The following is a 45,113-nucleotide window of genomic DNA, read 5'->3' on the forward strand; positions in this document are numbered from 1 at the left end:
CAACGTGAACGATATTTTCATTTTCAAAACAGCGAACTACGTGACCGATAGCATCCGTTTCACGGATGTTTGCCAAAAATTGGTTACCTAAACCTTCACCTTTCGATGCGCCTTTTACCAAACCGGCAATATCCACAAACTCCATTGAAGTTGGGATAGTACGCTGAGGGTTTACAATTTCAGCTAGCTGGTCAAGACGAGCATCTGGTACTGGTACTACACCGGTATTCGGTTCGATAGTACAGAAAGGAAAGTTTGCGGCCTCAATGCCCGCTTTAGTCAACGCATTAAATAAAGTAGATTTACCTACGTTAGGTAAACCAACAATGCCACATTTAAAACCCATAGTGTTTATTCCTAAATTTCTACCGTATTATCTCAAGCACGCATCATGGCGAACGAGAAGCTTAGGTATTACTCAATCAATCGCAGCAGTGAACTGTTACGGTTTAAATGAATGTAGTCGATTTTGCGCTTTTAACACACCGTCTTTTGCGAGTATTTCCATACATCGGACTGCTTCATCCACAGCGGCATCAATTTTCTCTTGATCAGCTTGTGGTGCTTTGCCTAAAACCCAGCCCGTGACTTTGTCTCTGTGTCCTGGGTGACCAATACCAACGCGCAATCGCATAAATTCTTTGTTATTTGCCATTTTAGCGATTATGTCTTTTAAGCCATTGTGACCGCCGTGACCACCACCTTTTTTGAGTTTGGCGATACCGGGTTCTAAATCCATTTCATCGTGAGCAACAAGAATACTCTCGACGGGGATTTTATAAAAATTGGCAAGACTCGCGACCGCTTTACCACTTAAGTTCATATAAGTCGTAGGGATCAGCAATTTAAACTCTTGATTATTGATGAGCACTTTGCCGGTGAGGCCGTGATGTTTAGCGTCTGGTTTTAGGAGGCAATTGTATCTTCTGGCTAGTTCTTCGATAAACCAAGCGCCAGCGTTATGACGGGTGTTTGCGTATTCGGGGCCTGGATTAGCCAGGCCCACAAGCATTTGAATATTATTCAAGGTGTTAACACCTGAACAATTACTCAGCTGCGTCTTCAGCAGACTCTTCAGCAGGAGCTGCTTTAGGAGCGTTTACTGAAACAACCGCTTGGTCGTGATCTGCACCTTTAGCAAGTTCAACTGAAACAACGCCAGCTGGAAGCTTGATATCAGATAGGTGTAGAGTTGCGCCAACAGCTAGTGTCGCTACGTCAACTTCGATGAACTCAGGAAGTCTTGCTGGAAGACAAGTGATTTCAATTTCAGTTAGTTGGTGAACGATAGTGTTGCCACCTTTCGTTGCTTTCTCTTCGTTGATGAAGTGAACAGGAACTTTAGTGTGAAGCTTTTGAGAAGCATCAACGCGTTGGAAGTCTAAGTGAGTGATCTTAGGCTTGTACGGGTGACGTTGCATATCTTTAAGAATTGCTTCAACAGACTCACCGCCAATGTTTAGCGTTAGGATGTGAGTGTAGAAACCTTCGTCTTCTTGCGCTTTCAATACTTTGTTGTGATCAAGAGTTAGTGAAACTGCATCTTTACCAGCACCGTATAGGATTGCAGGAACTTTGTCAGCGCGACGTAGGCGGCGGCTCGCACCAGTACCTAGGTCAGAACGTACTTCAGCGTCTAATTTATATACAGACATGGATGTCTCCAAAATAATTTAAGTTAATGTGTCAGAGAGCTCGCGACCAAGCTCCCTGCCTAAAAAAGGCGCGCCAATATACCACTAACGCACTTGCAATGAAACCTATAAAACAAAAAAAGCACCAGAGGTGCTTTTTGGCTAATCAGTTTTGGTGCCGATTAGTGTTGAAACATCGCAGAGATTGACTCTTCGTTGCTGATACGGCGGATAGTTTCGGCCATCATATCCGCAAGTGTTAGTACTTTGATGTTATCAAGCGCTTTCAATTCATCAGAAAGTGGAATTGAATCAGTCACGATAACTTCATCGATAACTGAGTTGCGTAGATTTTCCGCAGCATTGCCCGAAAGTACTGGGTGGGTTGCGTAAGCGAATACGCGTTTTGCACCGTGCTCTTTAAGTGCCGCTGCTGCTTTACATAAAGTACCGCCTGTATCTATCATGTCATCGACAATGATACAGTCACGACCAGCAACATCACCAATGATGTGCATAACTTGAGAAACGTTAGCCTGTGGACGACGCTTATCAATGATCGCTAGGTCTTTATCATCTAACAGTTTTGCAATCGCACGAGCACGAACCACACCACCGATATCAGGTGAAACTACTACTACATCTTCGAACTTACGCTCTTTCATGTCTTCGATTAGCACTGGGCTACCGAATACATTGTCAACAGGTACGTCGAAGAAGCCTTGGATTTGTTCTGCGTGTAGGTCAACGGTAAGAACACGGTCAACACCTACGCTTGAAAGGAAGTCTGCAACAACTTTAGCAGTAATTGGAACACGAGCAGAGCGCACACGGCGGTCTTGACGTGCGTAACCGAAATAAGGAATAACGGCTGTGATACGACCAGCAGATGCACGACGTAGCGCATCAACCATGACGATTAACTCCATTAAATTATCATTTGTAGGAGCACATGTTGATTGGATGATGAATACATCTGAACCACGAACGTTTTCGTTGATTTGAACGCTAATTTCACCGTCGCTAAAACGGCCAACAACGGCATCACCTAACTCAATAAACAAACGTTTTGCAACTTTTTGAGCTAGCTCAGGTGTTGCGTTACCAGCGAAGAGCTTCATGTCGGGCACGGTAGGGTTCCTCAGGCACTGAATTTTTTGGACTAACATGCAATGACCATGAAATAAAAAAGTCAAAACAAGCTAACTTAAACAATTTACTTCTAGTTTTGCCAAGCGCGCAATTGTCGATGACAAATTGACTCACTTGTATTTTGGGCAATAAAGCCCTGCCAAGATGAAGGTAGAGTTTCGAGCACACGCAGCGCTGCCTCACGATTTTCAAACTCCGCGAAACAACAAGCTCCAGTACCAGTCATTTTGGTTGGTGCATATTTTAGCAACCACGCGAGGGTCTTTTCAACCTCGGGGTAAAGCTTTTTGACAAGAGTTTGACAGTCGTTGCCCGTATCCGAGAGTTTCCAACCACTTTTTAGCTTAGGCGTATTGCGCGGTAAATCTGGGTGAGTAAAGACTAACGCGGTGCTGACATGAACGGGTGGGGCAACCACCAAATACCATTTTTGGGCAATGTCAATTGGCTCAAGTTGCTCGCCAACGCCGTGGGCTACAGCTGTTTTACCTTCAACAAAAACAGGCACATCGGCGCCTAGCTGGAGACCGAGTTTTGCAAGTTCTGGGATAGTAAGCTGACATTGCCACAGCGTATTGAGTGCCAATAAAGTCGTGGCAGCATCGGATGAACCACCACCAACACCTCCACCCATGGGAAGCTGTTTATTTAAGTGAATGTCGACACCAGCCGCAATTTTTTTATAGGGCTCAAGAATTTTGGCGGCTTTATAAATGAGGTTATCTGCGAGTGGAATACCTGCGGTGTCACCACAAATAACGATTTGTTGCTGGTTACTGGTTAGCGTAAATGCTAATTCATCACCAAAATCTAAGAAAGTAAATAAAGTTTCTAGTTCATGGTAGCCGTCTTCTCGACGGCCATTGATATGCAAAAAAAGATTTAATTTTGCCGGTGCGCTTAGCGTCAATGTCTTCATTTAAACTGCCATGAAGTGATTAATACTTTGACCTCAATATTGGTCGATGAGAGTTTCATGCGGCTAGGCAGCCACATTCCATCTTGCATTTTATATTGTTGATAGATGATTTGCCACACTCGACCAGATGGGCTTTGCCACTGTGCATTGCTTATTCTGCCAAGGTCATCAAGTTCGCTGGCTGGTGCTTCAACTAAGCCCGTTAGCCACTGAGGGGCTTGATTTACCGGAAGAGATAGACCACTTAAACGCTTAACCAGATCGCTACTATCCATGCCTTTATGGACATTGTCTTCAAAGGTCAGCTCCGAATGTGTGTCTAGTTCTTCTAGTTCGAATATGCGGGTGCCAACAAAACTGGTTAAGATCAGATTTTGTTTGTCTTCTTTTAAATACCAATTAAAGTTAGCTGATTGACGATTGTCAGGGGCAATAAATGCAAGTTTACCTCTCGCTTGCCAATTTTTTTGTTGTTTTAGCCTAGATTGCCAGTCTTGTGCTACGTTTTGCTGAGGTAATTGTTGCGCACAACCGGTTAAAATTAATAAAAATATGAGTAAAATCAAATGAAGTTGTCTCAAAGGCCTTTCCTTACTTTCCATATTCGATTGATTTTTGGTAAAATTGCCGGCTTTAAAGCAGGGCTCGAGCAATACTGGCATCTATGACCATCATCGCACTTGGTATCAATCACAAAACCGCGTCTGTAGAATTACGTGAAAAAGTGGCGTTTTCTCCAGAACAGCTTACAGAAGCATTGCACCAACTCCAACATTCTTCGCAGTTTAAAGAATCTGTGATTGTGTCGACCTGCAATCGAACCGAGATCTATTGTAGCCTTGAGTCTGCTGATCCCCAAGCACTACTCGGTTGGTTGTCAGATTTTCATAACATAGAGCAACGAGACTTAACAGAAAATGTCTATGTGCATATGAATCAGGATGCGGTGAACCATTTAATGCGAGTTGCCTGCGGTCTTGATTCATTGGTTTTAGGTGAGCCACAAATTCTTGGGCAAATTAAACAAGCTTTTAGTACGGCCAAACAACACCATGCAATTCAGCCAACATTTGAGCGCTTATTCCAAAAGACTTTTTCGGTAGCTAAGCAAGTGCGCACCGAAACCGATATTGGTGCAAGTGCAGTCTCAGTGGCATATGCCGCTGTTAATTTGGCAAAGCATATTTATGGTCAATTGGATAAAACTCAGGTCTTGTTAATTGGTGCCGGTGAAACAATTGAGTTAGTTGCTAAACACTTATCGCAGCATAATCCAAAGTCAATCACAGTCGCGAACCGCACAATTGAGCGCGCACAAAACCTAGCGAAAGAAGTTGGCGGCAGTGTTATTTCACTGGCACAGTTGCCAGATGCGCTACCAAGTGCAGACATTGTTATTAGTTCAACTGCGAGCACCTTACCAATTATCGGTAAGGGAGTGGTCGAGCAAGCGCTTAAAAAACGTCGCCATAAACCAATGTTATTTATCGATATCGCGGTGCCTCGCGATATCGAAAGCCAAGTGTCAGAGTTGGATGCTGCTTATCTTTATTCAGTTGATGATCTTCAGGCGATAGTCAATGAAAACTTGGCCAGTCGTGAGCAAGCGGCCATTGAAGCGCAGCAGATCATTGATGTTCGCACGCAAGAGTTTTCCGAGTGGCAACGTTCGCTGCATTCAGTGGATGTGATTAGGCAGTATCGCCAAAGCGCGCAAGAAATTAAAAATGAGCTCGTGGATAAAGCACTAAATCAGCTACAATCGGGCAAAGAAGCAGATAAAATTATTATTGAATTAGCAAATAAGCTGAGTAATCGACTAACACACGCACCAACACGCGCCATTCAAGAGGCTGCGAAAGAAGGCGATATAGATAAGTTAGCGCAACTCAAGCAAACATTAGGTATTGAGCAGGAATAACGTGTAAATGAAAGAGTCTGTATATCGTAAGTTAGAAACCTTAGTAGAGCGCTATGAAGAAGTTCAAGCGATGCTAAGCTCGCCTGAGGTGATTAGCGATCAGAACCGCTTTCGCGCCTTGTCAAAAGAGTTTTCAGAATTGGAAGACGTAGTTAAAGCGTTTACAGCCTACCAACAGGCTCAGGAAGACGTCGCAACTGCTGAAGAAATGCTAAAAGACTCAGATCCAGACATGCGTGAAATGGCACAGGAAGAGTATAAAGAAGCAAAAGCTGCCATTGCTGCGCTTGAAGATGACCTTCAAGTATTGATGTTGCCCAAAGATCCAAAAGACAATAACAACGTATTCTTGGAAGTGCGTGCGGGAACCGGTGGTGATGAAGCCGCGATTTTCGCTGGCGATTTATTCCGTATGTATAGCCGCTATGCAGAAACGCAAAAGTGGCGTGTTGAAATCGTGAGTGCTAACGAAGGCGAGCACGGTGGCTATAAAGAAGTTATCGCTAACATTAGTGGCGACGGTGTCTATGGCAAGCTTAAGTTTGAATCTGGCGCTCACCGTGTACAACGTGTGCCTGAAACCGAATCTCAAGGCCGTGTTCACACCTCCGCGTGTACGGTTGCTGTGATGGCAGAGATCCCAGAGGCAGAAGCAATCGAAATTAATCCATCTGATCTAAAAGTGGATACTTTCCGTGCATCAGGTGCCGGTGGTCAGCACGTAAACAAAACTGATTCCGCTATTCGTATCACTCACTTGCCGACAGGCGTTGTGGTTGAATGTCAGGACGAACGTTCACAACATAAAAACAGAGCGAAAGCGTTGTCTGTACTAAGCGCGCGTTTACAGCAAGCAGAAGATGAAAAACGTGCAGCGGCAGAAGCCTCCGAACGTCGTAATCTAGTAGGTAGCGGGGACCGCTCTGAGCGTATTCGTACTTACAACTTCCCGCAGGGCCGTATTACCGATCACCGTATCAACCTGACACTTTATCGCCTTAATGAAGTGATCTCCGGTGAGCTGGGTGCTGTTATCGATCCACTGGTTATTGAATACCAGGCTGATCTACTAGCAGCAATGAGCGAAAGCGATTAATGCCAACACTTAACATTGCCCAAGCCGTTGCTTGGGCAACCTCTGAGCTGTTACCACACTCCGAGTCAGCAAAGCTCGATAGCGAAGTGTTATTACTCCATGTTATCGATAAAAACCGCACTTATCTCTTTACTTGGCCCGAAGCTGAGCTTTCTGCACTAGAGCAGCAGCAATTCGAAGAATGTATCGCACGCCGTGTTACAGGAGAACCCGTGGCACACATCACAGGTCAAAGAGAATTCTGGAGCCTGCCTTTAAAAGTTAACAACAGCACGCTTATTCCAAGGCCTGATACTGAAACTCTGGTTGAGCATGTTTTAACTCTCAGCATGCCAAATGACGCTCAGGTGCTAGACTTAGGCACAGGTACTGGCGCAATTGCACTGGCGTTGGCGAGTGAATATCCAGCTTGGCAAATCACCGCAGTAGATGCTTCAGCAGACGCCGTGGCGCTTGCAAAGTCTAATCAATCTCAGTTGGGCTTTAAGAACGTGTCGATTTTGCAAAGTGATTGGTTTAGCGCAGTTGCAGAGCAACAGTTTGATTTGATTGTGAGTAATCCGCCTTATATTGATGAAGCCGATCACCACTTATCACAAGGAGATGTGAGATTTGAACCGCTCAGTGCGCTGGTCGCGGATGACCATGGCTATGCGGATATTTTTCATATTATCAGGACGGCTAAGCTACATCTGAACTCAGGGGGATATTTGCTACTTGAACATGGCTTTGAGCAAGCAGATAAGATCCAACAGTTTTTTGCAGAAATGGCGTATATTAATATACTTACAATAAAAGATATGGCAGGGTGTGATAGAGTGACGTTGGCAATGTTGCCGTAAAGTCATGAACTCACACGAAAGTTAGGCGCTTCAATAGGATCCGCAATATGGATGATTTTTTGTTTTCAGACGAACCCGCTGACGTAGTTGAACCTGAAAAAGTAGGCACTTGGAAGGTTATTATTGTCGATGATGAGCCCGAAGTGCATGCAGTGACAAAATTAGCACTGAGTGACTTTGAGTTTCAAAAAAAGCGTCTGGAATTTATTAGCGCTTATTCGGGTGAAGAAGCAAAGAAAATCGTCGATGCCAATCCCGATGCTGCGGTGGTGTTACTAGATGTTGTCATGGAAACCGACGATGCTGGTTTGCAGGTTGCAAAATACATTCGTGAAACCGCCAAAAACAACCATATCCGTATCATTTTAAGAACTGGTCAGCCGGGTCAAGCGCCTGAGCGCCAAGTTATCGTGAACTACGATATCAACGACTATAAGTCAAAAACAGAACTCACCGCGCAAAAGCTCTTTACTGTGGTCATGTCGAGTTTACGTTCATATCGCGACATTCTCGCCATCGATCAATCAAGACAAGGGCTTGAGAAAATCATTAAAGCCTCCCGTGATATTTTTGCTACTCACTCAATAGAGAGTTTTATCGAGGGCGTGTTACAGCAACTTACTTCGCTGATAGGCACGGTCGACCAAGCCATGTATGCAACGTCACTTGCGGCGGGTAAAGAAGCTGGTCAAACGAACGATCAACTGGTTGTATTTGCAGGGCGTGGAGAGTTTGAAAGTAGCGAAGGTAAGCCGATTTCTGAAGTGCTTAGCAGCGACCAAATGGATGCTTGCTTAAAAGCACTACAAGATAAAGACATTGTATATAAAGACAATTACCTATTCGCCTATTGCTCCAGTGACTATAACCACGCCTCAATGCTATTTGTGTCTGGTATTCCTGAATTCTTAACCGAAACTCAGCGTCATTTAATTGATATTTTTGCTCAAAATATGCAATTGGCGTACGAAAATGTACAGCTACAAGCCGAGATTGAAGATACCCAGCAAGAACTGGTGATCCGTTTAAGTGAAGCGCTTGAGCTTCATTCCACCAATACCGGCAATCATGTGAAGCGGGTGGCATATCTTTGTCATACGCTTGCCAAAGAAATGGGTCTTTCTGATAAAGAAGCAGAGCTGGTGAAAATGGCGTCACCACTGCACGATGTGGGTAAAGTTGGAATTCCTGACGCGATTTTAAATAAGCCTAGCAAGCTGGATGACGAAGAGTGGAAAGTCATGCAAACCCATACAGACAAAGGCTTTGACTTGTTAAAAGATTCTCGCCGTGAGATTGTCAGTGCGGGCGCACTAATCGCTCGAGACCACCATGAAAAATGGGATGGCAGCGGTTATCCGAAAGGTAAAAAAGGCGATGAAATACACCTTTATGGTCGCATCGTAGCGCTAGCTGATGTGTATGATGCATTACGCCATAAACGTTGCTACAAAGAGGCATGGAGCCAAGAAGAAGCGCAAAAAGAGATTACTGCGCAAAAGGGAAAACACTTTGACCCCAAACTCGTGGATGTATTCAACCGTTGTATTAATGAGTTAGAATTGATCCTACAACGTTTCCCTGATTAGAGAATAATATGGATTACATGGCGTTAAAACATACGCACTTACTATTTGTGGTATTGAGCATAGTGCTTTTTTACACTCGCGCGTTTTCGCGTTTGGGCTCTGGTAAATTAGCAACAAACAAAGGCGTGTTTATTACCAGCCACAGTGTAGACACTTTGTTGTTAGTTACAGCGGTTATTTTAGCGGTAACGGCGGGGCTCAATCCTGCACAACAACCTTGGCTGCTACAAAAAATCGTATTGGTGTTTGGTTATATTGCGCTGGGTTTTGTAATTGCAAAAGCAAGTGTTAAAAAGACCAAATATTTGGCGCTAGGCGCTGCAACATTGGTACTAATGGCCATCGCGCACCTCGCCGTAAGCAAACAAGGCTTCTTTGCTTAACCATTTCAATTGGCGCTTGGCTTATCACCGAGCGCTTCTATATCTCCATAATAAGTAAACATTTTTACTATTTCAGCGAACGATAGATTGGTATTACTAAATTTCCCCCCTTGGGAATATGACAAAAAGTGGTAAACTAGTCGTTCTAAATGAAAGCAATTCAAGAGAAACCGAATTCTATGAAGAATGATATCTGGTTAGATGAGAATGACTTATCTCTCGATGACAATACAGATGCATTTTCCTATCCGCCGTTGATCCGTTGTATCAAGGCTGAGCAAAGTTGGGATGCACAAGCTGACACCAATGAAACTTTGTGTCAGTTAGCGGAGCTTGAATTTGCCGTGGATGAAATTCGCCATAAGCATACAAACAATCATAAATGTTTGGATGAAATCTTAGACGCTTTTTATACCTTGTGGCTATTCAGTGGTAGCAGTCAAAAGGTGCCTGAATATAAGCTCAATAGCGTTTGTTACGCACTTTCTATGCGCAGTGGTACCAATACCGCACTGGGTCTTGTCTTAGTGCATCTGCTTGAACGAGCGAAATTAGAGGCCAGTCTCGCCCTAAGCCAAGGGGAGATTGTCGTACACGTCGCTTTTAGCGAAGAAGAAGGTTATGTCATTGAGCCAAGTTCAGGCCACCAAAGTTGGTACATAATTCCAGAAAACGAAAACAATCAAGACAAAGAGCAAGAAAAAGACCAAGAGCCGATGGAGCTTATTTTTAACGAAGAGTCGTTAAAGCTTTATTTGTCTCAGCAAAAGTGGGCGTTTATTGCGGCAGAAAAGTTTGGTCACGCGTTAAGTTGCGTCGAGCAATTGATGGATATCTTAGGCGATGATCCTTATGAACGTCGTGATAGAGGTTATCTACTCAACCAATTAAATTGTCCGAAGATGGCAAAAGACGACTTACAATTTTTTGTTGATGAATGTCCGGACGACCCAACCATTGAAGTGATCCAGCATCAGATCAAAGAGTTGGCCGATCATAATAATATTTTGCATTAAAAATAGTGATATAAAAAATAATAACAGCGAGGATTTATGGAGCAAAGCGCTGCGCTCGTTACCAATAACGCGGTAATTATGGGCCTATTGGCCGTTATTCTGGGATTTGTTTTTTACACATCGAGTCAAAAAAGCGGAGTTTGGGCAAAGTTTTACAAGTACGTGCCAGCGCTGTTGATGTGTTATTTCTTACCATCGCTGTTAAATACCTTTGGTATCGTAGATGGCAACAATAACGATGTTTACACGGTAGCAAAGTATTATCTGTTACCCGCTTGTTTGGTGCTATTGACACTAAGTATTGACCTAAAATCGATAGCGGCTTTGGGTAAAAAGGCAATTATCATGTTCCTAACGGGAACGGTGGGTGTGGTGATTGGTGGCCCAATTGCGCTTTTACTTACTGCTACCTTTATGCCTGAGCTACTTGGCGTAACTGGTCCAGAAGCCGTATGGCGTGGTATGGCCGCGCTTGCAGGAAGCTGGATTGGTGGTGGTGCCAATATGGTGGCGATGAAAGAGATTTACGGCGCAGGTGGAGAAATTTTCACCATCATGGTAACGGTTGATATTGTTGTCGCAAACTTGTGGATGGCGTGCTTGCTCTATATGGCGGCGCGCAATAAAGAAATTGATGCGCGAACAGGGGCGGATACTTCTTCAATCAATCGCCTAATTGACAAAGTACAAGCATTTGAAGCAGAGCACGCAAGAAAACCCGAGCTCAAAGATTTGATGATCTTGGTTGGTTTTGCTTTTGGTGCAACGGGGCTTGCGCATTTTGCTGCGGACTTACTGGTGCCATTTTTTAGTAGTAACTACCCAGAGCTGAAGAAGTTCTCTCTTCACAGCAAACTGTTTTGGATCATAGTCCTCGTTACGACCATAGGTCTGGCACTTTCGTTTACCAAAGCACGTCAATATGAAGCGGTTGGCGCGTCAAAAATTGGCTCAAGCTTTTTATATATTTTAGTAGCAACCATTGGTCTACACATGGATATCACTAAAATTGTTGAGGCGCCTAAATACGTCGTTATTGGTGTTATTTGGATGGCCGTGCATGTTGGTTTGTTATTTATCGTTGCTAAATTAATTAAAGCACCTGTGTTTTATGTTGCCGTTGGCAGTAAAGCAAACATTGGTGGTGCGGCATCTGCGCCGGTGGTAGCCTCGGCGTTCCATCCAGCGCTTGCTCCGGTAGGTGTATTACTGGCGGTGCTTGGTTATGCCCTTGGTACTTATATGGCTTGGTTATGCGGACAATTGCTTCGTGTAATAGGCAGCTAAAGGATAAAAAATGAATACAGATATTATTAACGTTGCGGGACGAGAAGTCGCAAACGATAAGCCGTTTGTACTGTTCGGTGGAATGAATGTGCTTGAGTCTCGTGATTTAGCAATGCAAATCGCAGAGCATTACGTTGAAGTGACGAGTAAGCTTGGGATCCCATACGTATTTAAAGCGTCATTTGATAAAGCCAATCGCTCGTCAATTAACTCTTACCGTGGCCCTGGTATGGAAGAAGGCTTAAAGATTTTTGAAGAAATCAAAAAGACCTTTAATGTACCGGTGATCACCGATGTACATGAGCCATTCCAAGCAAAACCCGTAGCAGAAGTTGCTGATGTGATCCAATTACCTGCATTTCTTGCCCGTCAAACTGACTTAGTTGTCGCTATGGCAGAAACTGGCGCGGTGATCAACGTGAAAAAACCACAGTTTTTAGCGCCACACGAAATGCGTCATATCATTAAGAAGATCAATGAAGCGGGCAATGACAAAGTTATCCTCTGTGAACGCGGTAGTAGCTTTGGTTATAACAACCTGATCGTGGATATGCTCGGCATGGATGACATGAAGCGTATGGCTCCAGTGATTTTTGATGCGACACATGCGCTACAGCGTCCAGGTGGTCGTAGCGACTCTGCCGATGGCCGCCGTGCTCAGGCTGCTGAGCTTGCTCGTAGCGGTATGGCGCTTGGGTTAGCTGGACTCTTTATTGAAGCGCATCCGAATCCAAATGAAGCTAAGTGTGATGGTCCTTGTGCATTGCCATTGGCTAAACTTGAAGGCTACCTACAACAGATGAAAGCGGTAGATGAGCTAGTTAAGAGTTTTGCGCCACTGGACACCAGCGCAGCTGATTTATAATCTATACCCAAGCGACCTCATAATTAGATGTTGTTTGGGGATTTTACTTGCCCGCGGTTAGCGGGTTTTTTATAGGCATGAATGAATGTCACGACGAGTTCCACCATTAAATGCATTAAAAGCCTTTGAGGCGGCGGCACGACACCTGAGCTTTACCAAAGCAGCGGAGGAGTTGTACGTCACTCAAGCTGCGGTTAGTCATCAAATTAAAATCTTAGAAGAACATCTAGGTTTAAAACTGTTTTTGCGAAAAAATCGCTCCTTACTGTTAACCGAGGAAGGGCAGGGCTATTACCTCGATATTAAAGATATTTTTTCACAATTAATTGATGCGACTGAAAAGCTCCTAGCGCGAGGCGCAAAAGGGTCGTTAACGGTGAGTTTGACGCCGAGCTTTGCAATTCAATGGTTGGTACCAAGGCTGAGTAACTTTAATGAGTTGCACCCTGAAATCGATGTACGGATCAAAGCCCAAGATCACGACGATAATTCGTTAACGGATGATGTTGATGTCGCGATTTACTACGGTCGTGGTAACTGGAATGGGGTGCAAACCCATAAGCTACATACCGAGTACTTTGTGCCATTATGTAGCCCATTTTTGTTAACGGGCCCCAAACCGCTCAATCAGCCAAGCGATTTAGCGCAGCATACTTTGCTCCATGACACCACGCGTCGCGCTTGGAAGGCATGGATGAAAACCGCAGGGGTCAGAAATGTAGCGGTAAATACCGGGCCTATCTTCAGTCACTCTTCTATGGTGTTACAGGCAGCAATTCACGGCCAAGGCGTGGCGCTGGGCAATAGCGTACTGGCAAGACCAGATATAGATGCAGGGCGACTGGTTATTCCGTTTAGTCACCACCTTGAAAGTAAAAATGCCTATTACTTGGTATTTAGAGAGTCGCAGTCAGAGCTGGGTAAAATAGTTTCATTCAAAGAATGGATGCTCGGTATGGTAGAACACGAACAAGAGTTAAATAGTTTATGAGCGCAGTAAATATTGAATGGCACTATGCTGAAAACCCAGTTGCACAGTTTATTTTTGCCCATGGTGCAGGCGCAGGAAGCGATAGCGATTTTATGCAAGAAATGGCTAAATTGCTTGCTTCTAAGGGCGTTCAAGTTGGGCTCTTTGACTTTGAATATATGCAGCAAGCTAAGCAAGAAGGGAAAAAACGTCCACCAGAGCGTGCCCCTAAGCTACTCGCGTATTTTCAGCAAGTACTGGCAGCAGTAGAGCCAAGTCTACCGCTCTTTATTGGTGGTAAATCAATGGGCGGGCGTATGGCATCTATGCTGGCCTGTGAGGCCACTGTAAAGGCGGCTGGAGTACTTGCGTTTGGCTATCCATTCCATCCGCCTGGTAAGCCGGAAAGGCTCAGAGTGGACCATTTTCCTGAGTTGAAATGCCCGCTGCTCATTTTGCAAGGCGAACGTGATACCTTTGGCAACCGCACAGAGGTTGATGCCATGTGCTTTCCAGAGCAAGTCATGGTGAAATGGCTCAAAGATGGCGACCATTCACTTAAGCCACGTAAGGTGAGTGGTGTAAGCGAGTCAGAGAGCCGCGCGAATGCCGCCGTGATAGCGGTGAATTTTATTAAGGAGCGCTGTCATGGCTAAGCTCTACTTGATCATTGGCAGCGTGTTTTGTTTATTGTCTGTGGCACTGGGCGCGTTTGCCGCTCACGGTCTCAAAGGACGCTTGAGCGACTATGCCATTGGTATTTTTAATACGGCGGCGCAGTACCAAATGACTCACGGCCTTGCCATTATTGCCACTGCGTTTTTAATCAAATGGGGCCTCAAGGTACAAGTTGCTGGTGGTTTCTTTATTGCTGGTGTATTGCTATTTAGTGGTAGTTTGTACTTACTTGCCTTAACAGGTATGAAATGGCTAGGGCCAATCACCCCAATCGGTGGTACCTGTTTTTTAATTGCTTGGATTTTATTGATAGTTCAAGCTGCTAAATCTTCCTTTTAATCTAGAGAATCTAATGTCGAGTATCGTTATCTATTGTCGCGGTGGTTTTGAAAGTGACGCCGCAGCCGAAATTAATCATTATGCTGCAAAGCATGGAATTGCTGGCTACGTAAAAGCTAAGCCGAATACTGCTTTTGTAACATTTGAGTGCTTTTCGCCAAATGATGCTGAGACCTTAGCGAAGAAAATCGACTTTAAGAAACTGGTGTTTGCAAGGCAGTGGTTTGTTGGCACTTTACATACTCATATGCCGATTGAAGACAGAGTGAGCGTGATAAAAGCGGCGGTGGAAGGCTTTCCTTTGTGTGGTGAGCTGCGCGTTGAAACGCCAGATACTAACGAAGGAAAAGAACTTTCTAAATTCTGTAAAAAGTTTTCAACCCCTTTGTCTAAGGCGCTCGAGAAGCAAAATAAGCTGACTCGTGAGGTAAAACCTGCTAAGCCTGTGTTACACGTATTGTTCCTTGCCAATAACACCGCTTATGTCGGTTACTCGTTTAGTGATAACAATTCGCCATTTTTTATGGGGATCCCGCGTCTGAGAATGCCGTCGGACGCACCAAGCCGCTCGACGCTAAAATTAGACGAGGCATTCCATGTCTTTGTGCCTAAAGACCAGCAAGAGACTCGTGTGCGCGCTGGGATGCGAGCCGTTGATTTAGGTGCTTGTCCCGGCGGTTGGACATACCAGCTGGTACGCCGTGGCATGTTCGTAGCCTCAATCGACAATGGCCCGATGAATGATGACCTGATGGAAACGGGACAAGTGAAGCACTATCGTGAAGATGGATTCAAATATCGCCCAGAAAAGCGCAATATTGATTGGCTGGTGTGTGATATGGTCGAAAAGCCAACACGTGTTGCTGATCTGATGGTGGACTGGGTGGTGAATGCGTTTGCTCGAGAGCTGATCTTTAACTTAAAGCTACCGATGAAAAAACGCTTCGACAGTGTGTATGAATGTCTTACGCTTATCCATGAAGAGCTACAAAAGTACAATGTGGATTATGAGATCCAAGCAAAACACCTATATCATGATCGTGAGGAAGTCACGGTACATATTAATGTGCTTAAAGTACCGCAAAATTTGTATAGCTGATTTGTAGGAGCGATTTCACATCGCGAGTTTTTTCATCAATCTCGCCGCGTAAAGCGACTCTCACATCGATGTTAGCTTAGTTGTAGGCGCGATTTCACATCGCGATCTTTTTGTCTTAATCAATCAGTCTTAATAACTTGTTACGCGGTTGATTTCTGTAAGCGATGTCACCCCAGCGGCGGCTTTTTTCAGGCCAGACTTACGTAGGTTATCAAAACCTAACTGCTCTGCTTTTTCGGCAATCTCAAGAGAATTGCCCCCTTCCATGATCAGGTGTGAGAGCTCTGGCGTGATTTTTACCACTTCATAAATACCCACACGGCCTTTGTAACCATCGGTGCAGTGTTCACAGCCTTTAGGCGCAAAAAGGGTAATCTCTTTAATTTGCTCTGCAGTAAAGCCTTGCCCTAGCAAGGCTTCTTCCGGCAGCGTTTCAGGTGTCTTACATTTAGGACAAAGGCGTCTTGCGAGACGCTGGGCGATAATCAAACTCACCGAGCTTGCTACGTTATACGCCGGCACGCCCATGTTTAATAGACGGGTGAGCGTTTCAGGCGCAGAATTGGTGTGCAGTGTACTCAATACTAAGTGACCGGTTTGGGCGGCTTTTATTGAGATCTCAGCGGTTTCAAGATCACGGATCTCACCAACCATTACCACATCCGGATCCTGACGCAAGAATGCTCTCAAGGCATTGGCGAAAGTCATATCCGCTTTGGTATTGATTTGTACTTGGTTAATACCCTCAAGGTTTATTTCGACAGGGTCTTCAGCCGTGCTGATATTGCGCTCTGGCTGATTAAGAATATTCAAGCCAGTGTAAAGTGACACGGTTTTACCGGAACCCGTTGGACCGGTTACCAAAATCATGCCCTGAGGCTGCTCTAGTGCGTCGAGGTAAAGCTGCTTTTGCTCAGGCTCATAACCTAGCACGTCAATGCCGAGCATAGCGCTGGACGAGTCTAGAATACGCATTACGATTTTCTCGCCCCACATGGTAGGCAGCGTACTCACACGAAAATCGATACTTTTGCGCTCGGAGATCTTTAATTTAATACGGCCATCTTGCGGTTTGCGTTTTTCCGCTATGTCTAAGTGTGCCATCACTTTGATACGGGCGGCGAGGCGAGTAGCCAGTGTGTTTGGTGGACTTGCCATCTCATGCAGCAGGCCATCGATACGAAAGCGCACGCGGTATTTTTTTTCGTAGGGCTCAAAGTGTAGATCCGATGCGCCTTTTTTTATCGCGTCCATTAAGATTTTATTGATATAAACGATGATTGGTGCATCGTCTTTGTCTTCATTGGTGGTTTGCTGCTTAGGCTCGTCATCAACTTCTAAGTCGGCAAATTCTTTAAATTCTTCTTCAGAAATCGAAAGGCCGCCCGTTGCATCAAACAGCTGGTCAATCTTTGCTTCGAGTTTTTTATAGTCGGCAACTAAGACTTCACACTGTAATCCAGTACTAAACTCAAAGTTCTCAAATGCGCCAAAATCAGTAGGATCGGAAGCCGCTACATAGAGTTTTCTACCTTTTTGTACCAGCGGTAAAATATGGTGCTTACGGATCAGCTTTTCTTTGACTAGCGCCGGTGGAATTTCACTAACGTTAAAGTGATCAAGATTAAAAAAGGGCACCTTGAATAAGTCTAGGCATTCTTCTGCTAGCTCTTTGGAGCTCATTCCTGAACTTAGGCAAATTAACTCGGCGGTGGTGTTTGCTTCTGACTGGCGAGACTTTATTTGCTCAGCAGTGACTCGCCCTAATGTAATAAATTTACGCAGTAGCGGGGAATGATGTTCCATAGTACCTCTTTGCCTTCACATTGAATGCATATTCAATATTTATCATTAAGTTGGAAAAATGCCAAGTTATCACTGTGAGTGTAGATTAAGTTTTACAGCCAAGTCTAGCCTAATTATTTAGTCTTACTTTCACTTTTGCTAGATTGATAAACTCACTGTGTAATCTATCTGTCTCTTGCAGGCTTTCAAGTAGCGGTCGGTCGTTGTCTAGTATGTAGTCCGCTTTTGCTTGTTTATCTGAGCGCGGTAACTGCGACTCGATAATACGGTTTACTTGCGCTGCATCTACCGAATCACGGCTAATTGTTCTCGCGATTTGCGTATCAACAGCGACATCAACAAGTAAAGTGGCGTCGCAGTACCGCTCTAAGCCATTTTCGAACAGCAGAGGCGCCGCTAAAACCACGTAATCGCTTTGCGCTGCGTTTAACTGCGTGAGTATTTCATTACGGATAAGCGGGTGAAGTAGCTCATTAAGCCACTGTTTTTTAGCTGCATCAGCAAAAATAATGGCTCTTAACTTAGCTCTATCTAAGTTGCCGTCCGGCTGTAAAATGGCACTGCCAAACTCATCAGTAATTGCTTGTAGCCCTGTACTGCCTAGCGCGACTACTTCTCGTGCAACGATATCGGCGTCAACAACCTCTATCCCTTTTTGCTGCAAGTGGTTAGTGATGGCCGTTTTACCCGCACCAATACCGCCCGTCACCCCTAAAATCCAATTATTCGTTTTTAGCATTGTCTTACTTTACATTATTAAGTTTATGTACCACAGCTGCAGCTGCTCGCCGTACATTAATGTGATCCAGCCTGCAATGGCTAAGTAAGGGCCAAACGGAATAGGCGTGGCTTTATCTCGGCCCTGAACACTTAATTGGATACTACCAATAATTGCGCCGACTAGGCTTGAAAGTAGCACTATGGTTAGAATTGCTTGCCAGCCCATCAATGCACCAAAGATGGCTAGCAGTTTAAAGTCGCCATAGCCCATGCCTTCTTTACCTGTGAGTAATTTAAAGAGCCAATACACGCTCCATAAACTCAAATAACCTATGGCTGCGCCGATAATGGCATCATTGGGCTCAATGCCAATACCAAAACAACTGGCAACCAGTACTAACCATAAGGTTGGTAGCGTTAACTGATCTGGCAGCAACATTTCGTCGATATCGATAACCGTAAGTGCGACTAATACCCAAGTAATCAAAATGTACAGAGTGGCTTCTAAAGTGGCACCAAAATGCCACGCAACCCATGTGGAGAGTAGGGCGGTTGTTAGCTCTACCAAAGGATAGCGTACCGAGATTGACGCGTCACAGTGGTTGCATTTGCCTTTTAATAATAGCCAGCTGATCAGTGGAATGTTTTGCCACGCTCTAATCGGCGCTTTGCAGCTCGGGCAATGAGAATTTGGTTTTACTAAATTAAATACGGGGGCTTCATCGGTTTGTGTTGGTAGCTCATCAGCGAGCAGCACACGACATTCTGACTGCCAGTTCTGTTTCATCATTTTAGGTAAGCGAAGAATAACCACATTGAGAAAGCTACCGATGCAAAGACTGACGAGTCCGACGGTGAGTAACCAATACCATAGCTGGGTTTGCATCAAGTTGATAATATCTTGCATAAGTTGGGCGCTTGCTTATATTTTTTTGTTTAAATTACCGAGGCATGCTCGGTATAGGTTTTTGCAGTTTACCACACAGCACTATTGAGAGGCACAGCACTGCACCTCTTAATAGTGTAATTTTGTGAACAAAATTAAATAACTGAACCTAGTTGGAATATCGGTAAGTACATGGCGATAATCAGGCCACCGATCAGTACGCCGAGTACCACCATAATTAATGGTTCTAATAGGCTAGATAGGCCATCCACCGCATCATCGACCTCTTGCTCGTAAATGTTGGCAACCTTTGCCAGCATACCATCTAAAGAGCCTGATTCTTCACCAATAGACACCATTTGCACCACCATATCAGGGAATACTTTGGTGTTATGCATTGCCCAGTGCATTTGGTTACCCGAGTTAACCTCTGCTTTTATTTCTTTAATTGCGTTTTTATAAATAATATTGCCTGAAGCACCAGCAGCAGAATCGAGTGCATCACCGAGGGGAACACCCGCTGCAAAGGTGGTCGAAAGCGTACGAGCATAACGCGCCACCGCCGCTTTTTTCAGGATCTCGCCGATAACAGGCAAACGTAAAATCATACGGTCGTTAAAATGCTTTACCGCAGGACTGCGAATAAGCATTTCTTTATAGGTATAACCAAAAAGGCCAATACCAAGCACAAATACCCACCAATATTCCTGCATAAATTCGGAAATTGCGATAACCATTAGCGTGAAAGCGGGGAGTTCTGCACCGAAGCCGTTAAATATATCTTGAAACTGAGGGACAACGAAAATAAGCAAAATACCAGTTACAATTAAAGCCACAGCAATAACAGCGATTGGATAAAATAACGCTTTTTTTATTTTAGACTTTAGTGCTTCTGATTTTTCTTTGTACAGAGCTACTCGATCAAAAATAGTATCTAGTGCTCCCGATTGTTCGCCGGAGTGAACAAGATCACAATAAAGTTCGTCGAAATATCTAGGATGAGCACGCAGTGACCTAGCAAGAGGTTGCCCTGCTTTAACTTCATCGCATATATGGCCAATTAGCTTTGAGAGGCTTTTATTTTTAATTCCTTTTGATAGCATCTCTAGGGTTTGTACCAAAGAAACACCAGCCATCAACATGGTGGCAATTTGCCTTGTGGTAGTCGCAATATCTGCGGCGGTTATTTTCTTTGCGCCACCAAAACCAAAAAGAGGCTTTGGTTTTCGTTTTACTTTTGACGGAATAACGCCTTGCTTGCGAAGTTGAGCTTTCACTAACGCGACACTCTGACCTGTCATTTCACCTTGAAGTTTTTTTCCTCGGTTATTAACACCGGACCATACAAAAGTATCTAGGTTGTTTGCGTTATTTTTATCTGATTTCATGGCTTAGCAGGTGCCCTCAGCGATGCAAGTACTAGATGAATTTAGAACCCAAATGATAGTGTTGTTGCTTTCAGAGCCTTCAAGAATGTAGTTGTCATTTGTACCATTCGATGCGCTGGGGTTTGCAACCCCTGTAATTTTTATTGTTGTGTCAAAGCTTAATTGAACAGATTTAACATGTATTGATGTATTAATTGATTCAGGTGAAATACCAAGTTTACTGAGGGTATTACAGTTTTCTAACTGATAATTACCTCTAGTTACAAAGCAAGTTTCTACGCCTTTTTTAGCGGCTTCTACTGCAAGGATAACTTCCACGAATCTAGCTTTCTTAAACTTGTTATCATACAAAGGGATAGCGATACTCGCTAAAAGTGCAATAATCGCGATTGTGATCATAACTTCTAGCAACGAATACCCAAGGCTATAAGGATAGCCTTGGTATTTATTACAGTTTGCTTTGTTAGCAAAGACCATTTGCTATACAGTCACCAGTTTGTGCCCAAGTCAATGAACCATTTGCAACTGTTGGTGTGAGAATAAATGTTCGAGCGTCGACTGTGGCTGCTCCTGTCGCAGTAATCTGAGCTGCTGGGTTATCAGTTATTTCAACTGAAGCTACTTGAGTCCCTGCAGCAGCACCATTAGCATCAAGGCCGATTTCGGCAGCACTATCACAATTAGCTAAATCACCAGCGCCACGAGTTTGGAAGCAAATATCAACGAGCTGTTTTACCGATTCAGCCGCCAAAACTACTTCAGTAAAACGAGCCTTCTTGGTGTAGTTTTGATAAGCAGGCAGAGCTACTGCTGCAAGAATACCGATGATTGCGATAACAATCATTAGTTCGATTAGGGTAAAACCACCCTGTTGTTTTTGAGTCATGATGTGTCTCCTAAATTTTAAGTGACTTAACCATAATAGGTTTAAGTTAAGCGTTTATTAAAACCTTTGCAATAATTACCAATCCATCGAATCAACAAACTGGTGTGCTCAAATTTACTTAACGGTGACCAAAGGATGAAACCAGTAGATGGCTTCAAGTTCCTACAAGCTAGGCCCGTTAAATTTGTGACCGGTCCCTAATCAACTAAGAGTGTAGCACCGATTTAGTTTCAGCGATCACAATTAACATTTACTTTAATAGTAAACGCTGAGCTCAGCAATTGAATTTTAATAATAAATTATTGATTCTCTTGCGGTAGCTCAAGCTTTCCTAATATCGGTTCAAAAAACGAACGGAATTAATCGTTACTGAACATTAAGATCTTGTTACACTCTAGTTCTTTTGTCGTATTTAACGGGTTTTAAGTAGGTTTGTCAACGAAATAGAAAACTTTCTCTATTACGGAGGGTTACAGAGTGAGTGCAACATTATTTGCTGGTACAAAGTGGTATTCTTTTTAAAAATGAAAAATCCGATATCTTAAGGAGCGGAAAAATCAACTGAGGTGAGTGATTTACTGGTTACTTGATAGCACTATAAAAAAAGAAAGGGCCCGGCAATCAGCCCTATCAGAGCGCTTTTTTAAATTTAGCGAAAGTTATTCGAAGCGCATCGACAGGTCGATGCTTTGTACATGTTTGGTCAGTGCGCCGCTTGAAATAAAATCAACACCGGCTTGTGCGTAAGTCGTCAAAATTTCAATGGTCATGTTACCAGAGACTTCCAGTTTGGCTTTGCCTTGCGTGATTTCAACCGCTTGTTGAATTTCACTTACACTGAAGTTGTCCAGCATAATAATATCGCTGCCAGCATCTAAGGCTTGTTGTAGTTCGCCTAGGTTTTCTACTTCAACTTCCACCGGCTTGTCTGGGTGGTTATTACGCGCAGTCGCAACGGCTTTTGCGATACTGCCGCAGGCGGCAATGTGGTTTTCTTTAATAAGATACGCGTCGAATAGACCAATTCTATGATTTTTACCACCGCCACATTTAACGGCGTATTTTTGTAGCGCTCTTAATCCTGGGATGGTTTTACGTGTATCTAGCAGTTTAGTTTGCGTACCGCTCAGCACTTCAACATATTTTGCTGTGGTGGTTGCCGTGCCCGATAGCGTTTGTACAAAATTAAGCGCCGTGCGCTCAGCGGTTAGAATCGCTCTTGCTGAGCCGCTAGCGGTAAACAAGCGAGTGTTGGCGGCAACAAAATCGCCGTCGTTCACAAGTACGTTGACGCTAACACTTGGGTCGACCTGCTGAAAAACTTCCTCGATTAACGCCTTGCCAACGAACACACAATCTTCCCTTGTGATCACATAGGCATTTGCTTGCTGCGTTTCTGGGATAAGGGCTGCGGTAATATCACCTTCGTTTGGTGTTTGATAATTAAGGTCTTCGTCTAGCGCCTGCTTTACCAATTGGCTGATAAGATTTTGGTCAATCATAGGTTGTCTTTTCATTTTTTCTGCAATGTCCGAATTTTACGCGCGTTTGCCTAGGAGTACAATTGATGGAGAAGAATTCACGAAATTTGGCGAGGTGGCTTTGATTTCGCGGGGTAAACCCGCTGCTACGTGTATGCGTTGTTTGCTGTGATTTTATGTAGAAACGAATGTGTATTTTTGTAGCAGCGACTTTATGTCGCGACAGCGTGTTTGAAATACAAAGCCGTGTTTGTAAAGAATGAGTTGACGGCCAAAACGGAGGTCGCGGGGTAAACCCGCTGCTACGGTTATGTATTGCTTGCTGTGACTTTATGTCGAAACCCTTGTGTGTTTTTGTAGCAGCGACTTTATGTCGCGACAGAGTATTTGAAGTGCAAAGCTTTGCTTGTAGAAAACGAGTTGACTGCCAAAATGGAGGTCGCGGGGTAAACCCGCTGCTACGTGTATGCGTTGCTTGCTGTGATTTGATGCCTAACGGTTATGTGTTTTCGTAGCAGCGACTTTATGTCGCGACAGAGTATTTGAAATGCGAAGCTTTGTTTGTAGCGAGTGAGTTGATGGCCAAAACTGAGGTCGCGGGGTAAACCCGCTGCTACGTGTATGTGTTGCTTGTTGTGAATTTACGTCGAAACCAATATGTATTTTCGTAGCAGCGACTTTATGTCGCGACGGTGTGTTTGATTTAAGGTGCGAATCTTTGTTTGTAAAGAATTGAATTGACGGCCAAAACGGAGGTCGCGGGGTAAACCCGCTGCTACGTGTATGTGTTGCTTGTTATGATTTGATGTTGAACCCTTGTGTGTTTTTGTAGCAGCGACTTTATGTCGCGACAGAGTATTTGAAGTGCAAAGCTTTGCTTGTAGAAAACGAGTTGACTGCCAAAATGGAGGTCGCGGGGTAAACCCGCTGCTACGTGTATGTGTTGCTTGTTGTGAATTTACGTCGAAACCAATATGTATTTTCGTAGCAGCGACTTTATGTCGCGACGGGGTCTTTGAAATACAAAGCTTTGTTTGTAGAGAGCGAGTTGATGGCTAAAACGGAGGTCGCGGGGTAAACCCGCTGCTACGTGTATATTGCTTGCTGTGATTTGATGTTGAACCCTTGTGTGTTTTTGTAGCAGCGACTTTATGTCGCGACGGTGTGTTTGAAATGCAAAGGCTTGTTTGTGGAGATTGGGGTGATGGCTACTACAGAGGTCGCGGGGTAAACCCGCTGCTATGGTTATTGTTTGCCAGCTGCAATTTGATATCGAACTGTTATGTCTTTTATGTCGCGGTACTATCGTCACATTACACATAAACCCATCCCTACCTTTTGTCTTATTTTGTCTTTATAATCGAATACAAACCAAGGCTTGGAACTAATACTTTGAATTGGCTACCCTTTGCTAAACACAAGCAATCCCCGCATTACGATGAAAGGCCACAAGCGTGCGAGATAGATTTACTGGTGATCCACAATATCTCGCTGCCTGCAGGGTGCTTTGGCACGCCATACGTGGAAGACTTATTTATGGGCACGTTGGACTGCGGCGCACATCCAACTTTTTCTGACTTAGAGGGAGTAAGGGTGTCGGCGCACTGCGTTATACGTCGCGACGGTAGCATCACCCAATACGTTCCCTTTATTGAGCGGGCTTGGCATGCAGGGGTGTCGCAGTGGCAAGGTCGAACGCGTTGTAATGACTTTGCAATTGGTATTGAAATGGAGGGCACAGACACCACGCCATATACCGAAGCACAATATGCGAGTTTAGTAAAAACAACGCGTTGGCTGCAGCAGCACTATCCAAAGCTGACGAATGATCGTATTGTAGGGCACAATGATATTGCTCCTGGAAGAAAGACAGATCCGGGGGCTGCATTTGATTGGCAGCATTATTTTACCTTGTTAAATAACCATGAGAGCTAGGCAAGCATGATCTTAATTTCTATCATCATCGCGCTTATTATTGAACGACTTGGCGCGCGGGCGAACTACTGGCAAGTCGACCATTACCTGCAAAGTTACTACGCGAAAACCAAATCTTGGACTCAGCCAAATGCCATGTTAGGTTCGCATTTCGGTGTGATGCTTTGGTTAGTTATTCCTGCTTTGATCGTTGCTTTTATATACAGCCTAAGCGACTTTGTGTTTTGGCAGTTTGCAATCAATATCTGTGTGCTCTTAGTCTGTTTTGGCTGTGCAAAATATCGCAAGCTTTATAAAGGCTATTTAAATGCGCTGACCAGAGGTGATAACGAAGCGGCTACGCTTTATGCGTTGCAAATGGGGCAAGACAAATTAGAAGATGAGCCGGGCGGCGAGACGTTTGGTCAGACGCTTTCGTGGATCAACTTTCAACATTACTGCGGAGTTATTTTTTGGTTTGTGGCGTTGGGCGCACCGGGTGCTGTGCTATATGCGATGGTAAGGCAAATTGTGCATTGGCATCATGAGCAAGAAAACCCGCCGCTACAGCATGTGTTTGAGCAGTTTTGCCGGTTATTTTATTGGCTAAATTGGCTTCCGGCACGGATCGCAAGCTTTGGTTTTTTGATCATTGGTAACTTTAGTAAAGGTACATCAAGTTGGTTGAAGTATGTACTAGATTTTAAAACCACAAATCGTCAAATCGTCACAAGCACTGCACTTGCGGCTGAGCAAATTGAACAGCAGTTTTTAGGTTGTACCTTTGAAGCAAGCTGTATGATGCGCCTCGTGAAGCGCAATATTTTGTTTTATCTCGTGATTATTGCTGTATTAACCTTATTTGGTTGGGTGGAGTAGCCCTAGCTGCAAATCACACCTACCTTTATAACAATGCTCCATATACCGTAAGCGTATAGGGAGCATTTGAAATCAGTGTTTAAAGTTGGTCTCTAACCAGCGTTTTTTCTGCTCTTCCATTTTGGTAACAAGCGGCGCATCAAAGCCCATATTTCGAATCACATAATCCGTAACGTCTATCAAATCACACACCCCAGTTACTGACCAAAGCGCTTCTTCCAGGTCTTTTGCTTTGTGGATTGCATAGTGGCTTACATAGCGCAGCTCATTAGCAAGGTAATCCATATCTGGGCGGCCGGTTTTTGATACATAGAGCTGATAGACGAAGAGTAAGTCGTTGCGCAGTGCTTTTTTAGCATACAAGTACAAACTGTCAATAGACTCATCATGAGCGATAACTTGCGCACCAACCGCCTCATGTTGATTGGTTTGGCTTGGATTGAACTTAATAAACACCAAGTATTTAAGCGGTTTATCTTGTCGCGATTTCGCCTTTAGAATTTCTGTTAGCTTTTCTTCGACGAAACGCTCGGGGAAAATCGCCTTGGCGTCCAAAGTGTTATCGTCATTATCACTAAACGAATGCAATAAGTGGTGAAGGGATGTCGGGTAAAGCCCCTGTCCAATTGCTCCCACCGCATTATGTGAGGTCTCTTTGTGTAAATAAAGTGGAAACTGACAAACGGATTTAGTCACCATGTTACGCAGTGCAAGTGATAGCCCCGGCACCTTTGGTGCTTCATCACAAGCAACTAGCTTGTCTTTATTGCTCTCAATAAGGGCTTTAAAGAACCCCATGGCAGAATGGTCGAGTTGACCTATTTTCTGGACTTTCAAGTTAATGATAGTTTTAGTTTTATTGACCATCATCACTTCATAACGCAAATTCGTTAAATTATGCTGCTTCGTCAATTTTTGTAAATCAACTAAGTCCAAGTGTATCGAGTCACCTTTATTAAGCGGCATTTCTTGGCCGCACTCTATTTGTAAACCCATGACAGAAAAATCACGGGTAACACAGTTGAAAGTGCCTTGACCATCAATATGAACGACGACATTGGTTTTATAAAGATAGCGCCTGTGTGCACGCAAGTTAACGTATTCTAACGCAACCACCTCAAGTGGAGGGGGGGTGGCTGATTTGCCGTGACCGAACTTCTTTAATTGATTAACTAAGCTTTGTTCATAACTCAGACGTTGGAATCGCTCAGTGATTGACGGGTTACCGATATCTGTCAGTAACATGAGATATTTTACGTCTTGGATAAAGCCTTGCACCCTTGGCGTGGGGCGTTTATTTAGCTTTTCGACATTTTTACCTGCACTTGCAGGAAGCGAAAGTGGGATAAAGGCGTCTTCATGGTGACTTGGCATCAACTGAACTTTAAACGTGCGCCAGCTGTCTTTTTGGCTGCCAAAGGCAAAGAACAGATCGTTTAGCTGCTGCATTTCTTCCAGCTCAAAGTCAAAGGCTGAGTAAAAGTACATTTTGCCTTGACTTGAGTGAGTAAATACATGGCATACCGCTTCTTTTACCGCGCCAGAAAGCGCAAGTAGTCGCTGCATTCGTTTTTGGTTGAAGACGGAATAAAGGCCTGATTGTTTTCTTTCGTCTTCAAAGTAGTAATTGATATGGGCGTTATTTTCGTTGGTAAGCACCATGCTTGGATAAAGCTGTTTTTGTTTCTCACTGATGAAAACAAACAAAGAGCAGACGCGTGGAAAATAATACTGTTCGTAGCCTTTACAAACGACGGCATCCAAAGTGTTGTCGAGATTTATCTTATAGCGGCGTTTGTTACCGTGTATAAAACTATTTAAAAAGTCATCAAACCCTTGGTTTTTCTCGATAAATGTGCGTTTTAAGCGAACTTGGTTGTATTCAATTGTGCCGGGTTCTACGGCGACGACTTCATACTGAATACCTTCTTTCAAGCCAAGTTCAAAGTCTTGCTCGAGACCCACTAAGCGGATCGAAATAATTTGTCCGGGATCTACCTGTTGATTGGTCGGTAATTTTATTTTAGCGCCGCTGAGGGAAATATCGGAGGTAGTTGCGGAAACCTTAGGGCGGTTTTTTGCCAGTTCCACAGTGATCTTAATGGAGTAATTCATGCGCTCTTCGGAGCGGCTTTCGTACGACGCGAAACGGACTAGTTTAGTGTAATTATGATTGACCGCGTCCTTTTCTACTTCTTCTTCGCGTGCTTTGGCCTGCTTTTGCATGACCTTATAATTATTGTCGGTACTCATTACGGATTCGTAAACTGCAAGGGTATAACCCCCGTGTTTTGCGACTTCCCGCTCGAATACTTCGATTGCTAAGTCATCCATAAAGTGCTGTTTGCCTTCATATTCATAAGGCTTAACTTGACCTGCGACTTGTCCTCTGAGGTCAATAAATCGTGCCACGGGCTGAGATAGCCGCGACATTTCCATTTTTAATAGAAATTGGTCCGGCTTGGACAGGTCCGCAGTACGTTGCTTAAATATGCGATCAAAAGCCGGATCGCCAAGATCCAGTTTTAAATCCTCAATTAAGCTTTGATATTTTTGTAATCTATCTTCAGGCATAAACAGTTTTACACGCGCTCATTTTATGTGACCAGTTGGGTCACCGCCAATATTATGTCAACATTGGCGCTTTATTAGTTTATTCTTAACCTATTATTGTGTTTAAGCAAGATATATACCTGTAATTTATGGCAAAAAAGAAAACAGCATTTGTATGTAGCGATTGTGGTGCCGAATTCGCGCGTTGGCAAGGCCAATGCTCGGAGTGTAAGGCATGGAATACCGTAACGGAGTTTCGCGTTCCGTCAGCAAAATCGGTCCCTCAAGGCGGTTCAACGTCAGGCTATGCCGGCCTTGTTGAAGCTAAAGTACAAACCTTAGATGAAGTTAATCTAGAGCAGTTACCGCGATTTTCAACTGGCTTTAAAGAGTTTGACCGTGTCCTTGGTGGTGGAGTTGTACCGGGAAGTGCAATATTAATCGGTGGTAGCCCCGGCGCTGGTAAGAGTACGGTGCTGCTGCAAACCATGTGTCGCCTAGCCGAAACCATGAACACTTTGTATGTCACCGGTGAAGAGTCGCTGCAACAAGTTGCCATGCGTGCGACACGATTGGGGCTGCCTACAAATAAGTTAAAAACACTCGCAGAAACCAATGTTGAGACGATTTGCCAGCTCGCACTTCGTGAAAAACCAAGCATTATGGTCATCGATTCGATTCAAGTAATGCATATGAGTGATATTCAATCTGCACCGGGGTCGGTTTCTCAAGTACGTGAAAGCGCGGCCTATTTGACGCGTTTTGCCAAAACCAATCAGGTCGCCATTATCATGGTGGGACACGTAACTAAAGATGGCACACTTGCCGGCCCTAAGGTGCTGGAGCATTGTATTGACTGCTCTATTTTACTGGAAGGCAGTGCCGACAGCCGCTTTAGAACATTGCGTGGCAATAAAAACCGTTTTGGTGCCGTAAACGAGTTAGGTGTGTTTGCTATGACAAGCCAAGGTCTAAAGGAAGTAAACAATCCTTCGGCCATTTTCTTAAATCGTGGTGAAGCGCAAACACCAGGCTCATTAGTTATGGTTATTTGGGAAGGCACGCGGCCACTCCTTGTGGAAGTTCAAGCGCTAGTCGACTATTCACAGCTCGCCAACCCGCGTCGCGTCACTGTTGGTTTGGAACAAAATCGCCTAGCCATGCTACTTGCGGTACTGCATCGTCACGGTGGTTTGCAGGTGTCGGATCAAGATGTGTTTGTAAACGTTGTAGGCGGTGTCAAAGTGACCGAAACCAGTGCTGATTTAGCCTTAATAGCCGCACTGGTTTCAAGCTTTAAAAACCAAACCTTAGACAGGCAGCTGGTGGTATTTGGTGAGGTGGGGTTAGGAGGTGAGATCCGCCCTGTGCCAAGTGGGCAAGAGCGGTTGCGTGAAGCATCTAAGCATGGATTTACAAGAGCAATTGTACCAAAAGCAAATAAACCAAAAGAAAATATTGAAGGGATGGAAATTGTTGCCGTCTCTAGCCTTAGCGAAGCGCTTGAGGCACTTTTTTAAATAATGGAGTGAAATATGAATAAGTCCACATTAGCAGTTGCCGTTGTGGTGTTAGCAGGCGCAGGGTATGTTGGCGCAAACTATTATGTAAATGAGCAAGTGAAACAAGAGATCACCAAACAAATCTCAAGTTTTGAACAGCAAAGTGGCCTTACTGTGAGTTTTGCAAATAGCTCAGTTGATTTATTTTCTCGCGGTGTAGAAATTACCGATTTAACGATCTCACAGCCCGATGAAAAAATAACATTATTTACCATCGATAAGCTCAATATTGTCGGTTACGAGCAAGACAAAATCAGTCCTTATACCGAACTTGACCTGGTTGGTTTAAAATTAGCAAAAGAAGCAGCGGAGTTTACCCAAGGGATGTCGCCGGAGCTGGTCAATGCAACTTATCATTTAAAAACAAGTCTTGCCTATGACGATGCATCTGGCGCCAGCGAGGTGAAATTCGCAACGTCGGCAGAAGGTATTGTAAAAACCTCTTTTAATGCTGCGTTTGGAAATAGTAAGGCCTTTATGGATGCTTCATTAGCGGCGTCAAAAATTCAAGGTGATACACCAAACCTTGAGCAAGAGCTTCAAGTACAATCGCAAATGATGACAGCAATGCAATCGCTCGAATTAAAATCGCTGGCTGTTAATATTGACAATGCAGGCACCTTGCCTCAATTCATAGAAGCAGAACTTGCACAGCAAGGAATGACCAAAGATGACTTTGAAGCGGTGACAGCACAGCAGTTAATGTATTCACCGATGCCGCAAGAGTTAAAAGATGCAATCACGGGTTTTGTATCTGGAATGGAGTCGTTGTCAATTTCTGTGACCGTACCGCAAAGCCAAAATATGATGGCGCTTGGGCAACAGCTATCTTTGGCTATGGCACAAAATCCAGAAACGTTGTCTGAACTTATCAAGATCAACGCAAGCGGTAAGTAAAGCCAATCCAGCTAGTTTAACGGGATTGTGGACTTGCTCTGCAATCCCTCCACCTCTCACAAACCCATTCAATCGTCATATTAGTTTTATCAAATTGGTGAAATCTAAAGCAGCCTTGAGGTTGATCATACAATTCGTTGGAGTTGCAAAGGCTGCGGTGGTAGCATTGGAGTATCAATTGCTTGGGAATGTATTTATGAGCGAATTCAAAGACTACCAGCAAGCTCAATTGCTATTAGAAAAACACGAACTGTTTATTGCCCCTGCCGAAGTTCACGGCACCATTTCTGGGCTATTGGCCTGTGGTCTGAATATCGAAGATTCAGAGTATTTAGGACTATTGAGCGACGTATTTAACGACGGTCAAAAGTTTTCGGCGCCAATTAGAGAATTTTGCATCGACTTATATAAGCAAGTTGCCGAGCACTTTAACGACGGTGAGTTCCAGTTTGAACTGTATTTACCGCCAGAAGATGAGTCATTACATGACCAAGCTAACGCACTGATTGCTTGGGTATCAGGCTTTTTACTGGGCTTTGGTTTAAAGCAAAAAGATTACGGTAAGTTATCTGCTGATGTTAAAGAAGTGATTAACGATTTTAGCGAAATAACTAAGCTTGATACTGGTTTTGAAGACAGCAACGACGATAAAGAAGCACTGCTCGAAGTGGTAGAATATGTGCGTGTTTCTACACTGTTATGCTTTGCCGAAATGGGTAAAGAGCCCCAGTCCGTTAGCACATCAAAGACGATACATTAATTATGATAAAAAACAGCGAGTTTGTAGCACGCCGTGCGCGTCTTATTGCGGCATTAGATAACAACGCCGTAGCGATTATTCCTGCGGCCGTCGAGTTAACCCGTAGCCGCGATACTGAATTTCCGTTTCGCCAAGATAGCGACTTTTTTTACCTGACGGGATTTAAAGAGCCGGATGCGGTTTTGGTGCTCACGAAAGACAGAGACGGCAGCGCGAAGTCTACGCTGTTTTGTCGTAATAAAGATAAGGTTGCTGAGATTTGGCATGGTCGCCGGATGGGCTATGAGCAAGCTAAATCGCAACTTGAACTTGACCAAACCTTTGCGCTGAGTGACTTAGACGACGAGCTATTAAATCTCGTGAATGGTCGCAAGGTATTATTCTACGGACAAGGCACATATAGCGCCTTTGATGATAAGGTTTGGCAGTTACTAAGTACATTGCGTGGCGCACCGAAAAAGGGCTATCGCGCCCCTGAGATCATCAAAGATATTCGCCCACTCGTCCACGAAATGCGCTTATTTAAGTCGGATGCTGAAATTGCCATCATGCGTGAAGCGGGCAGAATTAGTGCTGAGGCGCACAAACGCGCGATGCAGTTTGCAAAGCCGGGCGCAACGGAATACCAGCTTGAAGCCGAAATTCATCATCATTATGCAATGAACGGTGCGCGTCACCCAGCCTATGGCACCATTGTTGGCAGCGGTATCAATGCGACGATTTTACACTATACCGACAACTGTGATGCGCTACAAGACGGCGACTTAGTACTTATCGACTCAGGTTGTGAACTTGAAGGCTATGCGGCTGATATAACTCGTACTTTCCCAGTAAACGGCCAGTTTACTGATGCGCAGCGTAAGATTTATGAGTTGGTATTGGCGGCGCAAAATGCGGCCTTTGGTGAAGTAAAACCAGGTGGTACGTTAGTTAAAGCGAATCAAGTGGCGATGACTGTATTGACGCAGGGGTTAGTGGATTTAGGCATTCTTGCGGGCGATGTTAATGAACTCGTAGAAGCGCAGGCATGCAAAGCATTTTACATGCATGGTTTAGGTCATTGGCTAGGTCTTGATGTTCACGATGTCGGTGAATACAAGTTAGATGAAGCGGATCGTCCGTTTGAAGCTGGCATGGTACTTACCATTGAGCCAGGCCTGTATTTTGACGAAGATGCGCAAGTTCCTGATGAGTATAAAGGAATTGGCATTCGTATCGAAGATGATTTGTTGGTCACCGAGTCAGGTTATGAAAACTTAACCGAACTGGTGCCAAAAACCATCTCAGAAATAGAAGCATTAATGAATAACTAGTGGACACTTTGCGTGCAACAGTTTGATGTCGTCGTGGTTGGTGGAGGTATGGCGGGAGCCAGCGCCGCCATCGCCATAAAAAAAGTCTCTCCGCAGGCAAAGATTGCGGTTATTGAAGCCTTTGCGCCAAAAGGTAAACAGCATCCAAGTTTTGACGACCGTAGTATTGCGCTTGCTGCGCAGTCGGTCGCATTTTTGGGCGAGCTAAATCTATTTAATCCCGAGTGGCAGTACGTTGAGCCAATCACACAAGTGAATGTTTCTGACAGAGGTCACTTCGGTAAAGCGTGGATAAATCCTGAAGACTACAACCAAAAAGCGTTGGGCTATGTGGTTGAAGTCAATCCCTATGGCAGCTTTTTACACGAGCAGTTGAGCAATCTTGATATTGCACTGTTTTGCCCAAACCAAGTGGCGCATATACATCAACAACCAGAACAGGTTGAACTGAAGCTCGATAATGGCGAGCAATTACAAAGTCGATTACTGGTTATTGCGGATGGCGCGCAATCTCCCACGCGGGCTAAGCTCAATATCGGCTTTGATAGCATAGGCTACGAGCAAGGTGCATTGATTGCCAATGTGCAAATCGACACGGCACATCGTGGTCAGGCGTTCGAGCGTTTTACTGAACATGGCCCAATGGCACTTCTGCCAATGAGTGATAATCGTTATTCGCTGGTGTGGTGTATGCCAAATGAGCATCTTAGCGAGTTTGAAGCGATGACAGCACACGAGTTTTTAGCTGCATTGCAGCAAGCCTTTGGATATCGCGCTGGGCGCTTTGTGCAAGTGGGTATGAGAGCAAGCTACCCGCTAGTGCTTGGGCGAGTAGAGCAACTCACTCATCATCGCGTGGTGGTGATTGGCAATGCGGCGCATGCCATTCATCCCATTGCAGGACAGGGCTTTAATTTAGGTCTACGAGATATTCAAGTCCTAACCTCACAATGTCAGGCGATTGCGCCCGAAGAGTGGGGAAGCTTTCAATTTACGCGTGCTTATCAACTGGCGCGAGGGCAAGATATTAACACGGTGATGACATTAACCGATGCGCTCGTTCGACTATTTTCAAACTCATCAAGAACCTTAGCCTTAGGCCGTAGTTTAGGTCTACTCACCATGGCGCTGTCCAAAACAGCAAGAGCGCCGCTGGCCAAGCAATTGATGGGATATAAAGGATAAAGGAGTTGGCATGCAACAAGTTCAAGTTTGTATTGTTGGTGGTGGATGTGTTGGGTTAACGCTGGCGCTAGGGCTTGCGCAGCAAAATATCTCGGTACTAGTGCTAGACAATGGTGAAAAACCAACACCGTTGGCACAAGAATACAGCGCACGCGTGAGTGCGATAAGCGCTGCAAGTCAGGCTCTATTTGAGCGCTTGGGCGTGTGGCCAGATATTAAAGCGCAGCGCGCCGCGGCATATACTCGTATGGATGTACGCGATAAAGACAGCTTTGGTAAAATCGCCTTTGATAATGTCTCGTTAGACTTACCTGAGCTTGGTCACATCATTGAAAACGACGCCATTCGCTATGCGTTGTTAACAGCACTTGAAGCACAGCAATCGGCCAAACTGATGTGGAACACAAAATACCAAAGCTTGCACCAAACAGACACCGATGTGCTGTTAACCTTAGCTACTGGTGAACCTGTGATGGCCAAGTTGGTAGTGGCGGCTGACGGTGCACGTTCGGCTATTCGCCAGCAGTTTAATATGCCAATCACGTATTGGGATTATGATCACCATGCGCTGGTTGCAACGATAAAAACAGCAGCGCCACATGATGCAACAGCAAGACAAGTGTTCCTCCCTGATGGACCGCTGGCCTTTTTGCCGCTAGATGATCCACATACTCATTCAATTGTATGGTCAACCGCACCGGATAAAGCAAAGCAGCTACAAGCTATGCCAGTCGAGGCGTTTAATAAAGCATTAAGTGCTGCAATTGATATGCAGTGCGGTGTGTGTGAATTGATTAGCGAAAGACATGTTTTTCCATTGACCATGCGTTATGCAAAACAATGGGTGCAAGGGCGCATCGTTTTAATGGGCGATGCGGCACATACTATTCACCCGCTTGCAGGTCTTGGCATGAATTTAGGGCTAAAAGACGCTGCGTATCTGATCACGCTATTATCAGCACCGCAAGAGCAATTTGCCAGCACACGGATACTGCGCCAATATGAACGCAGCAGAAAAGCAGATGCCCAAAAGCATATTGCCATGATGCAAGGGCTTAAAGAGCTGTTTGAAGGCAACCATCCGCTTAAAAAGTTAGTGCGCGGTGTGGGCCTGAGCTTGGTTGACAACCTCGGCCCAATCAAACACCTGTTCGCCAAAGAAGCGATAGGCGGTAAATAAAAAGATCGCCGCGTAAAGCGGCTCCCGCAAAGGTTTTATGTTGTTGGTGGGAGCGGGTTTACCCCGCGATATTTTAACAATCTCGCCGCGTTAAGCGTCTCCCACAGAGGTTTTATGTTGTTGGTCGGAGCGATTTTACATCGCGATCATTTCAACAATCTCGCCGCGTAAAGCGGCTTCCACAGAGATTTTATATTGCTGGTAGGAGCGATTTTACATCGCGATCTTTTCCTAAAACAGGTATCACCAACTTTATAAATCCCCAATCCCATTGCTTAAATAAATACAATTCCAATAAGGATAATCACCAATCTGTTTTACCAACCCTGCCCGAAGCGGGTTTGCAACTATGTATCTTGCTTGGTTTCTTAACATAGTGTTATGCAAAATACAGGTGTCATAAAAACCCTTTTGCCATAGCTGCCGAATATTCATTGTTCTTAGCTTAGTTGCCGTTCTTCCTTTTAAAGACCGAATGGCATCAGACAAAGAAAACACATCCATTAGTTGAAACAGGAGATGTAAATGATCTGGCATCAGTGTGTAGGCAATTAATTTGATAAAGTTATCCTGCTCAAGGTGATAAATTTCGCGAATAACAACTTGATTGACTGCGAGGTTATTAAAAACAGCTATTTTGTTTTTACAGCAAATGGTGATTGCATAATATTGACCGGCTGATGAAACTCGGCCTTTCCTTAAACGGCAGCTATGTGGCATGACTCTCTCCTTGAGTTCATTAATAAGTGCTAACTTAAGTATAGGACAAGCTCGCTGCGTAAAGCGGCTCCCACAAAACAGAGTGGTTTTGTCTGCGGGTTCACCCCGCGAGCTTTTCAACAACCTCGCCGCGTAAAGCAGCTCCCACATGAGTTCTGTGTTGCTGGTAGGAGCGATTTTACATCGCGATATTTTAACCTAACCTCAATGCAATAAACTCAGCGAGTTTATCAACCGCGTGGGCGGATTCTTGGGTGTTTTTGACTAGGCTGATACCGATTTGGCCGAGTTCGGGTAATATTTGGGTTTGGGTCTGATAAGGCAGCTCTGCTGGCACGGTGCTTTTGGCCAGCACAGTGATCCCGAGCCCTTCTTTTAAAGCGGCAGTAAGGCCGGTTAAATCGGCGTTGCTATATACAATCCGGTATTGTAATCCAGCTTGCTGCAGCGCCTCGATAGCGCGGCGGCGATAAATACAGCCCTCCGGCGCGGTGACTAAAGTGACAACCGAATGCTGCGCAAGCGATAAATCGCCAACCCAAACTAATTGATCTTGCATAAAGACTGGATATTTAGAGGATGAGAGTTCTTCATTAAGCGCTAGCACTAAATCAAACTGGTCTTGCCTTACTACAGAAAGTAAGTGTTTACTCAATCTTGATTTAACTTCCAGCGCCACATCAGGATATAAAGAAACGAAATCACCAATAATAGAAGGTAAGATCCGTGCTGCAAACTCACTTGGAATGCCTAAACGTACTCGGCCTGTCACACTCTCAGAGGTAAATTGCTGAATAATTGCATCGTTTTGCTGCAGCATCTGTTTGGCTAGAGGCAAGAGTAGCTCACCATATTGATTCAACACCTGCCTTTGCCCTTGCTTTTTAAACAGCTTGCAACCTAGCATGTCTTCTAAACGTTTGATTTGCAAGCTAACAGCAGGCTGAGATAAGCCAAGCAACTCACCGGCCTTGGCAAATCCACCGACATCAACCACAGTGACTAGCGTTCTTAATCCATCAATTGATAAGTTTTTCATATAAGGAAATGCAATTTATAAAACCCAAGTACATTAATATTATTTATCAATTGATAAGTAAATACAATTTGTTGTTGAGTTTGCGCATCCTTATACTTTTGCTCATCGAAATTTCACTAAGGTAGTGCCATGAGCGTCACGCCAATTATCTTTGCAAAGCACCGTCAGGGCAGTGTTCCGGCGCAAAACCATTACATGCCAACTGATGCTGTTGTTGTACTCGATTTCAGCGGCTTTGAGACCACGCCTTTCTTAAGCCAAATTCTTGCACTTAACTTGAATAAGTTAATGGCACCAGGCTTAGGTTTTCAAGGCAAACTAGACAGTGGCGAAAATTTCGCCGTGTACTATTTTAGTGAAACGGCTTACCGTTTTGTTGTAAGTGAAAGCGCAGCCGCTGAGCTGGCAACACTGATTGATAGCCATGCCGACGAGTTCGACATTGAACTGGTACGTCGTCACGACTTAGTTGCTGCCACCATAAGCGGTGAGCTTGCGTTTGAGCGTTTAGTTAACGACTTTACATTAACGCCAGGCCTTAGGATCTCAGATAAAAATGCCTGCTATGGCAAGCAAAGCGGTGAAGTATTTATTACGACCTTGCTGGTGGACGAACAGCAACAGTATCAGTTGATTGCGCAAGCTGCAGTATTAGATAAGTGGCAAACGACGCTCACTGACGCTGGTTTTAAACTCGTTTCATAAATTCCGTGCAGTTATCGTAAGCGCGATAACAATAACCCCCTCAGCGCCAACCGATGGTGGCTGAGTAAAAAAGTGAAGGATAAGTATGACTTCTAAAACAGTACTACACGCGAAGCACCTAGAAGCAGGCGCGAAAATGGTAGACTTCCACGGTTGGGAAATGCCAATCAATTATGGCTCACAAATTGAAGAGCACCACGCGGTGCGTCAAGACGCGGGCATGTTTGACGTTTCACACATGACGATTGTTGATATCGAAGGTGTAGACGCAAAGGCATTTTTACAAAAGCTAGTTGCAAACGATGTAGCTAAGCTTACTGTGGCTGGTAAGGCGCTATACACAGGCATGCTAAACGAGCAGGGCGGTGTAATTGACGACCTTATCATTTACTTCTTCACTGAAACGCAATATCGCCTAGTCGTTAACTCTGCAACACGCGAAAAAGATCTCGCACATATCGGTGCGGTAGCGGCAGATTTTGAAGTGACAGTCACTGAGCGTCCTGAGTACGCGATGATTGCGGTACAAGGTCCAAATGCAAAAGCAAAAACAGCCACTATCCTAGACGAACAACAACAAGCGGCTGTTGAAGGCATGAAGCCATTCTTTGGTGTGCAAGCTGGCGACCTATTTATCGCAACAACTGGCTACACTGGTGAAGAGGGTTATGAGATCGTAGTACACAACGATGGTGCGGCGGACTTATGGCAAAAATTATTAGACGCAGGTGTGCGTCCAGCTGGCCTAGGTGCACGTGATACGCTACGTTTAGAAGCGGGCATGAACCTTTATGGCTCAGACATGGACGAGACGGTGTCTCCACTTGCTGCGAACATGGCATGGACAATTGCATGGGAGCCAGAGGAGCGTGACTTTATCGGTCGTGCAGCTATCACTAAACAGCGTGCAGAGCAAAGCACTGATAAGCTGGTAGGTTTAGTCCTAGAAAGCAAAGGCGTATTACGTGGTGGTTCTAAAGTTATCGTAGAAGGTGGCGAAGGTGTTATCACTTCTGGTACATTCTCACCAACTTTAGGCTTCAGTGTAGCGCTTGCGCGTGTACCTCGTTCAATTGGCGAGACTGCACAAGTTGAAATGCGTAAGAAGCTAGTTGATGTTAAAGTAGTTAAGCCAAGCTTCGTTCGTAACGGCAAGTCAATTATCTAGTTTTTTTAGATAATAAATAGAATAACATTGATGTCGCTCACGGGGTGACATCGCAACCGACCAAAGGAACAAAAAAATGAGCAACATTCCTAGCGAGTTAAAGTACGCTACTTCACACGAGTGGGTTCGCGCTGAAGGTGACGGCATTTACACTGTTGGTATCACTGAGCACGCACAAGAGCTTCTAGGCGACATGGTATTCGTTGAATTACCAGATGTAGATGATGAAGTTGACGCGGGTGAAGACTGCGCGGTAGCTGAGTCTGTAAAAGCAGCGTCAGATATCTATGCACCAATCGGCGGCACTATCGTTGCAATCAACGAAGAGCTAGAAGATGCGCCTGAAACTGTAAACAACGATGCTTACGGTGACGGTTGGTTGTTCAAAATTAAAGCGTCTGATGAGTCTGAGCTAGATAACCTACTAGACGCTGAAGGCTACGCAAATTCAATCGACGAAGACTAATTTGTTGATACTAATAAAAGCCCCTTTTTAGGGGCTTTTATTGTTGCTTTTTGGGCAAGGGTGCTTGCTCAAGGTATGACGAGATCATGCCAACGTTTTTAGAATACTGCCGTTACCAAGGTATCTCATTTAGATAAAAACAGTATTCACCTTTTTCATTTGGATCATAGGAACCTGGACTAATGTCAAACGCCAAATCTCTTGAACAGTTAGAGCAAAAGCAAGATTTTATCCGCCGCCATATCGGGCCAAGCCCAGCACAGGTGAGCGAGATGCTAAGCGCTCTTGGAGTATCTAGTGTTGAAGAGCTGATCGGTCAAACTGTACCTGCTTCAATTCGTTTAGAAGAGGGCTTACAGATCGGTGAAAGCCGCACAGAAGTGGAAACCCTAAGTTACCTGAAATCAGTAGCAAGCAAAAACAAGGTTTTCAAATCTTATATCGGTCAAGGCTACCACCCAACTCACGTACCTCACGTTATCCTACGTAACGTACTAGAGAATCCGGGTTGGTACACTGCTTACACCCCTTATCAGCCAGAGATTGCGCAAGGTCGCTTGGAGTCACTACTTAACTTCCAAACGCTGACTATGGACATTACCGGCCTTGATCTTGCCAGTGCATCACTACTTGACGAATCCACCGCAGCGGCAGAAGCAATGGCGCTTGCGAAACGTGTATCTAAAGCGAAAAAAGCAAACATCTTCTTTATTGCAGACGACGTACACGTACAAACTATCGACGTAGTATCTACACGTGCTGAACAGTTTGGTTTTGAAGTAGTAGTAGGCCCTGCTAGCGACGCTGCTAACCACGAGATTTTTGGCGCGCTATTCCAGTATCCAACAACATCAGGTGAAGTGGTTGACGTTACTGACCTAATCGCACAAGTACAAGACAAAAAAGCGATTGCCTGTGTTGCCGCAGATATCATGAGCTTAATGCTACTTAAAGCACCTGGTAAACTAGGTGCAGACGTAGTGCTTGGTTCTGCACAGCGTTTTGGTGTACCTATGGGTTACGGCGGTCCACATGCAGCATTCTTTGCTACGCGTGATGCTTACAAGCGTTCACTACCAGGCCGTATTATTGGTGTGTCTAAAGACCGTTTAGGTAACGACGCACTACGTATGGCGATGCAAACTCGTGAACAGCACATCCGCCGTGAAAAAGCCAACTCAAACATTTGTACTGCACAGGTGCTACTTGCGAACATGGCTGCGTTTTACGCGGTTTACCATGGTCCTCAAGGTCTTAAGATCATCGCTGAGCGCATTAATCGCCTTGCAAGCATTCTTGCCACGGGTCTTAAAGCAAAAGGCGTATCACTTAAGCACGATACGTGGTTTGACACCATTACCGTTAAAGCGGACGACGCTGACAAGCAAGCGGTTGTGGCGCGTGCGGTAGCAAAAGGCGTAAACTTTGCCCTTAACCACAACGGCGAATACTCAATTGCAGTAAACGAAACCACTACGCGTGCAGACGTAGCTGAGCTATTCGACATCATTTTAGGTGACGACCACGGCCTAAATGTAGATGCGCTAGACGCACAAGTATCAGGCGAGAACATTACAGGTATTCCTGCAAGCCTAGTACGCGACGATGAAATTTTAACGCACGCGAACTTTAACAGCTATCACAGCGAAACCGAGATGCTGCGTTATATCAAGCGTCTTGAAAACAAAGATTTAGCACTAAACCACTCAATGATCTCATTGGGCTCGTGTACCATGAAGCTAAACGCAACCGCTGAAATGATCCCAGTGACTTGGCCTGAGTTTGCAGAGCTGCATCCGTTCTGCCCAATCGACCAAGCACAAGGTTACAAGATCATGATGACTGAGCTGCACGACTGGCTTGTGAACATCACAGGTTATGACGCAGTATCACTACAGCCTAACTCAGGTGCACAAGGTGAGTACGCAGGTCTTATCGCGATCCGTAAGTACCATGAGTCTCGCGGTGAAGGTCACCGTAACATCTGTTTGATCCCAAGTTCAGCGCACGGTACAAACCCGGCGTCTGCACAAATGGCAAGCATGAAAGTAGTTGTGGTTGACTGTGATAAAAACGGTAACATCGATATGGAAGACCTACGCGCGAAAGCCGCTGACGTAGCTGAAAACCTATCGTGCATCATGGTTACTTACCCGTCTACACACGGTGTATACGAAGAGTCTATCCGTGAAGTATGCGACATCGTGCACCAGCACGGCGGCCAAGTATATATGGACGGTGCAAACATGAACGCGCAGGTTGGGGTAACTAGCCCAGGTTCAATCGGCTCTGATGTATCGCACTTAAACCTACACAAAACATTCTGTATTCCACACGGTGGCGGTGGCCCAGGTGTTGGTCCTATCGGTGTTAAATCGCACCTAGCGCCATTTATGCCTAACCACAGCGTGATCAACGTAGAAGGCACAAACGTAGGTAACGGCGCGGTTTCTGCGGCACCTTACGGCTCTGCTGCTATTCTACCTATCTCGTGGGCATACATCGCGATGATGGGCAGCGAAGGCCTAAAACAAGCAACAGAAATGGCAATCGTGAACGCTAACTACCTAACAGCCAAGTTGAGCGAGCACTTCCCAATTCTATACCGTGGCCGTAACGACCGTGTTGCCCACGAGTGTATTGTTGACCTACGTCCATTGAAAGAAGCCACAGGCATTACCGAAATGGACGTTGCTAAGCGTCTACAGGACTACGGCTTCCACTCACCAACGATGTCGTTCCCAGTAGCGGGCACACTTATGGTTGAGCCAACGGAGTCCGAGTCTAAGGTAGAAATCGACCGCTTTATCGAAGCCATGGTTTCTATCAAAGGTGAAATCGACAAGATTGCATCAGGCGAGTGGTCTATAGAAGATAACCCATTAGTATTTGCGCCACACACGCAAGCTGACGTACTAAGCAACGACTGGAACCGTGCATACGACCGTTTTTACGCTGCATTCCCAGTACCAAGCGTAGCAAAAGACAAATTCTGGCCAACGGTAACCCGTATCGACGACGTATACGGCGACCGTAACCTAATCTGCTCTTGCCCAGCGGTTGATACTTACCGCGATGCGTAAGGGTTTGTAGATCTCGAATAAAGAATGCAACTATCGGAATTAAGTTTGCAACTCGAATAAAGTTTGCAACCGATAGTTGAGTTTTGAGGTCATTAAATATGAAAAAGCGAACCAGAAATGGTTCGCTTTTTTGTTTTCTAAAACGAAAATACATTTAGTGCTTCAGGCTGGATCCTCTTTGATCTTGTTCTATATTCGTTTTGGCAGTATCAATGGAACTCCGATAGCTTATTTCATGGAATCATAAATATCGCTTTGAATGTACCTATGCCGAACATGCACCTTTGGGCCTTTACGCAATTAAATATGATGTTTTCATTCTGCTTTAACGGCAATTAAATGCCGAAACGTCAGCATGAAAAGTACCGTGCTATGTAATTTGATATAGTCATTTAAAGGTTAATTGGGTAGACTGTTGACGATTTTAAACGACTTTAGTCTTTTATCGGGTGCTAAAACCATGTCTACCGAATCCTGGGTTACAGCCCTCGAAGTTGCTCAACACTTAGGCGTCGCTAAAGATACCGTCTACCGCTGGCGCGAACGCAAAGGCCTGCCCGCACATAAAATCGGTCGCCTTTGGAAGTTTCAGCTATCTGAGGTGGATGAATGGGTACGTGCTGGTGGGGCAGATGAAGAGCAGAATGCCCAGCAAGGAGTGCAATAGCAGATGAGTAAAACCGAAGCACAAACTCGGTCAGAACTGATCGACCAGCAGTTGGCTCTGGCAGGCTGGAACATCAAAGACCCAAGCCAAGTCGTTGAAGAATTCGACATTGTGACTGACTTGCCCGAAGGTCTAGCCGAGCCGCGCACCAAGTACGAAGGCCATCAATTCAGTGACTATGTACTGCTAGGGAAAAATGGCAAACCACTAGCCGTAGTCGAAGCCAAAAAAACGTCAAAAGACGCCGCCATTGGCCGCGAGCAAGCCAAACAATACTGCTACAACATCCAAAAGCAATTGAGTGGCGAGCTGCCATTCTGCTTTTACACCAATGGGCACGAACTTTACTTTTGGGATTTGGAGAATGCCCCGCCGCGCAAAGTCGTTGGCTTTCCTACGCGGGATGATTTAGAACGCTTCGCTTACATTCGCCGTAATCGTAAGCCACTCACGCAAGAATTTATCAATACGTCCATTGCCGGGCGCGAGTACCAAATCCGTGCCATTCGTTCCGTGCTCGAAGGTATCGAACAAAAGAAGCGAGACTTTCTGCTGGTAATGGCAACCGGCACTGGTAAAACACGCACCTGTATCGCCCTTACTGATGCACTGATGCGAGCCGGCCATGCGGAAAAAGTGTTGTTTCTTGTAGATCGCATCGCGCTGCGCGAACAAGCCCTGGCCGCCTTTAAAGAGCACATGCCCAACGAACCGCGTTGGCCCAATGTGGGCGAAAAGTTAATCGCCAAAGACCGGCGCGTGTATGTCGCTACTTACCCGACCATGCTCAATATCATCCGCGATGAGTCACAACATCTCTCGCCACACTTTTTCGATTTTATCGTGGTCGATGAAAGTCACCGCTCCATCTATAACACTTTTGGTGAAGTGCTAGATTATTTTAAAACCATCACCATGGGTTTAACGGCCACACCGACCGACATTATCGACCACAACACCTTTGAGCTGTTTCACTGCGAAGATGGTATCCCCACCTTTGCCTACACCTACGAAGAAGCTGTTAACAACGTGCCGCCCTACCTCTGCAATTTTCAGGTGATGAAAATTCAGACCAAGTTCCAAATGGAAGGCATTAGCAAGCGCACAATTTCATTAGAAGACCAGAAAAAACTGATCCTGCAAGGCAAAGAAGTCGAAGACATCAACTTCGAAGGCACCCAGCTGGAAAAACAAGTGGTCAACAAGGGCACCAACACCCTGATCGTGCGCGAATTTATGGAAGAAGCCATTAAAGACGCCAACGGCGTGTTGCCCGGTAAAACCATTTTTTTCTGCGCCACCAAAGCTCACGCCCGCCGTATGGAAGAAATCTTCGATAAGCTCTACCCCCAATACCACGGCGAGCTGGCCAAGGTACTAGTATCGGATGACCCACGTGTTTACGGCAAAGGCGGCCTGCTCGACCAGTTTACCAATAACGATATGCCGCGCATTGCCATCAGTGTGGATATGCTCGATACCGGTATCGACGTGCGCGAAATTGTAAACCTTGTATTCGCCAAGCCCGTATACTCCTACACCAAATTCTGGCAGATGGTTGGCCGTGGCACTCGTTTGCTCGAAACCAGCAAACCCAAGCCCTGGTGCCTAGAAAAAGACGTGTTTTTAATTCTCGACTGCTGGGATAACTTCGAATACTTCAAGCTCAACCCCAAAGGGAAAGAACTCAAACCCCAGTTACCGCTGCCCGTTAAATTAGCCGGCTTACGACTGGATAAAATCGAAGCAGCCAATGACGCTGGCTTTGGCGATATCGCCGCACGTGAAGTGGTAAAACTACGCAACCAAATTGCCGCCTTACCACAAAATTCTGTGGTCATTAAAGAAGCTGCCGCACAACTGGCGCGTCTCAGTGATGACAACTTCTGGCTCACGCTCAACCACGATAAAATCGAATTTTTGCGTACCTACATCAAACTGTAGTGGCATAGTTAATTTGGCCACCCATTAAGAAAGAAATGTTATGCTATTTGCATACAAATTTGGGTGAAAAAATGACGAAATTAAAACGCGCAACCTATTCTGCGGCAATCAAATTAGAAAC

42 protein-coding genes (1 of these 42 only partly in view) are annotated in these 45,113 nt (G+C 44.9%); 26 read left to right on the forward strand and 16 right to left on the reverse strand.

All coding sequences use genetic code 11. The features are described 5' to 3' along the window. The 6 genes from ychF to lolB all read right to left on the reverse strand — a co-directional run. On the reverse strand, positions 1-346 hold the beginning of the coding sequence (ychF, locus tag NH462_RS16735; protein WP_010370435.1) for a redox-regulated ATPase YchF. Its footprint begins 746 nt before the window's first position; only the first 346 of its 1,092 coding nucleotides appear in the window; its start codon is at positions 344-346; its stop codon lies off the left edge, out of view. Between the two features lie 96 nt (positions 347-442). After that, positions 443-1,027, reverse strand: a complete 585-nt coding sequence (gene pth, locus NH462_RS16740; RefSeq protein ID WP_010607356.1) for an aminoacyl-tRNA hydrolase — start codon at positions 1,025-1,027, stop codon at positions 443-445. A 19-nt stretch (positions 1,028-1,046) separates the two neighbouring features. After that, positions 1,047-1,655 (reverse strand): 50S ribosomal protein L25/general stress protein Ctc, encoded by a 609-nt coding sequence (locus NH462_RS16745; RefSeq protein WP_017217941.1) that lies wholly within the window; start codon positions 1,653-1,655, stop codon positions 1,047-1,049. 161 nt (positions 1,656-1,816) lie between these two features. Beyond that, positions 1,817-2,764: a ribose-phosphate pyrophosphokinase gene (locus NH462_RS16750; protein WP_010370444.1), complete on the reverse strand. Its 948-nt coding sequence runs from the start codon at positions 2,762-2,764 to the stop codon at positions 1,817-1,819. Between the two features lie 92 nt (positions 2,765-2,856). Beyond that, on the reverse strand, positions 2,857-3,705 hold the full coding sequence (ispE, locus tag NH462_RS16755) for a 4-(cytidine 5'-diphospho)-2-C-methyl-D-erythritol kinase (RefSeq protein ID WP_253106735.1): 849 nt from the start codon (positions 3,703-3,705) through the stop codon (positions 2,857-2,859). Continuing rightward, entirely contained in the window at positions 3,702-4,286 is a 585-nt protein-coding gene (gene lolB, locus NH462_RS16760) for a lipoprotein insertase outer membrane protein LolB (protein ID WP_253106737.1), read from the reverse strand. Before lolB ends, ispE begins: the two co-directional genes overlap by 4 nt. 83 nt (positions 4,287-4,369) lie before the next feature. On the opposite strand from lolB, the gene hemA reads away from it, so the two are divergent. The 12 genes from hemA to rlmM all read left to right on the forward strand — a co-directional run bounded on the left by hemA (position 4,370) and on the right by rlmM (position 15,790). Continuing rightward, positions 4,370-5,626: a glutamyl-tRNA reductase gene (hemA, locus tag NH462_RS16765; protein WP_010370453.1), complete on the forward strand. Its 1,257-nt coding sequence runs from the start codon at positions 4,370-4,372 to the stop codon at positions 5,624-5,626. A 7-nt stretch (positions 5,627-5,633) separates the two neighbouring features. Continuing rightward, entirely contained in the window at positions 5,634-6,722 is a 1,089-nt protein-coding gene (gene prfA / locus NH462_RS16770; protein WP_010607352.1) for a peptide chain release factor 1, read from the forward strand. Then, a complete protein-coding gene (gene prmC / locus NH462_RS16775) occupies positions 6,722-7,564 on the forward strand; it encodes a peptide chain release factor N(5)-glutamine methyltransferase (protein WP_253106740.1) in 843 nt (280 codons plus the stop codon). Before prfA ends, prmC begins: the two co-directional genes overlap by 1 nt. Positions 7,565-7,611: 47 nt before the next feature. After that, on the forward strand, positions 7,612-9,153 hold the full coding sequence (locus NH462_RS16780; protein ID WP_010607350.1) for a response regulator: 1,542 nt from the start codon (positions 7,612-7,614) through the stop codon (positions 9,151-9,153). A gap of 8 nt (positions 9,154-9,161) precedes the next feature. Continuing rightward, positions 9,162-9,536, forward strand: coding sequence for a SirB2 family protein (locus NH462_RS16785; RefSeq protein WP_029215915.1), 375 nt, complete (start codon positions 9,162-9,164; stop codon positions 9,534-9,536). 149 nt (positions 9,537-9,685) lie between these two features. Beyond that, a complete protein-coding gene (locus NH462_RS16790; RefSeq protein WP_253106742.1) occupies positions 9,686-10,552 on the forward strand; it encodes a tetratricopeptide repeat protein in 867 nt (288 codons plus the stop codon). Between the two features lie 36 nt (positions 10,553-10,588). Then, positions 10,589-11,839 (forward strand): DUF819 family protein, encoded by a 1,251-nt coding sequence (locus tag NH462_RS16795; RefSeq protein ID WP_010607347.1) that lies wholly within the window; start codon positions 10,589-10,591, stop codon positions 11,837-11,839. A 10-nt stretch (positions 11,840-11,849) separates the two neighbouring features. Then, positions 11,850-12,704: a 3-deoxy-8-phosphooctulonate synthase gene (gene kdsA / locus NH462_RS16800; protein WP_010370475.1), complete on the forward strand. Its 855-nt coding sequence runs from the start codon at positions 11,850-11,852 to the stop codon at positions 12,702-12,704. Positions 12,705-12,789: 85 nt separating this feature from the next. After that, positions 12,790-13,695: a transcriptional regulator GcvA gene (locus NH462_RS16805; RefSeq protein ID WP_010370478.1), complete on the forward strand. Its 906-nt coding sequence runs from the start codon at positions 12,790-12,792 to the stop codon at positions 13,693-13,695. Continuing rightward, the gene (locus NH462_RS16810) at positions 13,692-14,330 is read left to right on the forward strand and encodes an alpha/beta family hydrolase (RefSeq protein ID WP_253106744.1); all 639 of its coding nucleotides are present in this window, start codon (positions 13,692-13,694) and stop codon (positions 14,328-14,330) included. Before NH462_RS16805 ends, NH462_RS16810 begins: the two co-directional genes overlap by 4 nt. After that, positions 14,323-14,691 (forward strand): DUF423 domain-containing protein, encoded by a 369-nt coding sequence (locus NH462_RS16815; RefSeq protein ID WP_017217933.1) that lies wholly within the window; start codon positions 14,323-14,325, stop codon positions 14,689-14,691. The genes NH462_RS16810 and NH462_RS16815 overlap by 8 nt, the downstream gene beginning before the upstream one ends. Before the next feature lie 13 nt (positions 14,692-14,704). Next, a complete protein-coding gene (rlmM, locus tag NH462_RS16820) occupies positions 14,705-15,790 on the forward strand; it encodes a 23S rRNA (cytidine(2498)-2'-O)-methyltransferase RlmM (RefSeq protein WP_045961995.1) in 1,086 nt (361 codons plus the stop codon). A gap of 129 nt (positions 15,791-15,919) precedes the next feature. Here the strand turns inward: rlmM and pilB are convergent, their stop codons facing one another. The 7 genes from pilB to nadC all read right to left on the reverse strand — a co-directional run bounded on the left by pilB (position 15,920) and on the right by nadC (position 22,978). Next, the gene (pilB, locus tag NH462_RS16825; protein ID WP_128725960.1) at positions 15,920-17,596 is read right to left on the reverse strand and encodes a type IV-A pilus assembly ATPase PilB; all 1,677 of its coding nucleotides are present in this window, start codon (positions 17,594-17,596) and stop codon (positions 15,920-15,922) included. Between the two features lie 109 nt (positions 17,597-17,705). Beyond that, entirely contained in the window at positions 17,706-18,335 is a 630-nt protein-coding gene (coaE, locus tag NH462_RS16830) for a dephospho-CoA kinase (RefSeq protein WP_253106746.1), read from the reverse strand. Positions 18,336-18,344: 9 nt separating this feature from the next. Beyond that, on the reverse strand, positions 18,345-19,223 hold the full coding sequence (locus NH462_RS16835; protein ID WP_253106749.1) for an A24 family peptidase: 879 nt from the start codon (positions 19,221-19,223) through the stop codon (positions 18,345-18,347). 134 nt (positions 19,224-19,357) lie between these two features. Then, entirely contained in the window at positions 19,358-20,590 is a 1,233-nt protein-coding gene (locus NH462_RS16840; protein ID WP_253106751.1) for a type II secretion system F family protein, read from the reverse strand. A 3-nt stretch (positions 20,591-20,593) separates the two neighbouring features. Beyond that, entirely contained in the window at positions 20,594-21,067 is a 474-nt protein-coding gene (locus tag NH462_RS16845; protein WP_253106752.1) for a prepilin-type N-terminal cleavage/methylation domain-containing protein, read from the reverse strand. Then, complete coding sequence (locus NH462_RS16850; protein WP_253106753.1) at positions 21,054-21,476, reverse strand: prepilin-type N-terminal cleavage/methylation domain-containing protein; 423 nt, start codon at positions 21,474-21,476, stop codon at positions 21,054-21,056. Before NH462_RS16850 ends, NH462_RS16845 begins: the two co-directional genes overlap by 14 nt. 659 nt (positions 21,477-22,135) lie before the next feature. Next, positions 22,136-22,978, reverse strand: coding sequence for a carboxylating nicotinate-nucleotide diphosphorylase (gene nadC, locus NH462_RS16855; protein ID WP_099031224.1), 843 nt, complete (start codon positions 22,976-22,978; stop codon positions 22,136-22,138). A gap of 1,371 nt (positions 22,979-24,349) precedes the next feature. Here nadC and ampD point away from each other — a divergent pair. Together ampD and ampE are read left to right on the forward strand one after the other, a co-directional pair. Next, on the forward strand, positions 24,350-24,892 hold the full coding sequence (gene ampD, locus NH462_RS16860) for a 1,6-anhydro-N-acetylmuramyl-L-alanine amidase AmpD (protein WP_253106754.1): 543 nt from the start codon (positions 24,350-24,352) through the stop codon (positions 24,890-24,892). A 6-nt stretch (positions 24,893-24,898) separates the two neighbouring features. After that, positions 24,899-25,750, forward strand: coding sequence for a beta-lactamase regulator AmpE (ampE, locus tag NH462_RS16865; protein WP_130164706.1), 852 nt, complete (start codon positions 24,899-24,901; stop codon positions 25,748-25,750). A 72-nt stretch (positions 25,751-25,822) separates the two neighbouring features. Here ampE and NH462_RS16870 read toward each other — a convergent pair whose 3' ends face one another. Continuing rightward, entirely contained in the window at positions 25,823-28,324 is a 2,502-nt protein-coding gene (locus NH462_RS16870) for a PilZ domain-containing protein (RefSeq protein ID WP_253106755.1), read from the reverse strand. Between the two features lie 128 nt (positions 28,325-28,452). Between NH462_RS16870 and radA the strand changes: the two genes are divergently transcribed. From radA to NH462_RS16900, 6 genes are all read left to right on the forward strand, one after another. After that, positions 28,453-29,823, forward strand: coding sequence for a DNA repair protein RadA (gene radA, locus NH462_RS16875; protein ID WP_010370516.1), 1,371 nt, complete (start codon positions 28,453-28,455; stop codon positions 29,821-29,823). Between the two features lie 15 nt (positions 29,824-29,838). Next, a complete protein-coding gene (locus NH462_RS16880) occupies positions 29,839-30,762 on the forward strand; it encodes a DUF945 family protein (protein WP_039491968.1) in 924 nt (307 codons plus the stop codon). 196 nt (positions 30,763-30,958) lie between these two features. Beyond that, positions 30,959-31,522: a UPF0149 family protein gene (locus NH462_RS16885; RefSeq protein WP_026000986.1), complete on the forward strand. Its 564-nt coding sequence runs from the start codon at positions 30,959-30,961 to the stop codon at positions 31,520-31,522. 2 nt (positions 31,523-31,524) lie between these two features. Then, positions 31,525-32,835 carry a Xaa-Pro aminopeptidase gene (gene pepP / locus NH462_RS16890; RefSeq protein ID WP_253106757.1) on the forward strand — a complete coding sequence of 437 codons (1,311 nt, stop codon included), beginning with the start codon at positions 31,525-31,527 and terminating at the stop codon, positions 32,833-32,835. 12 nt (positions 32,836-32,847) lie between these two features. Beyond that, a complete protein-coding gene (ubiH, locus tag NH462_RS16895; RefSeq protein WP_253106758.1) occupies positions 32,848-34,020 on the forward strand; it encodes a 2-octaprenyl-6-methoxyphenyl hydroxylase in 1,173 nt (390 codons plus the stop codon). Positions 34,021-34,030: 10 nt separating this feature from the next. Beyond that, entirely contained in the window at positions 34,031-35,200 is a 1,170-nt protein-coding gene (locus NH462_RS16900) for an FAD-dependent monooxygenase (RefSeq protein WP_253106759.1), read from the forward strand. Positions 35,201-35,452: 252 nt separating this feature from the next. On the opposite strand, the gene NH462_RS16905 is transcribed toward NH462_RS16900, so the two are convergent. After that, a complete protein-coding gene (locus tag NH462_RS16905) occupies positions 35,453-35,920 on the reverse strand; it encodes a transposase (RefSeq protein WP_253106760.1) in 468 nt (155 codons plus the stop codon). Positions 35,921-36,113: 193 nt separating this feature from the next. Continuing rightward, positions 36,114-36,959 (reverse strand): LysR family transcriptional regulator, encoded by an 846-nt coding sequence (locus NH462_RS16910; protein WP_010370532.1) that lies wholly within the window; start codon positions 36,957-36,959, stop codon positions 36,114-36,116. Between the two features lie 129 nt (positions 36,960-37,088). On the opposite strand from NH462_RS16910, the gene NH462_RS16915 reads away from it, so the two are divergent. The 6 genes from NH462_RS16915 (at position 37,089) to NH462_RS16940 (ending at position 44,992) form a co-directional block, all read left to right on the forward strand. After that, on the forward strand, positions 37,089-37,664 hold the full coding sequence (locus tag NH462_RS16915; protein WP_211859341.1) for a hypothetical protein: 576 nt from the start codon (positions 37,089-37,091) through the stop codon (positions 37,662-37,664). A gap of 85 nt (positions 37,665-37,749) precedes the next feature. After that, positions 37,750-38,832, forward strand: a complete 1,083-nt coding sequence (gene gcvT, locus NH462_RS16920) for a glycine cleavage system aminomethyltransferase GcvT (RefSeq protein WP_010370538.1) — start codon at positions 37,750-37,752, stop codon at positions 38,830-38,832. Positions 38,833-38,908: 76 nt separating this feature from the next. Further along, entirely contained in the window at positions 38,909-39,298 is a 390-nt protein-coding gene (gene gcvH / locus NH462_RS16925; protein WP_010370541.1) for a glycine cleavage system protein GcvH, read from the forward strand. Between the two features lie 182 nt (positions 39,299-39,480). Continuing rightward, positions 39,481-42,381: an aminomethyl-transferring glycine dehydrogenase gene (gene gcvP / locus NH462_RS16930; RefSeq protein WP_253106761.1), complete on the forward strand. Its 2,901-nt coding sequence runs from the start codon at positions 39,481-39,483 to the stop codon at positions 42,379-42,381. A gap of 460 nt (positions 42,382-42,841) precedes the next feature. Continuing rightward, positions 42,842-43,048, forward strand: coding sequence for a helix-turn-helix domain-containing protein (locus tag NH462_RS16935; RefSeq protein ID WP_253106763.1), 207 nt, complete (start codon positions 42,842-42,844; stop codon positions 43,046-43,048). A gap of 3 nt (positions 43,049-43,051) precedes the next feature. Then, entirely contained in the window at positions 43,052-44,992 is a 1,941-nt protein-coding gene (locus NH462_RS16940; protein ID WP_253106765.1) for a DEAD/DEAH box helicase family protein, read from the forward strand. The last annotated feature ends 121 nt before the right edge of the window (positions 44,993-45,113 follow it).

Source organism: Pseudoalteromonas sp. OANN1 (genome assembly GCF_024124685.1).
Taxonomy (GTDB): Bacteria; Pseudomonadota; Gammaproteobacteria; order Enterobacterales; family Alteromonadaceae; genus Pseudoalteromonas; species Pseudoalteromonas piscicida.

Bases quoted from the DNA above. Each gene is read 5' to 3' on its own strand.
- hemA (WP_010370453.1), top strand. From the start codon at position 4,370: ATGACCATCATCGCACTTGGTATCAATCACAAAACCGCGTCTGTAGAA.
- kdsA (WP_010370475.1), top strand. From the start codon at position 11,850: ATGAATACAGATATTATTAACGTTGCGGGACGAGAAGTCGCAAACGAT.
- NH462_RS16915 (WP_211859341.1), top strand. From the start codon at position 37,089: ATGAGCGTCACGCCAATTATCTTTGCAAAGCACCGTCAGGGCAGTGTT.
- NH462_RS16885 (WP_026000986.1), top strand. From the start codon at position 30,959: ATGAGCGAATTCAAAGACTACCAGCAAGCTCAATTGCTATTAGAAAAA.
- NH462_RS16845 (WP_253106752.1), bottom strand. From the start codon at position 21,067: ATGGTCTTTGCTAACAAAGCAAACTGTAATAAATACCAAGGCTATCCT.
- ispE (WP_253106735.1), bottom strand. From the start codon at position 3,705: ATGAAGACATTGACGCTAAGCGCACCGGCAAAATTAAATCTTTTTTTG.
- NH462_RS16780 (WP_010607350.1), top strand. From the start codon at position 7,612: ATGGATGATTTTTTGTTTTCAGACGAACCCGCTGACGTAGTTGAACCT.
- NH462_RS16810 (WP_253106744.1), top strand. From the start codon at position 13,692: ATGAGCGCAGTAAATATTGAATGGCACTATGCTGAAAACCCAGTTGCA.
- gcvP (WP_253106761.1), top strand. From the start codon at position 39,481: ATGTCAAACGCCAAATCTCTTGAACAGTTAGAGCAAAAGCAAGATTTT.
- prfA (WP_010607352.1), top strand. From the start codon at position 5,634: ATGAAAGAGTCTGTATATCGTAAGTTAGAAACCTTAGTAGAGCGCTAT.
- gcvH (WP_010370541.1), top strand. From the start codon at position 38,909: ATGAGCAACATTCCTAGCGAGTTAAAGTACGCTACTTCACACGAGTGG.
- pilB (WP_128725960.1), bottom strand. From the start codon at position 17,596: ATGGAACATCATTCCCCGCTACTGCGTAAATTTATTACATTAGGGCGA.
- pepP (WP_253106757.1), top strand. From the start codon at position 31,525: ATGATAAAAAACAGCGAGTTTGTAGCACGCCGTGCGCGTCTTATTGCG.
- NH462_RS16900 (WP_253106759.1), top strand. From the start codon at position 34,031: ATGCAACAAGTTCAAGTTTGTATTGTTGGTGGTGGATGTGTTGGGTTA.
- NH462_RS16785 (WP_029215915.1), top strand. From the start codon at position 9,162: ATGGATTACATGGCGTTAAAACATACGCACTTACTATTTGTGGTATTG.
- NH462_RS16840 (WP_253106751.1), bottom strand. From the start codon at position 20,590: ATGAAATCAGATAAAAATAACGCAAACAACCTAGATACTTTTGTATGG.
- NH462_RS16795 (WP_010607347.1), top strand. From the start codon at position 10,589: ATGGAGCAAAGCGCTGCGCTCGTTACCAATAACGCGGTAATTATGGGC.
- NH462_RS16850 (WP_253106753.1), bottom strand. From the start codon at position 21,476: ATGACTCAAAAACAACAGGGTGGTTTTACCCTAATCGAACTAATGATT.
- ampE (WP_130164706.1), top strand. From the start codon at position 24,899: ATGATCTTAATTTCTATCATCATCGCGCTTATTATTGAACGACTTGGC.
- NH462_RS16790 (WP_253106742.1), top strand. From the start codon at position 9,686: ATGAAAGCAATTCAAGAGAAACCGAATTCTATGAAGAATGATATCTGG.
- NH462_RS16905 (WP_253106760.1), bottom strand. From the start codon at position 35,920: ATGCCACATAGCTGCCGTTTAAGGAAAGGCCGAGTTTCATCAGCCGGT.
- NH462_RS16940 (WP_253106765.1), top strand. From the start codon at position 43,052: ATGAGTAAAACCGAAGCACAAACTCGGTCAGAACTGATCGACCAGCAG.
- NH462_RS16870 (WP_253106755.1), bottom strand. From the start codon at position 28,324: ATGCCTGAAGATAGATTACAAAAATATCAAAGCTTAATTGAGGATTTA.
- NH462_RS16935 (WP_253106763.1), top strand. From the start codon at position 42,842: ATGTCTACCGAATCCTGGGTTACAGCCCTCGAAGTTGCTCAACACTTA.
- rlmM (WP_045961995.1), top strand. From the start codon at position 14,705: ATGTCGAGTATCGTTATCTATTGTCGCGGTGGTTTTGAAAGTGACGCC.
- NH462_RS16910 (WP_010370532.1), bottom strand. From the start codon at position 36,959: ATGAAAAACTTATCAATTGATGGATTAAGAACGCTAGTCACTGTGGTT.
- nadC (WP_099031224.1), bottom strand. From the start codon at position 22,978: ATGATTGACCAAAATCTTATCAGCCAATTGGTAAAGCAGGCGCTAGAC.
- radA (WP_010370516.1), top strand. From the start codon at position 28,453: ATGGCAAAAAAGAAAACAGCATTTGTATGTAGCGATTGTGGTGCCGAA.
- coaE (WP_253106746.1), bottom strand. From the start codon at position 18,335: ATGCTAAAAACGAATAATTGGATTTTAGGGGTGACGGGCGGTATTGGT.
- prmC (WP_253106740.1), top strand. From the start codon at position 6,722: ATGCCAACACTTAACATTGCCCAAGCCGTTGCTTGGGCAACCTCTGAG.
- NH462_RS16835 (WP_253106749.1), bottom strand. From the start codon at position 19,223: ATGCAAGATATTATCAACTTGATGCAAACCCAGCTATGGTATTGGTTA.
- NH462_RS16805 (WP_010370478.1), top strand. From the start codon at position 12,790: ATGTCACGACGAGTTCCACCATTAAATGCATTAAAAGCCTTTGAGGCG.
- NH462_RS16745 (WP_017217941.1), bottom strand. From the start codon at position 1,655: ATGTCTGTATATAAATTAGACGCTGAAGTACGTTCTGACCTAGGTACT.
- gcvT (WP_010370538.1), top strand. From the start codon at position 37,750: ATGACTTCTAAAACAGTACTACACGCGAAGCACCTAGAAGCAGGCGCG.
- NH462_RS16815 (WP_017217933.1), top strand. From the start codon at position 14,323: ATGGCTAAGCTCTACTTGATCATTGGCAGCGTGTTTTGTTTATTGTCT.
- NH462_RS16880 (WP_039491968.1), top strand. From the start codon at position 29,839: ATGAATAAGTCCACATTAGCAGTTGCCGTTGTGGTGTTAGCAGGCGCA.